The organism is Microvirga sp. GN3 (assembly GCF_055792825.1).
Window position 1 is genome coordinate 57,672 of sequence record NZ_JBVVAK010000010.1, and the last position, 56,900, is coordinate 114,571.

A 56,900-nucleotide genomic window follows, 5' to 3' on the forward strand; every position below is an offset into this window, starting at 1 on the left:
AGACTTTCTCGGCCGCCCCCGGCAACGTGGTCGACACGACGCAGCTGATCAATTGGCTGGAGAGCAACGGCTTCCTACGCACCGGTACCGTGCGGGACACTGGCGAATACGCGGTGCGCGGCGGCATCATCGATCTCTTCCCGGCGGGCCTGCCTAACCCGGTCCGCCTCGACTTTTTTGGCGATGCGCTGGAATCGATCCGTGCATTCGATCCCGAGACGCAGCGCACGGTCGGCACCCTGCGCTCCCTCGATCTAGTGCCCATGAGCGAGGTGCAACTCACCACCGAGAGCATCAAGCGCTTCCGGCAGGCCTATGTGGCGGCCTTCGGCGCACCGACCCGCGACGACCGGCTCTACGAGGCGATCAGCGAGGGGCGGCGCTATCCTGGCCTCGAGCACTGGATGCCGCTCTTCCACGATCATCTCGACACGCTGTTCGATTACCTGCCCGGCATCCCCGTGGTGTTCGATGCGCTGGCCGACGATGCGGCCGCCGAGCGCCTCGCCCAGGTGAAGGATTATTACGATGCCCGCCGGGACGCGATGGGGCAGAGCCAGCCCGGCGTCGCGCCCTATCGTCCGCTGCCGCCGGATGCCTTGTACTTCAAGCCTGAGGAATGGTCGGAACGCACCGCGAAACTTCCTCTTGCGCGGCTCACGCCCTTCGCGATCCCGGAATCGGCCGGAAAGCTCGTCATCGACTGCGAGGCGCGCCAGGGTCGCAACTTCATCGCCGAACGTGCGGACGAGAGCGCCAATGTTTTCGAGGCGGTGGTCCGGCACATCCGCGATCTGCAGGCCGCCAAGAAGCGCGTCATGCTCGGTGCCTGGACCGAGGGCTCGCGTGAGCGCCTCTGCCACGTATTGCAGGATCACGACCTTCGCCAGACGAAGCCGATCGCACGGTTCTCCGATGCGATGGCCTATCCGCGAAACGAGATCCCAGTCGGCATCTGGCCGCTGGAATCGGGATTCGAGACGGCGGATCTCGCTGTCGTCAGCGAACAAGACATCCTGGGCGACCGTCTTGTGCGTCAGAAGCGCAAGTCCAAGCGGCCGCAGGACTTCCTGACCGAAGTCGCGGCGCTCACGCCGGGCGATCTCGTGGTCCACGTCGATCACGGCATCGGGCGTTTCGAGGGCTTGAAGACCATCGAGGCCGCGGGTGCGCCGCACGATTGCCTCGAGCTGCATTATGCCGGTGGCGATCGCCTGTTCCTGCCGGTGGAGAATATCGAGCTTCTGACCCGCTATGGGTCGGAGGAAACCGAAGTTCAGATCGACAAGCTCGGCGGCGGGGCCTGGCAGGCGCGCAAGGCGCGCATGAAGCAGCGCATCCGCGAGATGGCGGGCGCGCTCATGAAGATCGCGGCCGCCCGCATCCTCAAGGAGGCTCCGCGCCTGACGCCGCCGGAAGGGCTCTACGACGAGTTCGCGGCGCGCTTCCCCTATGACGAGACCGAGGACCAGCTCAACGCCATCGAGGCCGTGCTCGACGACATGGCCTCGGGCCGTCCGATGGATCGCCTCGTCTGCGGCGACGTGGGCTTCGGCAAGACGGAAGTGGCGCTGCGCGCAGCCTTCGTGGCTGCCATGGGCGGCAAGCAGGTGGCGGTGGTAGTGCCGACGACGCTGCTCGCCCGCCAGCATTATCGCACTTTCTGCGACCGTTTCCGCGGTCTGCCGCTCAACGTGGCGCAGGCCTCCCGCTTCGTGCCGGCCGCCGAGATGAAGAAGACAAAGGAAGGGCTGGCCGACGGGTCGGTCGACATCGTCATCGGCACCCACGCGCTGCTCGGTAAGACGATCAAGTTCAAGGATCTCGGCCTCATCATCGTCGATGAGGAGCAGCATTTCGGCGTTTCCCACAAGGAGCGTCTGAAGGAACTCCGCGCCGAGGTGCATGTGCTGACCCTCTCGGCAACGCCCATTCCGCGTACCTTGCAACTGGCGCTCACGGGCGTGCGCGAGCTGTCGCTGATCACGACGCCGCCCGTGGACCGCCTGGCGGTGCGCACCTTCATCACGCCCTTCGATCCGCTCCTCGTCCGCGAGGCGCTGCTGCGCGAGCGCTACCGTGGGGGCCAAGCCTTCTACGTAGTGCCGCGTCTCGACGATCTCGGCGACGTGAAGGCCTTCCTCGACAAGGAAGTGCCGGAGGCGAAGGTGGCGGTCGCGCACGGCCAGATGGCGGCGGGTCAGCTCGAGGACGTCATGACGGCCTTCTACGAGGGCAAGTACGACATCCTGCTCTCCACCACGATCGTGGAATCGGGCCTCGACATCCCGACCGCCAACACGCTCATCGTCCATCGTGCCGACATGTTCGGCCTGTCTCAGCTCTATCAGCTGCGCGGCCGCGTTGGGCGTTCCAAGACCCGCGCCTATGCGCTGTTTTCGGTGCCGGCCAACAAGTCGCTGACAGTTCAGGCCGAGCGGCGCCTGAAGGTGCTGCAGACGCTCGACACGCTCGGCGCCGGCTTTCAGCTCGCTTCGCACGATCTCGACATCCGCGGCGCGGGCAACCTTTTGGGCGAGGAGCAGTCCGGCCACATCAAAGAAGTCGGTTACGAGCTTTACCAGCAGATGCTGGAAGAGGCGGTGGCGCAGCTCAAGGCCGGCATCGAGGAGCCGGCGGAGGATCAGTGGTCGCCCACCATCGCGGTCGGCGCACCGGTGATGATCCCGGAGAGCTACATCGCCGATCTGCAATTGCGGCTCGGACTCTATCGTCGCCTCTCGACCTTCGAGACCGACCAGGAGATCGACGCCTTCCGTGCCGAACTTGTGGACCGCTTCGGGCCGGTGCCGTCGGAGGTCGATCAGCTTCTCAAGATCATGGCGATCAAGGTGCTCTGCCGCCGCGCCAATGTGGAAAAGGTCGATGGCGGCCCGAAGGGCATCATCATCTCGTTCCGCGACAATTCCTTCGCCAACCCGACCGGCCTCATCTCCTATGTCACTGAGCAGGCGTCGTTCGCGAAGGTCCGTCCCGACATGAAGATTGTGTTCGTCCGGGATGTCGGAACGCCTGACGAACGCCTCAAGGCCTCGACCACGATTCTGCGCAGCCTCGTGCGCATCGCGGAGAAGAAGGCCGCTTGATGATCGAAGCCTGGGCGCTGATCGAGAATGGGCGCATGGTGAAATCCCATGACGCCCATCGGATCGTGCCCTGGTGGAGTTTCACGAAGACGGTTCTCGCTGCGGCCGCTCTGGTGCTCGTGCGAGACGGACTTGTTACCCTGGACGAACGGCTCCGGGACAAGCCCTATAGTTTGCGCCACTTGCTGCAGCACCGGTCCGGTCTGGTGAATTACGGTGGGCTGAGTGCCTATCACGAAGCTGTCGAGCGGAACGACGATCCCTGGCCCGTGCGAGAACTTCTCGAACGGCTCGATGCAGATCGGCTCCGCTATCTCGTAGGCGAGGGATGGGACTATTCCAATATCGGCTATCTGCTCGTCGGGCAGTTGATCGAGACCCTGACCGGGGAAGATCTCGATGCCGCCTTGCAGCACCTCGTTCTAAAGCCGCTCGGCATCGAAACCGCCCGTATCGCGCGGGAGAGAGCGGATCTCGACCACGTCGCCATGGGCAATGCCCAAGGCTATCATCCGGGCTGGGTCTATCACGGTTTGCTGGTGGGAAGTGTCGAGGACGCGGCGCTGCTGCTCGACCGGCTGATGAGGGGCGATCTACTGCCGCCTGAGCTACGACGGGACATGCTAATGCCTTTCGTCCTACCGGGTCCGGTTCCCGGACGGCCTTGGGCCATCCCTGGCTATGGACTGGGCGTCATGACCGGAGAGACGACAGGCGGCCTGAAGGTCGCCGGGCATACGGGAGGAGGGCCGGGGAGCACGATTGCCGTCTATCGGGACTCCAACCCAGGCATGAGCCGGACCGCGGCTTTCTTCAGGACGAGCGAAGACCAGACGCCGACCGAAGAAGGAGCCTTCGCGCTTCTGAAGGGTTAGATATCCGGAGCCGCGACGGCGTGCATGCTGAGCTGGTTCTGGAGCATCGTGGCGGCTCCGGTCACGCCACCCGTCACGATGACGGGCGTTCCGCTCTCGGCCAGGTTCTTGCGCAGGCGGTTGGCAAGTTCCATGAAGCGCCGCCTCTCGGCCCAGCCGGCACGGCGAGGCATCTGCAGCACGATGGCAGCCGGGCATGGGATCAGGGCCAGAACGTCGTCCGCGGTCTCGAAGGGGGTCGTTACGCTCGCATATCCCATGCCGGCCAGCTCCGCGGACAGAGCGCTGTCGGGAGCACGGTCGCCGTTGTCGACGACGAGGACCTTCGGCATTGCGTTCATGACGATACCCTGCGGTTGGACGCGACGGATGAGACAGGAGGTGCTCACCTAACGTCGAAGCAGAGCAATAGTTTCACCGTCTACATGAATGGAAGCTCAACAATAGGAGGTATGCGGTACCAACGAAGGTCAGTGCGGCTGGCGCCACCAGGTATCGATATTGGTTCCCATCAGCGGTGTCTTTTCCGGCCTTCTTAGGTTGTTGCTATAGGCAAGCCATTGATCTTTCAGATAAAATAGTGGGACTGCATAGAATCCCGACAGGAGGACGCGGTCGAGCGCATGAACGGCCGAGATGAAATCCTCGCGGCTCTTGGCTTGAAGCAAGGCATCGATGAGACGGTCTACCGCAGGCGAGGTGACCCCGGCGTGGTTCTGAGACCCGCCCCTTTGCGCCGCAGCCGAGCCCCAGCGGTTGCGCTGCTCGTTGCCCGGTGAGGGTGTCCCGGGCCAGAGCCACTGCACCATATCGAAGTCGAACCGGGCGAGACGGCGCCAGTACTGCACGTCGTCGACGAGGCGCACGCGGGCCTGAATGCCGATTCGGCTCAAAGACTGCGAGAAGTTGAGGGCCAACCGCTCCTGCGAGCGGGAATTGACCAGAATCTCGAAGGCGAAGGGCTCTCCGGAGCCCTTCTTGCGCAGAACGTCATTCTCGAGAACCCAGCCCGCATCAGACAGGAGGGTAAGAGCGCGCCTCGCCATGTCCCGGTCTCGGCCCGATCCGTCGCTAGCGGGAGGCTCCCACCGGCCTTCGAGGATGTCCTCGCGGATGGTGCCGGGGAAGACGGCCAGAAGGGAGCGTTCCCGCTCGTTTGCAGGCTTGCCCGTGGAGGCGAGGTCGGAGCCGGAGAAATAGCTGTTGGAGCGGGTGAGCTGGCCGAAATAGAGGTTGCGGTTCACCCAGTCGAAATCGAACAGGTAGCTGAGGGCTTCCCGCACCCTGACATCTGCGAACAGGGCCTTGCGGGTGTTGAAGACGAAACCGTTCATGCCCTTGGGCAATCCGGTCGTCATCGTCTCCCGGACGATGCGGCCCTCACGGACGGCGGGAATGTCGTAACCGGTGGTCCATTGGCCAGGATCGCCCTCGATCCTGAAATCGTAAAGTCCCGCCTTAAAAGCCTCGAACAAGCTGTTGGCGTCGCGATAGAAATCGTATCGGATCTCGTCGAAATTATAGAGCCCGCGCGTGATGGGCAGCTCCTCGCCCCAATAGTCCTTGCGGCGGGTCAAGACGACCCGTTCACCCGGCCTCACCTCGGTGAGGGCGTAAGGGCCCGAGCCGATGGGCGGGGTGAGAGACGTCTTGTCGAAGGTCTCCAGGTTCGTGGCATGGGCCGGAAAGATTGGCATGGTCATGCCAATGAGCAATGGCAGCTCCCGATCGTTGGATCCGGACAGATCGAACCTGATACGGTGCGGGTCCAGGATCTCGACCGCCTTGACCTGGCCGAAGCTCGAGCGGTGGAAGGGCTTTCCGTACTTTTTCAGCGCCTCGAACGAGAAGAGCACATCCTCGGCCGTCAGGGGATGGCCATCGGAGAAGCGGGCGCGGGGATCGAGGTTGAAGGTGATGAAGCTCCGGTCGTCCGGCATCTCGGCGGAACGGGCAACGAGGCCATAGATCGTGAACGGCTCGTCGGTCGAGCGCATCATCAGGCTCTGGAGCACGTAGCGGGGCACCACGTCCGGAGCGACGCCCAGGACGATCAGGGGGTTGAGACTGTCGAAGGTACCCTGGAGGGCGAGCGTGATTCGGCCGCCCTTCGGAGCCTGCGGATTGGCATAGGGCAGGTGCTCGAAACCCGGCTTGAGCGCAGGCTCCCCATGCATCGCGATGCCATGCCGCAGAGGCCCCGCCTCGGAGGCAGCGGCGAGGCTCGAGCCTGACAAGGCAAAGGCAGCAGCAAGCAACAGATTCCGTATAAGCCAGCGGCCCATGGTGCTCCCGGTACAAGTCGGCACTCACCCGAGCAATGTTGTACAGAAATTTACCTCAGGTGACTGGAAACCTACCACACGAAAGGTTAAAGGAGCGCCATACGTCTTGTCTTCGCCACATTCGGCAAGGATTTGGACCCCGTCATTGCAGGTTAAGAACACGCCGGATAAACGGCCTATTCGAAAGCCGAACTTTCGACTGAAGAGGAACAAACACATGTCTTTCGCGACACGCTTCGCGAGCCTGGGGGGGACCCGTAGCCTGGCGACTGCCTTGGCTCTTCTGGTGAGCGCACCCGTTCTGGCTCAGACCGCTCCGGCTCAGCGCCCCGCCGCTCAACCGGCCCGTCCCGCCGCGCCCGCCCAGCAGCCGGCTCCAGGCGCCGCTCAAGCGCAGCAGAATGCCGGTCCCACGATCGTGCAGGTCAAGGCCGAGCCGTCCCAGCCGGAATGGACCAAGGTCTGCGGCAAGGACCAGAACACCAACACCGAGATCTGCTACACCACCCGCGACTTCGTCTCGGATCAGGGCCAACCGGTTCTCGCTCTCGCCGTCTATGACGTGAAGGGCCAGCAGCCGCAGAAGGTCGTCCGCTTCGTGATGCCGCTCGGCCTGCTCCTGCAGCCTGGCCTGCGCTTCGCCGTCGATCAGGGTCAGGCCACCGCCGGCCGCTACGTCATGTGCCTGCCCAACGGCTGCTTCGCCGAGGCTCAGGTGAAGGACGACTTCATCGCCGCCATCAAGAAGGGCGCCAACCTGAACGTGAGCGTCCAGAACCAGATGGGCCGCGAGATCACCTTCGCCGTTCCGGCGGCCGGCTTCGGCAAGGCCTTCGACGGTGCTCCGATCGATCCGAAGGTGCTCGAAGAGCAGCAGAAGAAGCTCCAGGAAGAGCTGCAGAAGAAGAGCGAAGAGATGCGCCAGCGCATGCTGAACAGCGGTGCCGGCGCCGCTGCTCCGGGCGCGGCCGCTCCGGGTGCTGCGGCCCCGGCTGCTCCCAAGCCGTAAGGCCGCCGTTCTTCAACAACGACAAACAGAAACGCCGGGCTGCAAAGCCCGGCGTTTTCTTTTGACTCGAAGAGGAAATCTCAGTTGGCCAGGATCGGCTTGGCCTTGTAGCTGCCGTTCTTCTCCCGGGTGAACATCTCGGCGATCATCGGATTGCGCAGAGGCTCACCGGAATGGTCGGGAAGAAGGTTCTGCTCGGAAACGTAGGCAATGTACTCGGTTTCCGCGTTCTCGGCGAAGAGGTGGTAGAAGGGCTGGTCCTTGTGGGGCCGAACCTCCTCAGGGATCGACAGCCACCATTCTTCGGTGTTGTCGAATTCCGGATCGACGTCGAAGATGAGCCCCCTGAAATCGAAGACCCGGTGCCGAACCACTTGGCCGATCGCGAATTTTGCTGAACTCGCTTTCATGGTCTTAACTCCTTGATCTTCATATAGAGATTCTGGCGAAAATCTCCAAATCGGCCCCTCGTCACAATCGAGAGAGCAAGGCCATCTGTTGAGCTGAGCATTGCATTCCAGGACTGCGAGCCTTCCGAAAGGTGGGATTGTCGCAAGGTTGGAACCTTGCCAGAAGAAACTCTCATTTCAGGCCTGCCGCCTCTTCCATCTGCCTTCCATCTGGAGCCGCCGATGTCCGACCTGATCGGGCTGTTCAATCTGCTTGCCCCCTTTTTCGGTCTTATCGGGCTCGGCTTCTTCTGCGGCAGGATGGTGAAGCAGCCGGAAGCCGGCCTCGCCTGGATGCAGTTCTTCCTGATCTACGTGGCGCTGCCTTGCCTGTTCTACCGACTCATCGCCGACAAGCCTCTGACCGAGCTGGCCAACTGGCCCTTCATTGCCGCCACCACGTTCTCGACCTTCTGCGCCTTCGTGCTGTCGTTCGTGACCGGCTGGCGCTATACCAAGGACCTCCCACAATCGGTCATGCAGGGCGTGGCCGGGTCCTATTCCAATATCGGCTATATGGGCCCGCCGCTCATCCTCGCGGCGATCGGCGCTTCGGCCAGCGCTCCGGTTGTTCTGATCTTCGTCTTCGACAATCTGTTCCTGTTCTCGGTGGTCCCACTGCTGATGTCGATGGCGGGACTCGACAAGCTCAGCCTACCGGCGACGATCCGCCGGATCGTCTGGCGCGTGGTGACTCACCCCTTCAACGTCGCGACGGCGATCGGCATCGCGGCGAGTTATCTGCATCTTCAGCTGCCGGGCCCCGTCGAACAGATGGTCACCTGGCTCTCGGGAGCGGCCGCGCCCTGTGCCCTGTTCATCCTCGGCGTGACCGTCGCATTACGGCCTCTACGCCAGATGCCCGGGGAGGTGCTGGCACTAGTTTTTATCAAGCTGATCCTGCACCCGCTGCTGGTCTGGGTGATACTCTCGGCCGTCGGTGATTTCGGCCCGGACTGGACCTATGCGGCCATGATCATGGCAGCGCTGCCGCCGGCGCTGAACATCTTCGTCATCTCGACGCAATACAACGTGGGCGTGGAGCGCGCCTCGGCCTGCGTCCTAGTCGGCACTCTGGTCTCGATGGTCACGCTGACGATGCTTCTCTATCTCACCACCAAGACCGGCGTCCTGTCGTACGATCTCTTCCCGTAAAGCCTCGAACGGCTCTCCCTTCTTCGGCAATAGCCAGCCCGAGAGGCTCTTCCGAAATCATGAAACGAAAAGCCCCTCCGTTGCCGGAGGGGCTGGGTTCATTGCCACCGGGCGAGCGTTTTAGCCGATCGCAAAATCCGCGTGGGTGATGGCAGCTTTGTTGGCCAGGATGGCGAACTTGATCTGCGCCGCCGAGCCTGTTCCATCCGGATCGTAATAGAGCGAGCCGGTCTTCTTGTCGTAGATAATCCGGTCGTCCTTGTCGTGAGCTTTCCTGCCGGCATAGAACGCCGCCTCTTTCAGCGCGCCATAAGAGCCGGTTTTCTTGAAGACGGAGCGGGACAGGCTGATCGTGTCGTCCTCGGAGGACTTGAAATCCATGATCCTGTCGACATTGGTCTTTGCGTTCAGTTTGGATTCGAAGATGAAGTTGTCATTGCCCTTGCCGCCATAGAGCCTGTCGTTGCCGGTACCGCCAGCAAGAGCATCGTAGCCGCCATAGCCGCAGATGGTGTCGTTGCCGCCCATGCCGTAGAAGCCATCGATGCCGTCGGTGCCTTTCAGCACGTCGGCGCGGGGCGTTCCCATTGGGGGAAGGGCGGCGGTCGCCGAGCCCCACAGCGCATCCTGGTCCTGGCCGATGCTCGGAAATGTCCAGCTGGTCTTCTGAGAGTTCTTGCCGCTCATAAGGTCCTCCTGAAATCGATTCTGCTCGTTGTTGGAAGCAGAACGAAATATAGGCACATTGCCGTTAATGCAATGCTATCCCATGTCGCAAAGTTGTCCGTGGCGAGTTCTTTTAGGAGACTATGAAGAGAACGTCCGGAGGCAGGATGGGAATTTCTTTGCGTTAATGAAGAGGAGTATGCCCTCTCAAACCCTTGTGCCGCTTGAGTTTTGAGACGCGGAACGCGCGCCTCCCGATCGCGACTCTCAATCAGCGGCTTACCGACGCGCTGGAAGCCGATCCCTGTCCGCCGCCTCGAGAGCAGCATCAAGTTCGAAGCGCCGATGCGGTCAGGGCCATGATGCGGTTGGGACGGGGCGCAAGCTCCCCTCTTCGAGGGAGGGGCAGGAATAAGGGGCACGGAGTCATCCGTGTTGAGCACCCTCCCTCACCCGGACCTGACGATCCGGCCTCTCTCGCCTGTGAGAGGTGAAGTGAGCCATTCTCGTCCGACGATCCCGGGTTCCGCTCCGCAGTCCCGGGATGACACCCTCGGGGTATTCGAAATGAGCACTTGTGCAGGCCGGATCGAGAGACTGGACTTGCCGTTAAGCCGGCGGCAGCGGCTCGATGACCTTCCCGTCCTGCGTGAAGTCATAGATCTTGCCGGTCTCGCTCCACGAGGGCAGGGCGAGCTTCACGATGTGAGGGGCGAGGTCATCGGGCGTCTTCAGCGTCAGCGGGTCCTCGCCCGGCATCGCCGCACGGCGCATGGCAGTGCGAAGGGGGCCGGGATTGAGCAGCATCGCCTTGACCGGGGTCGTCACCGTCTCGGCGGCATAGGTGCGCACCAGGGCCTCAAGAGCTGCCTTCGACACCGCATAGACGCCCCAATAGGCCTTGTGCTTGTGGGCGGCGCCCGAGGTGATGAAGATCGCGCGGCCAGCATCCGAGGCCCGCAACAGCGGATCGAGCGAGCGGATCAGGCGGTAATTGGCGGTCACGTTGACGGCCATCACCTCGTCCCAGACCGGCTGGTCGATATGGGTGATCGGCGCGAGCTCGCCGAGCTGGCCCGCATTGCCGAGCAGGATGTCGAGCTTGCCCCAGCGCTCATAAATCGCGGCTCCCAGGCGGTCCAGGGCCTCGAAATCCTTCAGGTTCACCGGCACGAGGGTGGCGGAGCCGCCCTTGGCGCGGATTTCGTCGTCGAGGGATTCGAGCGCCCCTTGCGTGCGGGCGAGCGCAATCACATGCGCGCCGGCTTCGGCCAAAGCGAGCGCCGCCGCGCGGCCGATGCCGCGCGAAGCGCCGGTGACGACCGCGACGCGGTTCTGAAGAGGTTTGTCCATCGAAAGGTCTCAGTCGGCTTCGGCGAGAACGGCGAGACGGCGCGGGGTGGCGACGGCAAGATCCGTCAGCGGCGTCGGGTAGTCGCCCGTGAAGCAATGGTCGGTGAATTGCGGCAGCAGTGGGTTGCGGCCCGTCTCACCCATGGCGCGATAGACGCCCTCGATGGACAGGAAGGCGAGCGAATCCGCGCCGATATACTGGCGCATCTGCTCAAGATCGTGGGTGGCGGCGAGCAGCTTCTCCTTCTCCGGCGTGTCGATGCCGTAGAAGTCCGGATGCGTGATCGGCGGGCTGGAGATGCGGAAATGCACCTCCTTGGCACCGGCCTCGCGCATCATGCGCACAATCTTCACCGAGGTCGTGCCGCGCACGAGGCTGTCGTCCACGAGCACGATGCGCTTGCCGGCAATCGCGGAGCGGTTGGCGGAATGCTTCATGCGCACGCCGAGCTCCCGCACCGACTGGGTCGGCTGGATGAAGGTGCGGCCGACATAGTGGTTGCGGATGATGCCGAGCTCGTAAGGCAGCCCGCAGGTCTGGGCGTAACCGAGCGCCGCCGGCACGCCGGAATCCGGCACCGGGATCACCACATCCGCAACGGCGGGCGATTCCAGCGCGAGCTCGCGGCCCATGCCCTTGCGGACCTCATAGACACTGCGGCCGTTCACGACGGAATCGGGGCGGGCGAAGTAGATGTATTCGAAGATGTCGGGGCGAGGAGCCTGCTCCGGCACGAAGCGGAAGGATTCGATGCCCTCATCAGAGATCACCACGCATTCGCCATTCTCGATGTCGCGCACGAAGCGGGCGCCGATGATGTCGAGCGCGCAGGTCTCGGAGGCGAGAATGTAGCGGCCGTCGAGTTCGCCCAGCACCAGGGGGCGGATGCCCAGCGGATCGCGGGCACCGATCAGCTTCTTGTTGGTGAGCGCCACCAGGGCATAGGCACCCTCGATCTTCTGGATCGCTTCGACGAAGCGATCGATCACCCGATCCTTGCGGCTGCGGGCTACAAGATGGACGATCACCTCAGTATCGGTCGTCGACTGGCAGATGGCGCCGTCGCGAATGAGATTGCGGCGCAGCGTCAGGCCATTGGTCAGGTTGCCGTTATGAGCGACCGCGAAGCCGCCGCCGTCGAGCTCGGCGAAAAGGGGCTGCACGTTGCGCAGGACTGTCTCGCCCGTGGTCGAGTAGCGGGTATGGCCGATGGCGGAAAGGCCTTCCAGGCGCTCGATGGTCGCCCGGTCGGAGAAGTTGTCGCCCACAAGGCCGAGTCGGCGCTCGGAATGGAAGACCGAGCCGTTATAGGAAACGATGCCCGCCGCTTCCTGACCGCGGTGCTGCAGGGCATGGAGGCCGAGCGCCGTAATGGCGGCTGCGTCCGGATGCCCGTAGATGCCGAAGACGCCGCATTCTTCACGCAGGGTATCGCCGTCGAGGTCCAGGTCCACCTGTTTCGGGGTGACCTGCCACGTCTCAGACAAAGCAGACATCGATCAAATCCTTGGGATTCGCGCCCCCACCGGCGCCGCTCTTATGTAGTCGTCCTCGGGCCGAACGCCAATGGCTATGTTGACGCTGGCGGAAACGTGATCCTAGCCGGCTCAGCTACGCCGTTGAGGCGTCTGCGGCGCGGTCGGGGCAGCGGGCGCAGGCGTTGCCGGGCGTTGCGGATCCGGCTCGGCTGGCTCGGCTTCCGTCGGCGCTTCCTTGCGCAGGCGCTGGAGCAGGGCCTCGGCATTCTCCGGCAACATGGCGATGATGTTGTCGCGGGTGTTCTCCATCGCGGGACGGGTGCGGGAGGAGGCCGCCCATTCAGGCTCCTTGCCCTGAAGCAGCCAGCCGAGGAAAGCCCAGCCGATCACGCAGATGAGGAAGCCGCGCGCGGCGCCGAAGAACAGACCCAGCGTCCGGTCAAGGGCGCCGATGCGGGAATCGAGGATCAAGTCGGAGATCTGCACCGTGATGATCGACACGATGATCAGCGTCACCACGAAGATGCCGCCGATGGCGGCTACGAGCGCCACCGTGTTGCTGCTGATATATTGCTGCGCGATTGGCAGGGCTGTCGGATGCAGGTACCAGGCCGCAGCGGCTGCGACGATCCAGGCCACGATGGCGAGCACTTCGCGGGTGAAGCCGCGCACGGCAGCAAGAAGGGCCGAGATCAGGACGATACCGATAACGACGAGGTCCAGAACGGAAAAGGGCATGGGCCGGGCCTACGCAGAATAACAGGAATGGAGCCGCCTTCGCGGGTTCAGAGCCTTGGCTCTATAGCGTTAAGAAAGGCTTTCGTCACCCTTGGAAGTCGGGTGGCCTGTATGAGGGACGCTTCAGGAACCGCGTCCCTCGCCCGTCTGGCAGTCCCAAAGGAGGTTCTCTGTCTTTTCGATTACGGTCCGCTGAGCCTTCGAATTGAGGACGTGGGAAAAGCTTCCATCAACTTCCGCCGGCCAAATTGAAAAGGCCCCGACATGCGTCGGAGCCTAAATGAAGAGGGCGGGAAGCGTCAGATGAACAGGAAGTCGTCTGCCGTGAGCGTGGTACCCGGCTTCATCTTGAGGATCTCGATGCCCCTGCTTTTGCCGGAGCCGTCGATGTCCAGGTAAACCGTCCCGTTCTTCTTGCTGTAAACGATGTAGTCGTTGGAGTCCTTGGCCTTATAGCCGACCTTGAAGAACTTCTTCTCCAAGCTTTGCTCCTTCTTGAAGACCTTGTCGAACCCGACAGACTTTTTACCAATTTTGCTCTTGAAGGCTTTCAGAGCGCTCAAGGCGATATGGATCGTGTCGTCGGAAGCCTTGAAATCCTCGATCTGGTCGAACTGGCCCTTCTTCACGGGTGTGTCGAACACGAACACATCCTGACCGGCACCGCCATGGAGCTTGTCCTTGCCGCTGCCGCCATTGAGCGTGTCGTTGCCGGCAAAGCCATAAAGCTTGTCGTTGCCGGCAAGCCCGTTGATGAAGTCGTCATCGGCGGAGCCGTTGAGCTTATTGTTGTTTCTGTTCGTGCCGGTAATCACTTCCGGGGAATTGGTCACAGTGATCGTAACCTGCTCCAGATAGGACAGTTGCCCTGAATCCGTGACTTTGACCCAGAAGGTATGAGGCCCGAGTTGGGGATTATCGAGGCCGGCTTTGACTTTGATTTGATTGCCGACGATCGCGAAGTATGGATTGGCGATGACTGCTCCCTTCGCGTCGGTGATCGCATAGGTAAAGGTATCGTTCTTGTCCGGGTCTTGAGCCGAGAGAGTAGCGACAGCCTCACCGACAGATGCATTCTCCGCAATGATGCCACCGGTCAACGTCATGTCGGTCGGAGCTTCGTTTACGTCCGCTACGTTCAGAGTGATCTTGTTGACGGAATAGCTGCCATCCTCGTCCATGGCGCGCAGCCAAAGGTGATGGGCTCCGACCTGAGCATCGTCGAGTTTAGCCCTTAGCTGGATCGTCGTGCCGACGACTTCGAAGAGGTCGTGGGTCGCAACTGTATCTCCATACTCATCTGTGACGAAGTCATAGAAGATCGCCGCACCTTCGCCTCGATCCTCATCAAACGCGGACAGCGTAGCAATCTCCGTTTCGATGGCTGCATTCTCAGCGACGGTATTGCCGGAAAGCTCCAGGTTCGTCGGAGCATCTGGAGCATCGGTCACAGTAAGCGTGAAGTCGGCTTCGACGGGAGGCTCGTTGCCTTTGATGGCGCGAATTTTGATATCAAAAGAATTCAGATCATCATTCTCAAAGTTAAAAGCTTCATTTCCCATAGTAGTAACGTATAGGTATTCGGATTCGATGGCAAAGCGCCCTCCTATGTTATCAACTAATTCAAATCTATAACCTTCCAATGTCGTGCCGTTTTCATCTTTGGCGCTAATAATACCAATGCTTGTTGAAAACCATCCTATGTCTTCGGGGAAGATGATGGATGAAAGCTTTATCATGATCGGCATATCGATAGCCCCCTAAGAGGCTGACTGAAAACTCCCGGAACGCATCCTGTGGCTGCATCCTGGCAGGAATAGGAAGCTTAATCAGGCCCAAACGGGACAGATTTTCACCGTTTCAGGTGCGGGGAGCGCCAGGAAGACACCTCGGTGGCAGCGGATAGCCGCATTTTGAGTCAGACTCTAACGCGTAACCTGGTCGCAGAAAGCGTCGGGTCCCTGCGTCAGAATTTATCGATATAATGTTTCTTTGAAACGAAGGCCTGTCAATTCAGCCATTAGGCTGCATCCTCCAAACCTCCTATGATGCTTTACGTCTTCTAGCCGCGATGCCCGCCACGAGATCAGTGATGTGGCCGATAGAGGAAGTGGCGAGCGGTAGGCGTTCGCTCTTCGAGGTCTTCGCCTTGTCCAACCTCGGCTGAGGCGATACCGCGCTGGAGAATCCGAGCTTCGCCGCCTCCTTCAGACGTGCCTGTTCCTGAGCCACCGGCCGGATGGCGCCTGAGAGGCCCATCTCGCCGAAATAGACCGTATCGGGTGGGAGCGGGTTGCCGGAGAGTGACGAGACCAAGGCCGCTGCTGCCGCGAGGTCCGCAGCAGGCTCGGTGATGCGCAGACCGCCGGCGACGTTGAGATAGACATCGTGCATGCCGAGCTTCAGCCCACCATGAGCTTCCAGCACGGCGAGTACCATGGAGAGCCGACTCTGGTCCCAGCCGACGACCGCCCGGCGCGGGGTGCCGAGGGATGTCGGCGCGACGAGGGCTTGGATTTCCACGAGGAGCGGGCGCGTGCCTTCCATTCCGGCGAAGACCGCCGTGCCGGCCATCGCCATATCGCGTCCCGCAAGGAACAACTCGGAGGGGTTGGGCACCTCCCGCAGGCCCTGATCAGACATCTCGAAGACGCCGATTTCGTCGGTGGGGCCGAAGCGGTTCTTTACCGCACGCAGAATTCGGAAGTGGTGGCCCGTATCACCCTCGAAGGACACCACCGCATCGACCATGTGCTCGACGACGCGCGGACCGGCGATCTGCCCGTCCTTGGTTACATGGCCGACGAGGATGACGGCAGTGCCGGTGGTCTTCGCAAAGCGGATCAGCGCCTGGGCGGAGCCGCGCACCTGGGTCACGGTGCCGGGCGCCGATTCCACCGTCTCGGTCCACATGGTTTGGATCGAGTCGATGATGGCGAGCGCGGGTGGACGGCCCTGGCTCAAGGTGGCGATGATGTCCTCGACATTGGTCTCGGACGCGAGTTCGACGGGCGCCTGACCGAGGCCGAGACGCTCGGCCCGCAGGCGCACCTGTGCCACTGCCTCTTCGCCCGAGATATAGGCGACCCGCTCGCCGCGATTGGCGAGAGCGGCGGAGGCCTGCATGAGAAGGGTCGACTTGCCGATGCCCGGATCGCCTCCGAGCAGGATGATCGAGCCATGTACGAAGCCGCCGCCCGTGACGCGGTCGAGCTCGGCGATGCCGGAGGGCGTGCGCGGTGCTTCCTTGGTCTCGCCCGACAGGCCCTCGAGCGGGAAGATCCGGCCCTTGGCGCGAGACGGACGTGTGGCGACGGGACCGGCCATGGGGCTTGCGGCACCAGCCTCCTCGGCGATGGTGTTCCAGCCGCCGCAGGCCTCGCACTTGCCTTTCCAGCGGTTGTAGACCGCGCCGCATTCCTGGCAGACGAAGGACGGATAACGCTTGGCCATCAGCCCTGTCCCCCGCGATAGGTGCGGGCATAGCGGGAGCCGAGACTGGTCAGAATCTCATAGCCGATGGTGCCGGCACGGCGGCCAACCTCGTCAACGGTCAGGTCTCCGCCGATCAAGGTGACGGTGTCGCCGCGACGAATCTGGTTCTCCGGCACATCCGTGACGTCGATGGCGATCAGATCCATGGAGACATTGCCGGCGAAGGGGCAGGGGCGGCCAGCCACCAGCGCCATGCCGGCGAGCAGTTCATCGCTGCTCTTGCCGCGGGCGCTCGAAGAGCGCGGATAGCCATCCGCATAGCCGACGGAAAGCGTGGCGATGCGGCGCTTGCTCAAGGCGAGCCAGCGGCCGTTGTAGCCGACCGTGTGATCCGCCTCGACCCAACGCAGCTGCACGATACGTGCCTCAAGGCCGACGACCGGCTTCATGGGGTTGGCCTGGTCCGGAGTCGGGTTGCCGCCGTAGAGCGCATAGCCTGGACGCACCAAAGCGTATTGAGGCTTGTCGCGCAGGAAAATGCCCGAAGAGTTGGGCAACGACGCCGGAACATCGGGAAGCGTTGAACAGATAGCCTGAAAGGCTTCGATCTGCTGACCGTTGAGCGGATTGTCGCTCTCCTCGGCGCTGACGAAATGACTCATGAGGAGCGCGGTCTCGAAATCCTTCAGTTCCGCACGATCCTTGAGCGTCAGTCCTTGCGGCACCGTGAGGCCAAGCCGATTCATGCCGGTGTCGACATGGATCGCAGCCTTCCGCTTTTGACCCTGTCCACGACAGAACCCGGCCCATTCCTCGATCTCCTCGAAGGAGCCGAGGACCGGACGCAGATCGAATTCCGCGTAGGTGGGGCAGGTGCCCGTAAACAGGCCGTTCAGCACATAGATCGTCGCATCCGGCGCAACGGCGCGGGCGCGGATCGCCTCGCTTAAGTGCGCCACGAAGAAGGTGCGGCAGCCGGCTTGGCTAAGCGCCGGCACAGCCTTCTCGATGCCGATGCCATAGGCATTCGCCTTGACGACGGCACCAGTCTCCGCGCCACCCGCGTTATCGCGCAGGATGCGCCAGTTCGAGGCGAGGGCATCGAGATCGATATGGAGGACACCGCCGGCGGCGTTCTCGGGGATGCTGCCGGTGGTGGTGATGAGAGAGTCAAGCTTGGTCAATCGCCAATCCGTTCGGGAAGTTTGTCTTCATCCGCAAGGTCGGTGAAGCGGGTGATGTCGGCCTGGAAGGCCAGCTGCACGGTGCCGGTCGGTCCGTGACGCTGCTTACCGATGATGACCTCGGCCTTGCCGTGAACCTGATCCATTTCCGCCTGCCACTTGAAGTATTCCTCGGTGCCGGGTTTCGGCTCCTTGTTCTTCAGATAGTACTCTTCGCGGTAAACGAACATGACCACGTCGGCGTCCTGCTCGATCGAACCCGATTCACGAAGGTCGGCGAGCTGCGGCCTCTTGTCGTCACGCGCTTCCACCTGACGGGAGAGCTGGGACAGGGCGATGAGCGGAACCGCGAGTTCCTTGGCAAGGGCCTTGAGGCCGGTGGTGATCTCGGTGAGCTCCTGCACGCGATTCTCGCCCTTCTTGGCCGAGCCGGAGAGGAGCTGAAGGTAGTCGACGATAAGGATATCGAGACCGCGCTGACGCTTCAGACGCCGTGCGCGGGCGGTGAGCTGCGCAATGGAGATGCCGCCGGTCTGGTCGATGTAGAACGGGATCGACTGCATCTCGCGCGCGGCTTCCGTGATCTTGTAGAAATCGTCCTCGCGCATGTCGCCGCGGCGAATCTTGTAGGACGGCACGCCCGATTGCTCGGCGATGATACGCGTCGCCAGCTGTTCCGCCGACATTTCGAGGGAGAAGAAGCCGACGATGCCGCCATTGACGGTCTTCAAGTTGCCGTCCTGCTGCTTCTCCGCCCGGTAGGCCTTGGCAATGTTGAATGCAATATTCGTGACCAGCGATGTCTTACCCATGGCCGGACGCCCGGCAAGGATGATCAGGTCAGACGGCTGAAGGCCGCCGAGGGATTTGTCCAGGTCGATGAGTCCCGTCGAGACGCCGGACAATGCTCCTTCGCGCTTGTAGGCGGCGGCGGCCATGTCGATGGCAGCGGTGAGCGCATCGGAAAAGCGCTGGAAGCCGCCATCGGCCCGGCCCGTTTCTGCAATCGCGTAGAGACGCCGTTCGGCCTCCTCGATTTGCTCGCGCGGTGAATTTTCAACGGGGGCATCGAAGGCGTTGTTGACGATGTCCTCGCCGATATTGATGAGGTTGCGGCGGATCGCGAGGTCGTAGATCGTGCGGCCGTAATCCTCGGCGTTGATGACGGTGGTCGCCTCGGCCGCGAGACGGGCGAGGTACTGGGACACCGTGATGCCGCCGAGATCCTGATCGCCCAGAAAGGTCTTCATGGTGATCGGAGTCGCGATCTTGCCGGCCTTGATCAGGCTCGTCGCCACCTCGTAGATGCGCCGGTGCAGGTCTTCGATGAAATGGCCGGCCTCGAGGAAGTCGGAGACGCGGTAATAGGCATCGTTGTTGACCAGGATCGCGCCCAGCAGAGCCTGTTCGGCCTCGATGTTGCTGGGAGGCGTCCGAAACTGCGGCTCGGCGGTTTCGAGGCGGGCGATCAGGGCGTTGGCGGTGGCCATCTGGCGCTCCGGAAACAGGGAAGGGTTAGAGTCTCTTAGACCGCAATTCGTGTCCTAAAGGTTGCTGTACGGACACGAAGCCGGGACTCTTCCCAATCTGTCCTCGCTGTCCTCGATTCTCACACCGTTCATCTTTTCGCGGGCGCCGCAGCTTGACTCTCTCACAAGCCTGAAACCCAAAAGAAAAACGCTCCCCGTCGAATCGACGGAGAGCGCGATTTTAGAACAAATCAGGAACTGGAGCAATCGCTCTAGCTTAGACCTCTTCTTCGCCGCCGGCCTCGGCCAGAGCTGCGCCGACCTCGAGGCCGAGATCGTCGAGGTTGGTCTCTTCACGGGTCGTGACCGACTCGCCGCGAGCCTGACGCTCGGCTTCCTCGGGGCTGCGGGCGACGTTGATGGTCACCTGAACCTCGACCTCCGGATGGAGGGCGACCGGCACATTGTGCAGGCCGATGGTCTTGATCGGCTGGTTGATGGCGATCTGGTTGCGGTCAACCGTGAAGCCGTTCTGGGTCATGATCTCGGCGAGGTCGCGGGTCGAGACCGAGCCGTAGAGCACGCCGGTCTCGCCCGACTGACGCAGAATGATGAAGCTCTGGCCGTTCAGCTTCTCGCCGACGGCTTCCGCTTCCTTGCGGCGCTCGAGGTTGCGGGCCTCAAGCTGGGCGCGCTGGGTCTCGAAATGCTTCTTGTTGGCGTCCGTGGCGCGCAGAGCCTTGCCGCGTGGCAGGAGGAAATTGCGTGCATAGCCGGAGCGGACCTTCACGGTCTCACCCATCTGGCCGAGCTTTGCGACGCGCTCGAGAAGGATCACTTCCATGGTTGTCTCCTTTAGGTTCGTGATCAGGTGGAAAGGGTTGGTGGTTGGTTCGGCCGCGAGCCGAAGCGGCGGCGCAGGTCGAAGATGCTGTCGGCGATGCCGAACAGGGCCAGGGCAACCATCAGGATGCCCTGGGTAACGAAGATGAGGACGTACACGGCCGACAGCAGGAACGAACGCCCTGGCTTGCCCCGGGTACGGTCATGAATGGCGGCGAGGCCCTGCAGGGCGAAGGCCATGAGGAAGGAGCCCGATAGAGCCATTCCCAATGCGCCGATGAAGCCATCGAAGGTCACCGCGACAACGAGAGCGCCGACCAGGATCAGGCCTGCGGCGCGCGGCATCACGAGTTCCGGCACCGACGGCCAGGGGCGCGGCAGCCGCTTGGAGGCGTGGACGATGCGGGCTGCTGCCCAGAGGTAGATCGCCAGCACGGTCGCGAAGCCCTGGGCCGACAGGAAAGGCGTGAAGCGGGCGATGATGCTGACCAGTTCCTCGCGGATATCAGCATCGAGCGCATCGGGCCCGGACGTGCTGAACTGCGAGTTTACGAAGGCCTCCGAGACGGCACGGGAATTCTGGTCGAACGCACTGAAATCGCCGCCCGTGGAAATCACGCCGGCGGCGATGATGGTGAGTGCGGCTGTCGCCGCGATCCACGCCAGGAGCCGCCCGACCGGATACCATTCCATGGTGCCGTCAGGTCCGGGACGCCCGAGAAGGGCGAGATAGGATAGCCACCAAGCCGGCAGGGCCGTGATGAGGGCAAAGCCGAATCCGCTGAGCGGGGACAGGATCAGCGCGATCGCGATGCCGCCCACGACGGCAGCAACCAGCCCGGAGCGGTGGTCCCAGCCGAGGGACACGATCAGAACGGGAATGGGTGCAAGGAGATACAACACGGCCGCGAGCGGGGTCGCCTTGACGACAACCGCGGTCAGAAGGGCCGATACGAGGCCCGCGCCTATGCCTGTTGCAATAAAATTCATCGTCTCGCTGTCCCGCTGCTCATCGGCAGGGTTAGGGGCTTTTGCCCCAACTGACCCGGCGGGTTCTCACCGCTGGGCGAAGGATAGAGTAAAGACGGGCCGCTTGAAGCGGCCCGCCGAAGTCTTGCTTAGCGGATCACGTAGGGCAGCAGGCCCAGGAAGCGGGCGCGCTTGATCGCCTGGGCGAGCTCACGCTGCTTCTTGGCCGACACGGCCGTGATGCGGGACGGAACGATCTTGCCGCGCTCCGAGATGTAGCGGGACAGGAGCTTCGTGTCCTTGTAGTCGATCTTCGGAGCGTTCGGACCCGAGAAGGGGCAGGTCTTGCGACGACGGAAGAACGGACGGCGACCGCCGCCGGCTGCGCCACCAGTAGCACCAAATGCCATGATTAAGCCTCCTCGCCTTCGTTGCCGCCTTCGAAGCCGCCGCCGTCGCGCTCACGGCGCTCGCGGTCCTTGCGCTCGTCGCGGTCGCGCTTCTGCATCATCACGGACGGCTCGGTCTCGAGCTCTTCGACCTTGATGGTCATGAAGCGAAGGATGTCTTCGTTGATGCGCATCTGGCGCTCCATCTCGGCCACGGCCGGAGCCGGGGCGTTGAGGTTGAACATCGTGAAATGCGCCTTGCGGTTCTTCTTGATGCGGTAGGCGAGGGACTTCACGCCCCACATCTCGGTCTTGTCGACGCTGCCGCCGTTCTGCTCGATGACGCCCTTGTACTGGTCGACCATAGCCTCGACCTGCTGCGGGGTGACGTCCTGGCGAGCCATGAAGATATGCTCATAGAGAGGCATAATGGGCCTTTCTCAGGTTTGAGGTTCAAGCCGTGGCACTGTTTTGACGAGTGTCTTGGCCGTTTCGCGCGTCCGATCGGCGCCAAGCCCTTCGAGCCTGCAAGGCCCGAGCGGTTGTCGAAGGCGGAGACACGGGACGACGGGATCGAAATCCCTATGCGGCAAGCCGCACCGTCCGTTCAGCCCCCGGCCGGAGCGAACGCGAAGCGGGCGCTATAGTCGATTTGGGCCAGGAAGGCAAGGTGGTCTTTGCCATTAAAGCTAGGCCGCTTCTAGCGAATTGCCGTTGATAGTGCGTCTGAACGACTGCGGAACTCTGGTCAACGGACTGCGCTAGGCTAAAACACCCTTATGATAGCTCCTCCTCTTCGCCTCGGCGTCAATATCGACCACGTCGCGACCGTGCGGAACGCACGGGGCGGCATCCACCCCGACCCGGTTCGGGCCGCGAACATGGCCGTTCTGGCCGGGGCGGACGGAATCACCGCGCATCTGCGGGAAGACCGGCGCCATATCCGCGATGCGGATATGTGGCGGCTCAAGCAGGAGCTTTTCGTGCCGCTCAATTTCGAGATGGCGGCGACCCCCGAGATGGTGGAGCTTGCCACGCGCATTCATCCCCACGCGGCCTGCCTCGTGCCCGAGAAGCGCGAGGAGCGCACGACGGAAGGGGGGCTCGACATCATCGGTGCCCATGCCCATCTGCGTCCGGTGATTCAGCAATTGAAAGGCGAGGGCATCCGGGTGTCCCTCTTCGTCGAGCCGGAGATCGCGGTCATGGACGCAGCCTGCGACCTGCGCGCTCCCGTGGTCGAACTCCATACGGGCACCTATTGCGAGGCGGTGGTCGATGGCGATCAGGCCAGGATCGCCCATGAGCTGGAGCGTCTGAAGCGCGCCGCCGAGCATGGCGCCAGGATCGGCCTCGAGATCCATGCGGGGCATGGGCTTGCCCTCGACTCGGTCCGTCCCGTCGCGGCGATCCCGCAGATCGTCGAACTCAATATCGGCCATTCCCTGATCGGCGAGGCCATCTTCCACGGGCTCGACGAGGCCGTGCGGGCCATGCGGGCCGCCATGGACGAAGGCCGGGCCCAGGTGCCGGCGTGATTCTGGGCATCGGATCCGATCTCTGCGACATTCGGCGCATCGAGAAGTCGATCGAGCGCTTTGGAGACCGCTTCACCCATCGCATCTATACCGAGGGGGAGCGGGCAAGGAGTGACCGACGGGCCGCCCGCGCTCCATCTTATGCCCGCCGCTTTGCCGCCAAGGAGGCCTGCGCCAAGGCCCTGGGAACCGGCTTGAGTCAGGGCGTCTTCTGGCGCGACATGGAGGTGGTCAACCTTCCGAGCGGCCGGCCGACCATGCGGCTGACGGGAGGAGCGCTGGAACGCCTCAAGGCCATGACACCCGCGGGACACAAGGCGGTGGTCCATGTCTCGCTGACCGATGATCCGCCCCTGGCCCAAGCCTTTGTGATCATCGAGGCGCTTCCAGCCTGAGGGGCTGCGTTGCGGCAGGACGCGCCTTAGGTTAGAGCATGGCCGCCGCAGGACGGCTTCCGGATGCCGGAAGAGACTGCAGAACGAATCCATCGAGAGTGGCTTGCCCTTGGGGCTTAAGTGCAAACCCCTCTCGACTTGCCACAGGGACGAAGGCGGCTCCCGCCGTTGCGGTCCCAGAGCATAGGTCGACAGACGTGAGCGATAAAAGCAGCAAATACGTGAGTAGCAGTGCAAAGAACGAGGAAGGCGGCCTCTGGGAGACCATCAAGGTCATCATCCAGGCTCTGCTCATCGCGGTCGTCGTCCGCACCGTGCTCTTCCAGCCCTTCAACATCCCGTCGGGGTCCCTGATCCCGACCCTGCTGATTGGCGACTACCTGTTTGTCTCCAAGTACTCCTACGGCTATTCGAAGCACTCGATCCCCTTCAGCCCGGGCATCTTTTCCGGCCGTATCCTCGGCTCCGAGCCGAAGCGGGGCGAGATCGCCGTGTTCAAGCTGCCCAAAGACAACTCGACCGACTACATCAAGCGCGTCATCGGCCTGCCCGGAGACAAGATCCAGGTGATCGGCGGCGTGCTGCACATCAACGGCCAACCGGTGCAGCGGGAGCGCGTGGAGGACTACAAGACCACCGATCTCTACGGCCGCACGATCTCCGTGCCGCAGTACAAGGAGACGCTGCCCGGGGGCGTGTCCCACTTCGTCATCGAGCGTGACGGCGACCGCGGCTACTGGGACAACACGAATATCTACACGGTCCAACCCGGCCATTTCTTCATGATGGGCGACAACCGCGACAATTCCACCGACTCCCGTGACGAGGCGAGCGTCGGGCAGGTGCCGTTCGAGAATCTGGTCGGCCGCGCCGAGATCATCTTCTTCTCCATCGACGAGAGCGCCTCCTTGTGGCGTCCGTGGGAATGGCCGCAGAAGATCCGCTGGAATCGTCTCTTCGAACGGATCCAGTAACCCGTGGCCCGACGCAAGCCGAACCTCAATGAGCTTCTGAAGAAGCTCGACTACCGCTTTGAAAAGCCCGAACTCCTGGACGAGGCACTGACCCATGTCAGCGCGCCTCAGGCGGCGGGTCAGAGCTATCAGCGGCTGGAGTTTTTAGGGGATCGCGTGCTCGGTCTCGCCATCGCCGAGCTGCTCATCAAGACCTTTCCCAACGCACCCGAGGGCGAACTCTCCCGGCGTCTGGCGGAACTCGTGCGGCGGGAAAGCTGCGCCGAGATCGCCATCGCCTGGGATGTCGGGCCCTATCTCAAGCTCGGCGCCGGCGAGGCGCATTCGGGCGAGCGGCGCAACCAGACCATCCTGGCCGATGTCTGCGAGGCGATCATCGGCGCCGTCTTCCTCGATGGCGGCTACGAGGCTGCCCGCGATCTCGTCGAGCACTCGTTCCAGACTTTGCTGGAGGCGCCTCGCCGCCCCCTGCGCGATCCCAAGAGTGCCCTTCAGGAATGGGCTCAAGGCCGCGGCCTTCCGCCGCCGACCTATTCCGTAGCGGAGCAGACAGGCCCCGATCACGCGCCGAAGTTCCGGGTCATGGTGAAGGTAAAGGGTGCCGAGAGCGAATTCGGTCTCGGCACTTCGAAGCGCATTGCGGAACAGGCTGCGGCGCGAAGCCTTCTCTTGAGAGAGGGCGTCTGGACGGAGGAAGAGCATGGAGCAGCCTGAGCAGACCAACACCAAGGCCGGTTTCGTCGCTCTCATCGGCGCGCCGAACGCGGGCAAATCGACCCTCCTGAACTCGCTCGTCGGCTCGAAGGTGTCCATCGTCTCGCGCAAGGTGCAGACGACGCGCGCCCTCGTGCGTGGCATCGCCATCGAGGGCGAGGCCCAGATCGTGTTCGTGGACACGCCTGGTATCTTCAAGCCGAAGCGCCGCCTCGACCGTGCCATGGTCACCTCGGCTTGGGGTGGAGCAGGCGACGCGGATGTCATCGCCCTTCTGCTCGATGTGCGTAAAGGCATCGACGAGGAGGCCGAGGCGATCCTCGAGAAGCTGCCCGAGCTGAAGCGCCCGAAGGTGCTGATCCTCAACAAGATCGATCTGATCGAACGCTCGAAGCTCCTGGACCTCGCCGCGAAGCTCAACGAGAAAGTGCCGTTCGCCCATACTTTCATGATCTCGGCCCTGAAGGGCGACGGCATCCAGACTCTGAAGCGTCAGCTGGCCGAGATGATGCCGGAAGGGCCCTGGCTCTATCCGGAGGATCAGATTTCCGATGCGCCGCTGCGCATGCTGGCCGCCGAGATCACCCGCGAGAAGATCTACGAGCGCCTGCACGAGGAATTGCCCTACCAGTCCACCGTCGAGACGGACCAGTGGCAGCAGCGTCCCGACGGTTCGGTGCGCATCGAGCAGACCGTGTTCGTGGAGCGCGACAGTCAGCGCAAGATCGTGCTCGGCAAGGGCGGCCAGACCATCAAGGCCATCGGCCAGGCGGCCCGCAAGGAGATCGCCGAGATCGCAGAAAGCCCCGTGCACCTCTTCATCTTCGTGAAGGTGCGCGAGAACTGGAGCGACGATCCCGAGCGCTATCGCGAGATGGGCCTGGAGTTCCCGCGGGGTTAAGCCCTATAGGCCGTGCGCAACCCGCCCCAGTGACGCCCGAGGATACGGATCGGGGCATCCACCTCCTGCATCATCACGATCTTGCCGCCGCCCATGTCGCGCGCATAGGCCTGCACGATGAAGGGGCGTGTGGAGCGGGCGGCCGTGATGCCGGCGCGATCGTCGAAGATCCGCTTGTTCCGGGCATTGGCCGCATTCCACACCGGATCGCCGGCGCGCTGCGGCTGCGAATAGATCCGGTTGTGAACCGGGATATAGCCATTGCGGTCGATGGCGAGGCAGAAGGCCATCGCCGGGTCGGAGGCCAGAACCGGCTCCAGGAGCGAGGGCAGAAGCCTCTCGAAGGTCGAAAGATAGACCGTGCTGTATTGAACGGGGTCGGTGCCGGGAAGCTGCTTGTAATCCGTGTCGAAGACCGCCTCGCGCGAGACCGTGCCCTCGGATAACGCCCGCTCGATCATTGTCTCCACCTGACGGGCTGTTTCCTGGGCGAGCAGGATGCGTGGCTTATAGGCCGCTTCGACCTGAGCGATGAAGCCGTCGATACGGCCTCGCGTTTCGGCGTCGAGCCTGTCGAAGGCGCAATGGATACCCATCGTGCTCGTTGCCACGACGCGCAGTTCGACGCGGCCGACATTCTGAATCTCGATCTCAGCTGTCGCACCGGCCTCGATCCGAATTTCGGCGACCGACGCGAGCAGAATGCCGCAGTGGCTAATGTCGACCAGCCGCGTGGCGGCGTTCCGTCCACCGATCCAAATAGTGGCTGGGCGATCGACAGGCAGGCGGTCGGATTGTCGCCGGTCGCCGAGTTCGCTCTGGCGCATGACGGTAACGAACCGTTGCCCCAAAGCCTTCGCCAATCCATCCGCCGTCTTCGTCGCCTGATCGGCCTGATGGGCTCTGTGGTTGGCGTTGAGGGAGATGGTGTCTACTTCGCCCGCGGACTGACTCACCTTGTCGACGCTGCCGGAGGTCACGCTCGCCAAGCGGGATACTTCGCCGATGGCGGAATTCTGCTCGCTGACGGCATTGCGGACCGTGTCGAAGACGGGCCGAACGCTTTGAACCACGTCGACGACCTCCGTCACAGCGCTCGTGGACGCCTGCGCGGTCTCGCGCAGATGGTCGATGCGCAGGCGGATGTCGTCGGCCGCCCGGGCGGTCTGCGTGGAAAGAGCCTTCACCTCGGACGCCACGACCGCAAAGCCCTTTCCGGCTTCGCCGGCTCGCGCTGCTTCGATCGTGGCATTGAGGGCCAGAAGGTTGGTCTGTCGCGCCACCGTCGAGATCGTTTCGACGATGCCGACGATTTCCGCCGTGGCGGCCGAAAGTTGCGTGATGAGGGCGCTGGCCTTCTGGGCTGCCTGGACCGCGTTGTCGATCCGCTCGTTCGCATGATCCATCGCCCGGCCGATCTCGGCCGATGTGGCAGTCAGTTCCTCCGTGGAGGACGCGAGCGAGAGGGTCTCCTGCGAGGCGGTCCGGCCGGCCGAGGCCAGTTCTCCGGCATGGTTGCGGATATCCACTAGGTCCTTCTCGACAGCCGCTACATCCGCGGCGGCCACCGCAATTGCCTGAGTGACGCCTTGGATCGCCTTCAGGACATCGGCCTCCAACGCGTCCACGACCTCGGTATTGAGGCGGTTTTCGCGCGGGACTGACGGGATCGTTTCCTCCGGAACGAGGCGAATGTCTTCATTCGCCTCGTCGATTTGTGGAGCGCGCCGCAGAATACCGAACATCGCCGGGCTCTCGTCCTTTATGTTGTTGACTCAACGTCACCTGAAAAGGTTAATGAAGGCGAAATACTTGGTTCATCTCATCCAAAGGTCGCATTCATAGGCGCGAGAGCTTTGGCGAAGATCCGTTCATGCAAGTGTTTGTCCCTGCGCCAAATATTCCCTAAAGTAATCTGTCCGTTTCGACGCTAACATTTCGGAGCGTCCATGAGCAGCCTTGCAGATCAGACGACGCAAAGGCGCCTAGCAGCGATTCTTGCCGCTGACGTGGTGGGCTATTCGGACCTGATGTCAAAGGACGAGGAAGGCACGCTCGCACGTCTCAGGGATCTGCGGCGCCAAGCGGTCGAGCCGGGAATCCAGACCCATCGCGGCCGGCTGGTGAAGACGGTCGGGGATGGGTTCCTCGTCGAGTTTGCGAGCCCTCTGGCTGCGGTCCGCTGTGCGGTCGAGCTGCAGGAAGCGGTCGCCGCCGCCTCGAGGGAGGCTGCCAGGCCTTTTCGACTGCGCATCGGGATCAATCTCGGTGATATCATGATCGAGGAAGACGGTGATATCTTCGGCGACGGCGTGAACATCGCATCCCGCCTGGAGCAGATGGCTCCGCCGGGAGGAGTCTGTCTGTCCGGCAAGGTCTACGAGGAGGTGCGGGATAAGCTTCCCTACCAATTCGAGGACCAGGGCGAGCATCAGTTCAAGAACATCGGCCGGCCGATCCGGGTCTACTGTATTCCCTTAGGTGCAGACGCTGCGATTTCCCCTGGCGAAACAAAACCCGTCGCTCCCGCGATGGACAGGCCGTCCATCGCCGTTCTGCCCTTCGTCAATATCAGCAAGGACCCGGAGCAGGAATACTTCGCCGACGGCATCGTCGAAGACATCATCTCGGCCCTGTCCCGGTTCCGGTCCTTTCTCGTCATCGCCCGAAACACGACCTTCACGTACAAGGGACGGGCAGTGAATGTGCAGCAAATCGGCCGCGAGCTCGGCGTACGATACGTGCTCGAAGGTAGCGTCAGGCGCTCCGGCGAGAGGATCCGCATCACCGCGCAGCTGATCGATGCAGCAACCGGGATGCATATGTGGGCCGAGCATTACGACGGCGTCGTCGCGGATGTCTTCGATCTGCAGGATCAGATCACTGCCAGCGTGGTAGGATCGATCGAGCCGTCGATCCGTACAGCTGAGATCGAGCGTGCGAGACGCAAGCGCCCCGACAATCTCGACGCCTACGATCTCGTCATGCGCGCGCTGCCCTATGTCTGGTCACTGGACCAAGGGGACAATCGGGAGGCGACAAGACTGCTCGAGAAGGCCCTTGTTCTCGATCCTGGCTATCCGCTGGCTTTGTCGCTGGCCGCATGGTGTCGCGGGCAGCGAGTCGTCTACAACTGGTCCACGAACGTCGATGAGGACAAGCGCGAAACGCTGCGCGAGGCCCAGGCTGCAGCAGCCTTGGCTCATGACGATCCCTTCATCCTGACGGTGCTCGGCGCGGCTCTTACGATCACGCGGGAATTCCAACGCGCTGCACCGATGCTGGAACGGGCATCGGCGCTCGATCCGAACTCGGCCTGGGCCTGGAACCGCAGCGGATGGCTTCATAATTATCGGGACGAACCGGACATTGCCATCGAGCATTTCGAGCGCTCGCTTCGCCTGAGTCCGTTCGATCCGATGGCGTTCAATTGCGAGATGGGGATCGGCAGTGCCCATTTCATCGCAAGGCGCTACGACGAAGCCGTTCTATGGCAGGAAAAGGCGCTGGTTTCCAAGCCAAGTGCCGCCTGGATACATCGTGGTCTAGCCTCCAGCTATGCATGGGCTGGAAATCTCGACAAGGCGCGGGAATCTGTGGGCGAGCTCACGCGAAACTATCCCGACATCACGATCTCGGACATTCTCGCGGCTCTTGCCTTCAGCAGAGAAGCGCTGAACCGCTACGCGGAAGGCCTGCGTCAGGCAGGCCTTCCGGAATGATCGCGCTATTACTGGTTCTGTCCCTGCAGCAGCGGAGTGATCCGGCGCAGCGTCGCGCGGCGGTTCTCGCGCTCCGGCGACTGCGTACTCACCTTCAGATACTGCTCACCGTAGCCTTGCGTGGTCAGGTTTTCGGCAGGGATCTGGTAGCGCTGTGTCAGGATCGTCGCGATGGTCTCCGCGCGACGGTCGGAGAGGGTCAGGTTGTCCTCGTCCGAACCGACCGCATCCGTATGACCCTCCACGAGGAAGATCTCGTTCGGATTGCGAGAGATGGCCTCCTGCAGGCCGCGGGCGATGCCGGCCATGGAGCCGATCTGGTCGTCCGGAAGCTCCCATGAACCGAACTCGAAGGTGATCGTGTCGAGGTCCACGCGCCGCATGCGCTCGCGCAGGGGCTGGCTCCGGCGCACCTCGTCGAGGGTGTAGGCCCGTTCGATGCGCTCCACCGGCGGAGCCGTGAAGGCTTCGACGATATCGGCCTCGGACGCGCGTTCCGTCTCGACGATGTATCTTTCACGCGGGATACGGACCACCGGAGGCGGCAGGCGGATCACCTCCTCCTCCACGTAGCCGTATCCGGGACGCCGGTCGATGCCGCGGCGTTGGTTCTCGATGAGCACGACTTCGCGGCCGGCGGGCTCCCGCCTCACGCGGCGCACGAGATTGCCATCCGAGTCACGAACGGTGACGATCTCGGAACCGTCGGGACGGCGCACGATGGTGACCTCTTCATCGGCACCACGCCGCTCGGTGCGGATGTCCGCATCGCGATAGGTGCGGCGGAAACGCTCGTTCTCGTCGCTGCGGATGATGACCTGATTGCCCTCGCGGATGATGGTGCGGTTGCCGGGCTCCTCGATGATGACCCGGTTGCCTTCGCGCCGCTCACGGCGCTGGCTGCGCAGATCGTCGATGCGGACCCGCGACGGATCGAGCGGCTCGGCCCGGCCGGGAGCTGCCTGCTGAGATGGTCTCTGCGCGGGGAATTGCTGGGCAGGGGCCGAAGGAGCAGGAGGCGTCGGCTGGGCGCGGGTCGCAGGTGGGGCTGCGGGAGCAGGCGCTGAAGGGGCAGGCTGCGCAGCAGCAGGAGGCGTCGCCGGTAGGGTCGGCCTACCGGGCTGCTCCTGCGTCGGCCGCTGGCCGCGCAGGCGGTCGGGGCTCTCGGCATTGTCGGAGCGTCCGGGCCGCTCACGTTCGGCCGGTCGCTGCTGCGCGGGAGTCGGGGGAGTAGCTGGCTGGGCGGCCGGTGGGGGTGTGGCCGGACGGCTTTGGCCGGTGGGAGCCTGCGGTTGCGGGCGCTCGGCTGGCCGTTGATCGCGCTCCTGGGCGGCAGGGCGCTGCGGCCGTGCCGGGGTCTCGGCCGGAGGCTGGGTTCGCTCGGCGGGAGCCTGCTGGGCCGGACGGGCAGGGGCGGCATCAGAGGGCGATGTCGGGCGCTCCGACGGTGGGCCGGGCTCGCGGCGGGGGCGTGGTGCGCCTTCATCGGCCCCCTGGCCGCCGGGGCCGGCCCCGCGCGGCGGACGCTGGCCGCGCTCTTCGGACGCGCCAGGGCCGCCCTGATCCTGTCCGCCCTGTCGGCGCTCCTGACCTGGGCGCGCGCCGCGTTCCCCACGCTCGCCGTTCTGTCCAGGTCGTCTTGGGCGGACACCGGGCGGCAATTCCTCATCGGTTCCAGGACCGGCCTGGGCCAGGACGAGAGGTGTTGCGGGTGTTGGCTGGAAGGCCGAGACTTGGACCGGCAGCAGCATCAGGGGAAGGGCGGTACTCGCAAGAAACAGACCGGAGAGCTTCATGATCCTCAATTCATCACTTGGCAGATTAAAGTCATCGACAATGACAGTGGGCGGGGTTTGTTCCGCAAAAGGGCGGGATTCTGCTTTTGAAACAGAATTTTAGAAGTTCGCGGATATCGTTGAAAAATATGGATGAATGCCGCCTGAATGCTTACATCAGAGGTTCAGGAAGCACTCTCGCCGAAGGCAACCGAGACGGATGCAATGGACTGATGAAGGCGTCGTTCTCGGCGTCCGCAAACATGGGGAAACGAGCATCATCCTCGAGCTGATGACCCGCGGGCACGGGCGCCATCTTGGGCTCGTCCATGGCGGCCGCTCGAAGACCTTGCAGCCCGTCCTCCAGCCGGGAAATACCGTCCATGTGACTTGGCGGGCGAGGCTCGACGAGCATCTCGGGACCTATCAGGTCGAGGGTCTGAATCTGCGGGCCGCACGCCTCATGGGCTCCTCCATGGCTCTCTATGGCCTCGCAACCCTGGCGCACCTGCTGCGCTATTTCCCGGAACGCGATCCGCACTTTGCTCTCTACGAGACCTTGATCGTGCTGGTCGATCACCTGGACGATCCCGATCTCGCGCCAGCGCTCTTTGTGCGGTTCGAACTCGCCATGCTGACCGAACTCGGCTTCGGCCTGGACCTCACAAGCTGCGCCGCCACGGGCAGCGAGCGGGATCTCACCTATGTCTCCCCGAAGAGCGGACGGGCGGTCTCCGCCACGGCGGGAGAGCCCTATAAGGACCGTCTGCTCAAGCTTCCGGGCTTCCTGATTGGTCAGAGCCGGTCCAACCGGCCAGGCGAAGGGGAAATCCGGGCCGGATTTGCGCTCACGGACTTCTTCCTGCATCAGAACGTCTTCGACCCGCACGGGCAGAGGGCGCCGGAGGAACGGGCGCGTTTCGTCGCACTGGCCACAGCTGGGGACGAATGAGGTTTGTTTCTGTTATGTTCTTGTTTCAGATGATAAGAAGCGATTCGCTATTGAGGATTTCGAGTAATGGGTAAGCCGGTCAATCCACCGTCAGGCGGCGAGATCGAGAACATCAATCTCAAGGACGCCCTGGAGGAGCGCTACCTCGCTTATGCGCTCTCCACCATCATGCACCGGGCGCTGCCGGACGCGCGCGACGGGCTGAAACCCGTCCACCGCCGCATCCTGCACGCCATGCGCCTCCTGCGGCTCGATCCGAAGTCGGCGCCGAAGAAATGTGCCCGCATCGTCGGCGACGTGATGGGTCAGTTCCATCCGCACGGCGACCAGTCGATCTACGATGCCCTGGTGCGCATGGCGCAGGATTTCGCCCAGCGCTACCCGCTGGCGGACGGGCAGGGCAATTTCGGCAATATCGACGGCGATAACGCCGCGGCCATGCGCTACACCGAGGCGAAGCTGACGGAAGTGGCGCGGCTGCTGCTGGAGGGCATCGACGAGGACGCGGTCGATTTCCGTGAAACCTACGACCAGACCAACGAGGAGCCGGTGGTACTCCCAGCGGCCTTCCCGAACCTGCTCGCCAATGGTTCGCAGGGCATCGCGGTCGGCATGGCGACCTCGATCCCGCCGCACAACGCGGCCGAACTCTGCGACGCGGCGCTTCATCTGATCTCGAAGCCGAATGCGACCTCCGAGCAGCTGATGCAGTTCGTGCCGGGTCCGGATCTGCCGACCGGCGGCATTATCGTCGATACGCCGGCCGCCATGGCCGAGACCTACCGCACCGGCCGCGGTTCGTTCCGCGTGCGTGCGCGCTGGGCAAAGGAGGATCTCGGTCGCGGCAACTGGCAGATCGTTGTCACCGAGATCCCGTATTCGGTGCCGAAGTCCCGCCTGATCGAGAAGATTGCGGAACTGCTGCAGGAGAAGAAGCTGCCGCTCCTTGCCGACGTGCGCGATGAATCGGCAGAGGATATCCGCGTGGTGCTTGAGCCGCGCGCAAAGACGGTCGATCCGATCATTCTGATGGAATCGCTCTTCAAGCTCACCGAGCTCGAGAGCCGCATTCCGATGAACGTGAACGTGCTCGCCGGCGGCAAGGTGCCGAAGGTGTTGAGCCTCGCGGAATGCCTGCGCGAATGGCTCGATCATCGCCGCGAGGTGCTGATCCGCCGCTCCGGCTTCCGGTTGGCTGCTATCGACAGGCGCTTGGAGATCTTGGGCGGTTTGCTCATCGTCTATCTCGACCTCGACCGGGTGATCAAAATCATCCGCGAGGAGGAGGAGCCGAAGCAGGAGCTGATGCGCGTCTTCCAGCTCACCGAGGTCCAGGCCAACGCCATCCTCGACACGCGCCTGCGCTCGTTGCGCAAGCTCGAGGAGATGGAGCTCAAGCGCGAGCAAAAGAATCTGCAGGACGAGAAGGCCAAGATCGAAGAGCTTTTGGGCTCCGAGAAGGTACAGTGGAAGACCATCGCGGGCGAGATCAAGGAGGTCCGCAAGACCTTCGGTCCCGAGACCGCCCTGGGCAAGCGCCGCACCTCCTTCGCCGAGGCACCGGACACCTCCGACATCGACTTCGCGGAGGCTATGATCGAGCGCGAGCCGATCACGGTCATCGTGTCCGAGAAGGGCTGGATCCGCGCCATGAAGGGCCACCAGGCCGATCTGTCCGGCGTGCAGTTCAAGGGCGACGATGCGCTGAAAACCGCCTTCTTCGCCGAAACCACGTCGAAGATCGTCGTGGTGGCGGATAACGGACGCTTCTTCACCCTCGATGCCTCCAAGCTCCCCGGCGGGCGTGGCTTCGGCGATCCGATCCGCCTCATGGTCGATCTGGAGGAGGGTGCCGATTTCATCGCGGCCTTCCCGTACAAGATGGGCTCGAAGCTGCTCGTGGTCGCCACCGATGGTCGCGGCTTCGTGGTGCCGACTGACGACATCACGGCCAATACCCGGAAAGGCAAGCAGATCCTCAACCTCGACGCGCCCGCCAAGATGGTGGTGTGCACCGAGGCCGAGGGCGACCATGTCGCGATCATCGGCGAGAACCGCAAGCTGCTGATCTTCCCTGCGAAGCAGGTGCCGGAAATGACACGCGGCAAGGGCGTGCGCCTCCAGCGCTACAAGGATGGCGGCGTCTCCGACGCCAAGGTCTTCAAGCTGAAGGAAGGACTGACCTGGAAGGACACCTCGGGTCGTACCTGGACGGTCGCCAAGGAAGATTTGCGCGACTGGATGGGCGATCGCACCGAAGCCGGCCGCCTGCCGCCGAAGGGCTTCCCCAAGTCGAACAGGTTCGGGGAGTGAAACTAAGTCAAACGTCATCCCGGACGGCGCAAGCCGATCCGGGATCGGTTGACGAACTTTCCCACGTCATGGCCGGGCTTGTCCCGGCCATCCCGATTTGAAAAGCGCGACGCTTTTCCTCAACACGTCATCACCGGCGCATGGCCGGTGATGACGTGTTGAGAGTTCGGTCGCCGTCGCGTGTATGTCTGCTTTTTTAGTCCACCCGCACCCAGCCATGCGCTAGAAGCCGCTCCTGCGGCTTGAAGCGGGCCTTGTAGCCCATCTTCTTCGAGCCATCGACCCAGTAGCCGAGATAGAGATAGGGTAAACCCATCGCCTTCGCGCGGCGGATATGGTCGAGGATCATGAAGGTGCCGAGACTGCGGTCGTGCATCTCCGGCTCATAGAATGAGTAGACCATGGAGAGTCCGTCGCTCATCTCGTCGGTGAGGCCAACGGCGATCAGGTCGCCCGATCCCTTGCCGGTGATGCCGCTATCGATTCCGCGCCGGCGATACTCGATCACCTTCGTGTCCACGTGGCTGTCTTCGACCATCATGGAATAGTCGAGCACAGTCATGTCGGCCATGCCACCGTCGGCATGGCGCGCATCGACGTAGCGTCGAAAAAGCGAGTATTGCTCCGATGTCGGGCGGTTGGGCAGGGCGTTGCCGATGAGATCGGTATTGTCCTTCAAAACCCGCTTCAAGTTGCCTGACGGCTCGAACTCGTCCACGAGCACGCGAACCGAGACGCAGGCACGGCATGCGTCGCAGGCTGGTCGGTAGGCGATGGTCTGCGACCGGCGGAATCCTCCCTGTGTGAGGATCTCGTTCAGCTCACGGCCGCGGCGCCCCACGATATGCGTGAAGACTTTGCGTTCCTCCTTACCCGGCAGATAGGGGCATGCGGAGGGAGAGGTGAGGTAGAATTGCGGTGCGTCGCGTGGCTGGCTCGTCAAGCGGGATTGCCCTGTGGAGAAACCTTGAGCGCTTCATCAACGCTCAAGGATAACATTGGTGTCCGCAACGTCCAGGAAAAGAAGGGGGAATGTCACAGGGCTTTGTTTCCGAAAAGACTCGAGCCCCCGCTGTCATCCCCGGCGCGCCGCAGGCGCGGGAAGGAGATCCACTCACATACTCAGCGCGATGGATTCCCTTCCCCTCCGCTTCGCTCCGGCCGGGAACGACACCGTAGCACTTCTCGCATCGGGATCACCGGCACAAGGCCGGCGGCGACGGTGGAGTCCGATGGCTTACGCCCGCACGACCATCATGCCAGTCAGCAGGTCGCGGATGAAGCGCCGGTCGTCCCGGACGAAGCCGACGAGCACGTCGCAGGCCCAGAGCAGGAAGGTCGAGATCGCGACATAGAAGAACAGCGCATGCACGGCTGCAGCGAGCGGCGAGACGCCTCTGCCAGTCTGCGGGTTGATTACGCGCAGGCCCATGGTGCGCATTCCGACCGTCGCCTGGGACGCTCCGCCGATGGTGAAGGCGTTGTAGAAGATGAAGATCAGGGCCGTGAGCGGCAGGGCGAAGAACAGCCCCCAGGCGAGACCGAGCGTGATGATTCCAAGAAAGAAGATGGCGATGGAAATCAGCACGACCCAGAGTCCGATCACGACCAGATCGATCAGGTAGGCCCAGAAGCGCCGGGAGATGACGCCTTCCGTCAAACGGGTGTCCAACTCGTAGGACGGGTAGTTCAGCGTCGGCGGGTACGGTCGATTGACCATCGGTCTCTCCTCAAAAGGCGGTCTCGGGCAGGCTGCGGGATTCGATCCGCTGCGGTGCGAGCCCCTCCGCCGCAAGGGCCTCGAACACCTCCAATGTATGTTGTCTGTCCCGCGTTTCGATAGTGATGTCGATGGAAACGCCCTTGGCCGGCACGTCCAGGAAGAGGCGCCCGTGTGAGACCTCGAGAATATTGGCGCCCAGATTGCCGAGAAGGCTCGCCACACGCCCCAGGAAGCCGGGCCTGTCATGGGAGGTGATGCGGAAGGAAGTGATCCGGTCGTCCCGCTCCAGCTCACGTACCATGACGGAGGCCAGGATCCGCGCATCGATATTGCCACCGCAGAGCACGAGACCGACACGCTTGCCCTGGAACCGCTCAGGCTCTGCCAGCATGGCGGCGAGGCCCGCAGCGCCCGCGCCCTCCGCCATCGTCCTCTGCAGGGTGGCATAGGCATTGACCGCGCGCTCGATCAACGCCTCCTCGACCGGGATGATCTCGGACACGAGATCGCGCACGATGGGCAGGGGCAACTGACCCACGGTTTTCACCGCGATGCCCTCCGCCAGCGTCGCGCCGCCGATGGGACGGTTCTCGCCGAGAATGGCATTGCGGAAGGACGGGTAGAGGGCGGCCTCCACGCCGATGATCTCGATGGAAGGTTTCAGCGCCTTCGCGGCGATCGTGATGCCGGAGATCAGCCCGCCGCCGCCGATGGGAACCACGATCTGGTCGAGATCGGGCGCGTCGGCCAGCATTTCCAGAGCGATGGTGCCCTGGCCTGCCATGACCTTCGGGTCGTCATAGGGATGGACGAAGATGAGCCCATCCGCATCGGCAATTGCGCGGGCGCGGGCGGCGGATTCGTAGAGTGTCTCGCCCTCCAGGATGACCCGGGCGCCATAGGAGCGGGTGTTCTCCGCCTTCACCAGGGGCGTGCCTTCCGGCATCACGATGGTGGCGGGAATGCCGAGGCGGCGTGCGTGATAGGCGACCGCCTGGGCATGGTTGCCGGCCGACATGGCGATGACACCGTGCTTGCGCTCAGCCTCGGAGAGACTCTCCAGCTTCGTGGCGGCGCCGCGCTCCTTGAAGGAGCCGGTCGGCTGCATGTTCTCGTGCTTCACGAACACCGTCGCGCCGGTCAACTGCGACAGGCGAGGGGCCGGCACCAGGGGCGTCCGCAGGACCTTGCCCTCGACCGTCTCTGCTGCGCGCTTCACATCCTCGATGGTGATGGCGTAATTGGCCACATTGTCCTCCGAAATCTTACTATACGCCCTTAAACGGGTCTTGGTGTCGGATCCTTGAAGCCCAGCAATCCGCCGGGCCGGAAGATCAGGAATACGACGAGGGCCGCATAAAGCGCCATGTCGCGCACTTCGATGGGGAGATATGCCGACCACAGGGTCTCGAACAATCCCACCGCGAAACCTCCTAACATCGCGCCGGGGATCGAGCCAATACCGCCGATGATGGCGGCAATCAGCGCCTTAAGACCGTATTGGAAGCCGCCGGCGAAGCCCAAGCCCCCATACTGCGCAACAATCAGCATCCCCGAGAGACCCGCCATGGCTCCTGCAAGCGCCAAGGTTTGGATCAGAAGGCGAGGGCCGTTGACGCCCATGAGGGCTGCTGCAAGGGCATCGTCCGCATAAGCACGCCAGGCTCGTCCGAAGCTCGTTGCCTGGACGAGCCAAAGGAGGATTACGGCCGCGATCAGACCGATGCCGGCTGTGATTACCGTGATCGGTGTCAGGCTGACGAGAAAATTCTGGGCGCGGAAGAGAGGCCAGGCCTCGGACCAGATGGGCGGCAGCCAGACTGTCACGGGGCTCTGCACGAGGCGCAGGTATTCCATCAGGAACAGGGAGAGGCCCACCGTCGCGATCAGGCTCGGCTGCGGGCTGGTGCTGACGATGCGGCCGATGGTGAAGTAACCGCCAACCGCGCTGTGGATCGCGCCTGCAAAGAGAGAGGCCACAAGACCCGCCGCAAGGCCAAGAACGGGCGAACTCGCGCCGAAGCCCAGCATGATCGAGGCCCCGGCAACCGTTGCCGCCGAGCCGATCGCCGCCAGTTCTCCGAAGGCCAGATTGATCCGTCCGCTCAGCCCGAACACGAGGGCGAAGGCGACCGACAGCAGGGCATAGATCGCCGTCCGCGGCAGGCTCACCAGGATCTGTTGCAACCAATATGCGACATCCATCGGGATCTCGATCACGTCGGCGGCCGGCTGGCTTCCCGGATCGCCGGCAGCTCCCTCCGGCGTTTCGAGATAGTAGCGTTTCAGGAGATAGAGACTGGCGCCGGAGAGCGGCCCTTCCTCGGTCGCGAGGCCCACCAGTTCAGTCTTGTTGGGAGAAAGTCCCTCCGCGACGAAATGGCAGATCGCGAAGCGTTCCAGGATCGGGCGGTCCGTATAATGGGTCAGGTAATCGACCCGCAGGCTTCTCGGCACGGGGCCGGTCTGCACCCGTTCAACGGTAATCGCCGCGCCGGGATTGAGAGCGGGCAGGGCGGAGCGGCACACCCGCGCCTGCTCCGCATCGATGGAGATCCCGCAAGCCGCCAAAAGACTCAGGCTCGATAGGACAGCGGTGAAGCACCAGATCCTGATGAGCCGTGAGCCTGTCACGAAACGGGGTCTTCGCTATTGGCGTCGGCTTTCAGCCCTGATTTTTCAGCTTTTCCGCAACGTGGGGGGCGAAATAGGTAAGGATGCCGTCCGCGCCAGCACGCTTGAAGGCCAGGAGGCTTTCCATCATCGCCCGTTCTCCGTCGATCCAGCCATTGTTGGCTGCGGCCTGGATCATGGCATACTCGCCGGAGACTTGGTAGGCGAAGGTCGGAACGGCGAAGGTGTCCTTCGCACGGCGCACAATATCGAGATACGGCAGGCCGGGCTTGACCATGATCATGTCCGCGCCTTCCTCTAGATCGAGGGCGATCTCCCGCATGGCCTCGTCGGAATTCGCCGGATCCATCTGGTAGGTGCGCTTGTCGCCGACGAGCGTCGCGCTGGTGCCGATGGCGTCCCGGAACGGCCCGTAGAACGCGGAGGCGTACTTCGCCGCATAAGCCATGATCTGCACGTCCTGGAAGCCTGCATCGTCGAGGCCCCCGCGGATGGCGGCGACGCGCCCGTCCATCATGTCGGATGGGGCAATGATGTCGGCTCCTGCCTCCGCCTGGAGGACAGCCTGACGTACCAGGAGAGAGACCGTCTCGTCGTTGAGGATGCGATCGCCGTCCATCACGCCATCATGGCCGTGACTCGTATAAGGATCGAGCGCGACGTCGCAGATGATACCGATGTTTGGAACCGCCTTCTTGATCTCGCGCACGGCGCGGCAAACGAGATTGCGGCTATTGAGCGACTCGGACCCGGTCGGATCGCGTAAGGAAGGATCGGTGTAGGGAAAGAGCGCGATGGCGGGAATGTTGAGGGAGGCCGCCCGCTCGGCCTCGCGCACCGCCTCGCCGATGGTGAGGCGCTCGACGCCGGGCATTGACGTCACAGGCTGGCGTCCGCTTGTGCCCTCGACGATGAAGATTGGCCAGATCAGGTCATTGGCCGTCAGTACATTCTCGCGTACCAGCCGCCGCGACCACTCGGCCTTGCGGTTGCGTCGCAGGCGGTGGGACAGGTTCAGGGAGGAAGAGGGAGCTTCATCCGAGGTGCGGCGGGGGAACGGCGACAGTTTTGACATCATCCTCATCCAATGCCGGCTTCGATGCGCCGGCGGAGGCCAAGAGGGTTAGCACATTTAAAATGCTCTAAAAAAGGGTTCGAGGTCGCAGTTCGGCCCAATCCATGTGAAATTGCCCTCAAACCAGCCATACATTGACGGCCGACGTGGGGTGTCACCCTCGGGGGAGCCGAAGGCGAGGGAAGAGGATCATAGCGCCGAGCGCGTGGGTGCGGTCCCTTCCTCTCAGCTCCGCGTCCTTCCGGGAATGACACTGTGTCCATTGACGGCTAGCCTGCGCCTTGTTTTAAGCCGAACCGAAACGAAGGAGTGTTCCATGGACGAGAGCGTTGAAGTTCTCTGCGCGAAGCAGGGCGAGGCGGGCCTCATCACGCTCAACCGTCCGAAGGCGCTCAACGCTCTGACCCTGAACATGGTGCGCGAGATCCGCCGGGCGCTCGATGCCTGGGCGCAGGACCCCTCCGTCACGCGGATCGTCGTCCAGGGCGCGGGCGAGAAGGCCTTCTGCGCCGGTGGCGACATCCGGCAGCTCACCGAGGACCTCAAGGCCGGAAGGCGCGAGGAGGCGCTCGCCTTCTGGCGCGAGGAATATCAGCTCAACATTGCCATCAAGCGCTATCCAAAGCCGTATGTCTCCCTCATCGACGGGATCGTCATGGGCGGCGGTGTCGGTGTGTCCCTGCATGGCGCCTACCGGATCGCAGGCGACCGCTACCTCTTCGCCATGCCCGAGGTCGGCATAGGGTTTTTCCCTGATGTCGGCGCGACCTATGCGCTCCCGCGTCTGCCGGGGCAGACTGGCATGTATCTTGCCCTCACAGGTGAGCGGGTCAAACGTGCCGATGCGATGATGCTGGGGCTTGCGACCCATGCGGTTCCGAGCGGAAACATCGAGGGATTGCGTGACGCGCTGATCGCCGGAGATCCCGTGGAGGTGGCCCTGTCCCGGGTCGCAACCGATCCCAGTCAGGCTCCGCTGGAGACTGAGAGGGAGATCATCGATTCCTGCTTCTCCGCCGATAGCGTCGTCGAGATCCTGGCCCGCCTCGACCAGGCTGCGGCAAACGGGTCAGAGTTCGCCGCCAAGACCGCCGCAGGCATGCGGGCGAAATCGCCGACCAGTATGAATCTCGCTTTCGAGCAGGTGCGCCGGGGAGCGTCCATGGATTTCGAGGAGGCGATGAAGACCGAGTTCCGTATCGTGTCCCGGATCGGCGATGGCCATGACTTCTTTGAGGGTGTGCGGGCAGTCCTAATCGACAAGGACAACCAGCCACGCTGGCAGCCCGCTTCCCTGGATAAGGTGGGCAGGGCCGTCATCGACCGTCACTTCGCCAGCCTCGGCGACCGGGACCTGGAGATCGCCTGATGACACGCAACGGCAGCCAAAGCTCATCCACTGCGGCGCGGGAGTATCTGTCCGATCGCATCGAGGAGCGTCCCGTCGCGCCCACCATCATGCGCTGGAGCTTCGTGCTCACCTGGTTCATGCGGGTCCTGGCGATCCTCTGGATCATGAAGGGCCTGAGCGCCTGGGCCGTAATCCTGGGCATCTGGACCCCCATCGGCCAGTTCGAGGCACGCTCGACGGGCTATCAGGCCACCATCATCTACTTCGCCCTGATCGACCTGATCGCGGCGGTCGGCCTTTGGATGGCGAGCACTTGGGGCGGCATCATGTGGCTGCTCGCCATCATGAGCCACCTGATTCTCGCGGCATTTTTCCCAGGGATCGTCTCCGGCGGCGTCATGACAGTGGCATTCTTCCTGACGCTGATGGCCGTCTATCTCGGCATGTCATGGCTGGCGGCTCAGGAGAACCACTGAGGCGGCTGCGGAACGGCCAAGCTCCTCACGCAGAAGTGTATCCTCAAGAGCACAGTTCAAAGTTACATAGGCGCCGAAGGCGGTTCCGAGGCTCGAGAAACTCCGGACAGGCCCGTTTGCCATAAAACGGCCCCGATGTTCCTCGTTTTCGATACCGTTCTTTAATCCTATCCCGGCACTTATCGCTGGGAGAGGGGGCAGATGCGGATATTCGTCCGCCGCTTCCACAGTCGACAACATCTAACCGGGAAGAGCCTGCGCTCATGTTCTCTCGCCGTACCCTCCTGACCGGATCGCTCGCCCTGATCTTCACGCCGGCTACCGGAGCCCTGGCCCAGCAATTCGCGCAGAGCCAGGCCGAGTGGTCGCAGAACTACGAGGCAGTCTCCCGCACCCGCGTGCAGCGGACCTCGACCCCGATGGTCTCGGCCGAGTCGCTCGCTGCCACCGAGCAGATGATCGAGTATTACCGCAACATCGCCGCCCGCGGCGGCTGGCAGCCTGTCCAGGGCGTCCAGGGCCTGCGCATCGGCTCGAAGAGCCCGGCCGTCATCGCGTTGCGCCAGCGCCTGATCGTTACCGGCGATCTCGACCAGACGGCCGGCGAATCGCCGATCTTCGATTCCTACGTCGAGGCCGGCGTACGCCGCTTCCAGGCCCGCCACGGCATCAGCTCCACCGGCACCATGACTGGCCCGACCGTCGTTGCCATGAACGTGCCGGTCGAGATGCGTATCCGCCAGCTCGAGATCAACGTGGCTCGCCTGCGCAGCCTCGCCTCCGGACTGACGAACAAATACATCGTCGCCAACATCCCCGCCGCTCTCGTCGAGACGGTGGAGGGCGGCGTCGTCCACACCCGCCACGCCGCCGGCGTCGGCAAGATCGACCGTCAGTCGCCGCTGCTCAATTCCAAGGTCGTCGAGATCAACTTCAACCCGTTCTGGACGGCTCCTGCCTCGGTGGTCAAAAAGGACCTCATTCCGAAGATGCAGAAGGAGCCGAACTACCTCACTGAGAACAGGATCCGCATCTTCAATGCGGCTGGGCAGGAGGTTCCCTCCAGCCAGATCAACTGGTTCTCGGACGAGGCGACCCGCTATCGCTTCCGCCAGGATCCGGGCGGCGACCTGAACTCCATGGGCTTCGTGCGCATCAACATCCCGAACCAGCACGGCGTCTACATGCACGATACGCCCTCCAAGGGTATCTTCGGTGACGATTTCCGCTTCGTCTCCTCGGGTTGCATCCGCATCCAGAACGTGCGCGACTACATCGAGTGGCTCCTGAAGGACACTCCCGGCTGGACCCGCGAGCAGATCGACGCGACCTTCAAGTCCGGTGAGCGCATTGACGCCCGTCTGGCGCAGGCGGTTCCGATCCACTGGGTCTATGTCACCGCCTGGGCGACCCCGGACGGCCTCGTGCAGTTCCGCGACGACATCTACAACAAGGACGGCCTCGGAAACGCGATCCCGGTCGCTAGCCGCACCCCGACTGAGCCGGACGCCGAGATGTTCCTGCAGAACTGAGGATTTGAGACAACGCTCCCAACAGCCCGCCCTTTGGCGGGCTGTTGCATTCCTAAAGCTTAGTAGACATGTCTCAAGCGTGGGTTGGCTCCCTTGAGCCAGCCATGATAAAGGCCTGGGCAAATTCAGTCCGAGCGGCCGGTTCGAGCCGGGCTCACAGGAAGGCGAGGGTTAACCCATGAGCGCGAGTGAAGCGGCACGCAGCCATCTCTCCAACAGCTTTTTCTCGGCGAGCCTTGCCGACAGCGATCCTGAGATCGCCCGCGCCATCGGGCTCGAGCTCGGGCGTCAGCGCGACGAGATCGAGCTGATCGCCTCCGAGAACATCGTTTCCCGCGCGGTCCTGGAGGCCCAGGGCTCGGTGATGACCAACAAATACGCGGAAGGCTATCCGGGCCGCCGCTATTACGGTGGCTGCCAGTTCGTCGACATGGCCGAGGAGCTCGCCATCGAGCGCGCCAAGCGCCTGTTCGACTGCAAGTTCGCCAACGTCCAGGCCAATTCCGGCTCCCAGGCCAACCAGGCCGTGTTCATGGCCCTGATGAAGCCCGGCGACACCTTCATGGGCCTCGACCTCGCCTGCGGCGGCCACCTGACCCACGGCTCCCCGGTCAACATGTCCGGCAAGTGGTTCAACGTGGTCAGCTACAAGGTGCGCGAGAGCGACCAGATCATCGACATGGACGAGGTCGCGCGCCTCGCCCGCGAGCACAAGCCGAAGGTGATCGTCGCTGGCGGCTCGGCCTATTCCCGTTTCTGGGATTTCGCCCGCTTCCGTGAGATCGCTGACGAGGTCGGTGCCTTCTTCATGGTGGACATCGCGCATTTCGCGGGCCTCGTGGCCGGCGGCGCGCACCCATCGCCGTTCCCCCATGCCCATGTGGTCACCACCACAACCCACAAGACCCTGCGCGGCCCGCGCGGCGGCATGATCCTCACCAATGAGGAGGACATTGCCAAGAAGGTCAATTCTGCGATCTTCCCCGGCCTCCAGGGTGGTCCGCTCATGCACGTGATCGCGGCGAAAGCCGTCGCGTTCGGTGAGGCGCTGCGTCCCGAGTTCAAGCTCTATGCCCGTTCGGTAGTCGATAACGCCAAGGTGCTAGCCGACACCATGCTGGACGGCGGTTATGCCATCGTGGCCGGCGGCACGGACAACCATCTGATGCTGGTCGACCTGCGCCCCAAGAAGCTCACCGGCAAGGCTGCCGAGGCTGCTCTGGGCCGTGCGCATATCACCTGCAACAAGAACGGCGTGCCTTTCGACCCCGAAAAGCCGATGGTCACCTCCGGCATCCGTCTCGGCACCCCCGCCGCGACCTCGCGCGGCTTCGGCGTCGCCGAGTTCCGCAAGGTGGGCGAGCTGATCGTCGAGACTCTCGACGGCCTCGCCAAGCACGGCGACGAGGCCAATGCGGCAATTGAGGAATCGGTCAAGAGCCGAGTCCACGAGCTGACCCGCCGGTTCCCGATCTACGCCTGAGGTTTGGGCTGATCCATGCGTTGCCCCTATTGCGGGAGCCTGGACACCCAGGTGAAGGATTCCCGCCCCACGGACGATTCCTCGTCCATCCGTCGCCGCCGCATCTGCCCTGATTGCGGCGGACGGTTCACGACCTTCGAGCGCGTGCAGCTGCGTGAGCTGACGGTCCTGAAGCGCTCCGGCCGGCGGGTGCCGTTCGACCGGGACAAGCTCCAGCAATCGGTGGAGGTCGCGCTCCGGAAGCGTCCGGTGGACCCGGAGCGGGTCGAGCGGATGATCAATGGCATCGTGCGCCAGCTCGAGAGCATGAGCGATGGCGAGGTGCCGAGCGAGACGGTGGGTGAACTCGTCATGGAAGGGCTGAAGGGCCTCGATGACGTGGCCTATGTCCGCTTTGCTTCCGTCTACAAGAATTTCCGTGAGGCCAAGGACTTCGAGGAGATTCTTGGCAAGCTGGCTGAGGGCGAGTCCGAGGACGATCTGCCGCCTCCGCCGAAGAAAAAGCGCGCCCCGAGCGAGCAATGAATTCTCCGGGGGCGACAGGGCAGCAATCCGAACGGGCCAGTCAGGATGAGCGCTTCATGCGCTTGGCGATTGCCCTGGGCGAGCGCCACCTCGGCCTGACCTGGCCGAATCCGTCGGTCGGCGCGGTCGTCGTGGATGAGAGCGGCGACGCGTCGGTCATCGTCGCTCAAGGCGCGACGCAGCCCGGAGGTAGGCCGCATGCGGAGCGGGTGGCGCTGGGGGCTGCCGGCGAGCGGGCCAGGGGCGCGACGCTTTACGTAACCTTGGAGCCCTGCGCGGCCCGCAGCAGCAGCAATCACGGCGCATCCTGCACCGATCTCATCGTTGCCGCGGGGATCGAGCGGCTGGTGGTCAGCGTATCCGATCCGAGCCCCTTTGCCGGTGGGCAGGGGCGGGATCGTTTCGCGCAGGCGGGCATTGCTATGTCGTCCGGATGCCTTGCCCGCGAAGGTCAAAGGCTCCATCGTGGTCATATCACCCGCGTCACCAAGCGGCGGCCCGCGGTGACGGTGAAACTTGCCCGCAGCACCGAGGGCTTTGCCGGATCGCGCCACGGTCCGCGCCTGATGCTCACCGGTGAAATTGCCAATGCAAAAGTCCATCTGATGCGCGCCCATGCCGATGCGATCATGGTCGGGGTCGGCACGGTTCTTGCAGACGATCCGCTGCTCAATGTGCGCCTGCCGGGTCTTGAGGCCCGCTCGCCTATCCGCATCATTGTCGATTCCAATCTGCGGACGCCTCCAACCGCTCGCGTGGTCTCTGGGGCACACGACATCCCGACCTGGATCGTGACGACGGTCGAGGCGCCGGTCGAGGCGGAAAAAGTGCTCACCGCTCAGGGCGTCGAAGTCCTGCGGGTCTCGGCGGGTGCGGATGGCCGCGTCTTGCTGGAGGAGGCGTTGCAGTTTCTCGGCACACGCGGCCTGACACAGATTTTCTGCGAGGGCGGCCCCGAACTGGCGGATGCGCTCGCCGGGGCCGATCTTATCGATGAGCTGGTCCTGATCACCGGCCGCTCAGCCCGAGGGCAGGGCGATGTGCCGGCCCTCGGGCCGTCGCTCCAGGACCGCATGGACCTTCTCGATGGCTGGGCCGAGGAGCAGATCGGCTCTGATCTTTTAATGTTCTGGGAGAGACCCTGATGTTTACGGGTATCGTCACCGATATCGGTGAGATTGCAACCGCCGAGGGGGCTCAAGGAACCCTGAAGCGCCTGCGCATCCATTCGTCCTTCGACCCCGCCACCATTGCGCTCGGCGCCTCCATCGCCTGTGGCGGGCCATGCCTCACTGTGGTTGCTGTCGGCCCGCGCGAGGGCGGTTGCTGGTTCGATGTGGATGCCGCCGCCGAAACCCTGGATCGCACCACCGTGGGCGGCTGGGAGGCCGGAACGAAGGTCAATCTGGAGCGGTCGCTGAAGATCGGCGACGAACTCGGCGGCCATATCGTCACGGGACACGTGGACGGCATCGCCACCATCGTGGCCAAGGAAGCGATCACGGCCGGCGACGATCCATGGGGACCGACCGCCCGCTTCACCATCAAGGCGCCGCCGGCGCTCGCCCCGTTCATCGCGGAGAAGGGCTCCGTCTGCCTCGACGGCACGTCGCTGACGGTGAATTCGGTCAACGACGACATGTTCTCCGTGCTCATCATCCCGCATACGCTAGCCGTCACCACCTGGGGCGAGCGTCAGGTGGGCGACAAGCTCAATCTCGAAGTCGATCTCATGGCGCGCTATGCCGCGCGGCTTGCGGATGCGCGCCGGGCGGAGTAGGGGAACGCCTAACGTTTCCCGTATCCCATACACAGCCCTCATCCTGAGGAGCCGCTGAAGCGGCGTCTCGAAGGGGTAGGGCTCTCCAGTGCTCTCTGGATCCTCCTTCGAGACGCAGCCTATGGCTGCTCCTCAGGATGAGGACGGAGACATTGTTAGAATTCTGAACGGATTTCTTATGGTCGCGCCTTCCGATAAGCCGAAAAACCCCCGTCCGCCGATCCCCGGCGCCCGCATCCTGATCGTCGAAGCCCGCTTCTATGACGACCTCGCCGACGAGCTTCTGCGCGGCGCGAAAGGCGCGGTCGAGGCGGCGCAGGCCAGTATGGATGTGCTGACGCTCGACGGCGCGCTCGAAATCCCCGCCACCATCGCCATCGCGCTCGATGCCGCCGAGAAGGCCGGCAAGCCCTACGACGCCGTCGTGGCTCTCGGCTGCGTCATCCGCGGCGAGACCGGGCATTACGACATCGTCGCCGGCGAGAGCGCTCGCGCCCTGATGGACCTGTCGGTCGAGCGCCGTATTCCTCTCGCCAACGGCATCCTCACCGTGGAGAATGAGGAGCAGGCTTGGACCCGCGCGAAGGTGAATGAATTGAATAAGGGCGGCGGAGCGGTGGACGCAGCTCTGGCTGTCCTGCGCATCAAGCGCCAACTCGTGGAGGGCTGATCATGACGAAGCCAGCAGAGCGCTCGGCCGCTCGCCTCGCTGCCGTCCAGGCCCTTTATCAGATGGACGTGTCGGGCAAGACCGTACTCGACGCGCTCGCCGAGTTCGAGACCTTCTGGATCGGCCGTGAGGTCGAGGGCATCGAGTTCCAGCCGTCGGACAACGCTTTCTTCCGCGACATTCTTTCGGGCGTGGTCAAGAACCAGCGCGAGATCGACGTGAAGATCGACAACGCCCTTGCCGCCGACTGGCCGCTGAAGCGCGTCGAGGCGGTGCTGCGGGCCATCCTGCGCGCGGGCGGCTATGAGCTGATGTTCCGCAAGGACGTGCCCGCGCGCGTCGTCATCACCGAATATGTGGACGTCACACACGGCTTCTACGGTGAGGACGAGCCGGGCCTCGTAAATGCGGTGCTCGACAAGGTCACCCGCGACGTCCGCCCCGGTGAGCTGGAAAAGAAGGCCGCCGGGCAGGGCAAGCGGTAAGACGATGCGGGCGGGGATTGTCAGCCGATGAGTTCGAAGGAACGCCCCGGCGAGGACAGTCTGATCGCCCGCTTCTTCGCCCCTATCGCCGGTGAAGGCGGCCTTGGCCTCAAGGACGACGCTGCCCGCCTCACGCCCAAGCCCGGCCACGATCTCGTCCTCACCGTCGATGCGCTGGTCGAGCACGTCCACTTTCTGCCCGAGGATGCTCCCGGCTCCATTGCCCGGAAAGCGCTAGGGGTGAATGTCTCGGATCTCGCCGCCAAGGGCGCCGACCCTGCCGGCTTCCTGCTCAGCCTTGCCCTGCCCGGTGACTGGACGGAGAACTGGCTTGCCGATTTTGCTACTGGGTTGGGAGAGGCGTCCCGGGATTTCTCCTGCCCGCTCCTCGGTGGCGATACCGTGAAGGCGAGGGGACCGCTGACCCTCTCCTTGACCGCTGTCGGAGAAGTGCCGACGGGCCGGATGGTCCGGCGCACGACGGCTCAGGTCGGAGATCTGATTTGCGTCACTGGCACCATCGGCGATGCTGCGCTCGGGCTGAAGCTCCGATCTGCCCCGGGCTGGGCCGATGGCCTGTCGCCTGACGACAAGGCGCATCTCGCCGATCGCTACCTCCATCCCCGGCCGCGCCATCGTCTCGCAACCGCACTGTGCAACCACGCCAGTGCCGCCATGGACGTCTCGGACGGCCTCGCCGGCGATCTCGCCAAGATGATGCGGGCGAGTGGCGCCAGCGCTCTCATCGAAGCGGATCGGGTCCCGCTGTCGGCCGCCGCGGTGAGGGCTGTTCAGGCTTCGCCCGACCTGCTCGATCTCGCGTTGACCGGCGGGGACGATTACGAGATTCTCTGTGCCGTTCCGGAAAAGAAACTCGACAGTTTCCGGAAAGAGGCCGATAGCGTCGGGATCACCCTGTCCGTCATCGGCCGAGTCGTCTCAGGACAAGATCTGCCGGTCTTTCGGATGAACGGTCTCGAAAGACGCTACGATGTCGGCTCCTACCAGCATTTCTGACACTTCCTTCCAGGCATTTTCCAGCGACGCCGTAGCCAAGCACAATGCCGTGGTTCTCGCGGCCGCCATGGCTCTCGGCGGCTCGAGTCCGGCCATCGTGGTGTCGCTCGGCGGGCTCGTCGGCCAAGCCCTTGCGTCGAACAAGGAATTGGCGACACTCCCGGTCAGCCTGCTCAATCTCGGTCTGGCTCTCGGCACCATTCCGGCCGCGATGCTAATGCGTAAGGCGGGGCGGCGCATCGGCTACATCATCGGGGCCGGAATCGGCCTTGCGGGCGGTTGCCTTGCCGCCTTCGGTATCGCCTCGTTCAGTTTCGTCCTGTTCTGCCTCGGCACCTTCATCATCGGCAGCTACGGCTCGTTCAACCAGAGCTACCGCTTCGCCGCCACCGATGCGGCCTCCGAGGCATTCAAGCCCAGGGCAATCTCCTGGGTCATGACAGGCGGCCTGGTGGCAGGCGTGATCGGGCCTCAGACTGTGATCTGGACCCGGGACGCGGTCGAGGCCGCTCCCTTCGCCGGTGCCTTCCTGGGGCAGGCAACCCTGGCTCTGTTCTCAATGATCGTCGTTTCGTTCCTGCGGCCAGCCCCCGTCAGCGTTGCCGCCACGAAGGCGGGTGGCCGGCCCCTGATTGAGATCGTGCGCCAGCCCCATTTCATCGTGGCTGCGGTCTCCGGCCTCGTTTCCTATAGCCTCATGACCTTCATGATGACAGCGGCGCCCCTGGCGATGATCGGCTGCGGTCATCCGGTCGGCGCGGCGGCGCTCGGCATCCAGTGGCATATCCTGGCCATGTTCGGGCCGAGCTTCTTCACCGGTCGCCTGATCGCCCGATTCGGCAAGAAACGGGTGACAGCCACCGGCCTCGTGCTGATCGCTCTTTCGGCCATCATCGGCCTATCCGGCATCAGCATCGCGCATTTCTGGATAACACTCGTCCTTCTCGGGCTCGGCTGGAACTTCGGCTTTATCGGGGCTACCGCCCTGGTGATCGAGTGCTACCGGCCGGAGGAGCGTGCCAAAGTCCAGGCCGCCAACGACTTTCTCATCTTCGGCTCGGTCGCCATCGCCTCGTTCTCGTCGGGGAAGCTGCTGAGTGCCGGCGGCTGGGAAAGCGTGAACTGGCTGGTCTTTCCACCCGTCATCGTCGCACTAATTCTGCTAGCTTGGCGGCAGAGGACGAAGGGGATCGCACCCGCTTAAAGTATTAAGGCCTTCCTGTGAGTTGTGCCGGTAGGATTGTTGCGAACGGCCTAGTTTTTTGCCACCAAATATGAACTTCGCTGGGGGTAGGGGCCGATCAAGGCCAGAAATCAGGCCTTGATGAGCGGCTTTCTGCTTTCCCATAACAAGGATGGCATGATGGCACTGACCCTTATTATCCTGGGCGGGCTTCTTTCGATCGCGTATGGCTTCTGGGCCATTAGCGACGTGATGAAGCGCGACGCAGGTTCTCAGCGTATGCAGGAAATCGCCGGTGCGATTGCCGAAGGCGCGAAAGCCTATCTCCGCAGGCAATACGCGACGATCGCCGTCGTGGGCGTCGTTCTGTTCGTCATTATCGCCTACTTCCTCGGCATTCGGGTAGCGATCGGTTTCGCCATCGGTGCCGTTCTCTCGGGCGCCGCCGGCTTCATCGGCATGAACGTGTCGGTCCGCGCCAATGTCCGCACCGCTCAGGCCGCAACCCAATCGCTCGGCGGCGGCCTCGACGTCGCCTTCAAGGCGGGCGCCGTCACCGGCATGCTGGTGGCCGGCCTCGCACTCCTCGGGGTCGCTCTCTATTACGGCTATCTCACTCGGGTCGCCGGGCTGAGCCCGTCGGACCGCGTGGTCATCGACAGCCTCGTGGCTCTGGGCTTCGGCGCTTCGCTGATCTCGATCTTCGCCCGTCTCGGCGGTGGCATCTTCACCAAGGGTGCCGATGTGGGCGGCGATCTCGTGGGCAAGGTCGAGGCCGGCATTCCCGAGGACGACCCGCGCAACCCGGCCACGATCGCCGACAACGTGGGCGATAATGTCGGCGACTGCGCCGGCATGGCGGCCGACCTGTTCGAGACCTATGCGGTGACCGTGGTCGCCACGATGGTTCTCGCGGCGATCTTCTTCGCCGGCCAGGCGACCCTCGACACCATGCTGATGTATCCGCTCGCTATTGGCGCCGCCTGCATCGTCACCTCGATCATCGGCAGCTTCTTCGTGAAGCTCGGGCAGAACGAGTCTATCATGGGCGCGCTCTACAAGGGCCTCATCGTGACCGGCATCCTGTCGGCGGCGGCAATTGCCGTGGTCACGTGGCAGATGATAGGTTTTGGGGCAGTTCCTGGTGCCGACTTCACGGGTCAGGCTCTGTTCTGGTGCGCGATCATCGGTCTCGCCGTGACGGCGCTCATCGTGGTCATTACCGAGTTCTATACCGGCGTCGGCTTCCGCCCCGTGCGCTCCATTGCACAAGCATCCGTGACGGGCCATGGCACGAACGTGATCCAGGGCCTCGCGGTCTCGCTGGAAGCGACCGCGCTGCCGACCATCGTCATCATCGCGGGCATCATCGTGGCCTTCAAGCTCGCCGGTCTGTTCGGCATCGCGATTGCCGTGACGGCCATGCTGGCACTCGCCGGCATGATCGTGGCCCTCGATGCCTTTGGGCCGGTGACCGACAATGCCGGCGGCATTGCCGAAATGGCAGGCCTGCCGAAGGAGGTCCGCAAGTCGACCGACGCTCTCGACGCGGTCGGCAACACCACGAAGGCGGTGACCAAGGGCTATGCCATTGGTTCCGCCGGTCTTGGCGCCCTGGTGCTGTTCGCGGCCTATACGTCGGACCTGAACTACTTCACCCAGAACGCGGCGCAATACCCGTACTTCCAGGGCGTGGCGCCGAACTTCTCCCTGACGAACCCTTACGTGGTGGTCGGTCTCCTGTTCGGCGGCCTCATCCCGTTCCTGTTCGGTGGCATCGCCATGACGGCGGTGGGCCGGGCAGCAGGCTCGGTGGTGGAGGAAGTGCGTCGTCAGTTCCGCGAGAGGCCGGGCATCATGGCCGGTACCGACCGTCCCGATTACGGTCGCGCCGTCGACATGCTCACCCGTGCTGCGATCAAGGAAATGATCGTGCCCTCGCTCCTGCCGGTGCTGGCGCCGATCGTGACCTACTTCATCGTCTATTGGGTGGCGGGCAAATCCGAGGCCTTCTCCGCCGTGGGCGCCATGCTTCTCGGCGTGATCGTCACGGGCCTGTTCGTCGCCATCTCGATGACCTCGGGCGGCGGTGCCTGGGACAATGCCAAGAAGTCCTTCGAGGACGGCTTCACGGATGCCTCCGGCACAACCCACCATAAGGGCTCTGACGCCCACAAGGCTTCCGTCACGGGCGACACCGTCGGCGACCCCTACAAGGACACGGCAGGCCCTGCCGTGAACCCGGCGATCAAGATCACCAACATCATCGCCTTGCTGCTCCTCGCGATCCTCGCACATTCGTAAGAGCAGCGCAGTCAAACAACATCAAGCCCGCGGCGAGAGCTGCGGGCTTTTCCTTTGGCTGGCAGGTGCAAAGAAAATGGCCGGGCTTCGTCCCGGCCATCCTGAATTGTCGTGATGATGGTCGGATCAGCCGAACGGGTTGAAGCTGGTCATGCCCTTGAAGATCTGACCGAGGAAGCTGGATTCCTCGCCGCCAGCCGGGGTGGTGCGGCTGATGAAGTCGAAGACCTTGCCGTCCTGCAGGCCGTAAAGGGCAACGCGCTCGACCCGCAGGCCTTGGTCGAAATAGACGGCCGTGACTTGCTGATCGACCACCTGCTCGCCCATGAACTGCAGCGTGCGACGGGATTTCTGACTGATATAGTACCAGTTGCGGTTGCCGACGGTGGACACGGTCGAAGGGGTCCCGAGGGTCTGGAGGACCTGATCGGCGCTCATACCCTTCTTCACCGAAGCGACGGCGCGCTCATCCACGACATAGCCGCGTTGGAACTCGTCGCCCATCGTGCAGGCGGCTGCGGACGAGGCGAGAACGGTTGCAGTAGCCAGGCGCACCAAAAGAGTATGATATCGACGCATCGTACGGTTCTTCCAGAAATGCGGCGCGGATAAGCTTGCGCCTACGGATGGTGATGGCGTAACCCGAGGCTACGATTTTGACAAGCTTGGAAGGGCAGAGCCGTGATCTTCAGTCTCTTCCGCAAGGACCCCCGGCGAACCACCATCGCGACTCTCTACAAGAGAATTGCGACGGCATCGCGCAACCCTGGGCTCTATGCGGCACTTGGCATCCCGGACACCCTGGAGGGGCGGTTCGAGGCCCTCTCGCTGCATATGATATTGGCCCTGCGTGCCCTGCGCGAGCTCCCGCATCCGGCCGCTGAGGTCGCCAAGGACCTGACCGACGCCTTCTTCCGCGACATGGATGCTTCCTTGAGGGAAATGGGCGTGGGTGACACCGTCGTGCCGAAGCGGATGAAGAAAGTCGCCGAATCCTTCTACGGGCGAGCCCATGCCTATGATGCCCCTCTCAATGACGCCGACGAGGAAGGTTTGGCGCTGGCCCTCGGCCGCAACGTCTATGGCAGCGAGGCACCGGCCACGCCTCTGGCGCGTTATGCCCTCGCAGCCGATCAGGGATTCAAGGCAGTGGATCTGGATACGCTTCTGGAGACAGGGCCCGTTTTTCCCGTGCCCGAGACCTTTGCTTAAGGAGGCAACCCGATGACACCCGAAACCGTGGGGCCTTTGTCGCGGCTTATCGACGTCATGAAGATCCCGCCACGCGGGCAGGAGGTCCATGTGGAGGCGACGGCCGAGGAATGTGCCGCGCTGGCCCGGGATTTCGGCCTGCCGGGGATCCAGGCTGTCTCCGGAGATTACCAGCTGAAAGCTTCCGCCAAGGGCATCCATGTGATGGGTGTGGTCAAGGCCTCGATCACCCAGGTCTGCGTGATGACTCTCGACCCATTCGATTCCATGATTGAGGAAGAGGTTGAGGTCGATTTCGCGGAGCCTTCAGGGATGCCGGCGGAACCTCCGACCGATATCAACGAATACGAGCCGCCGGATGAGATCGTGAATGGCCAGATTGACCTCGGCGCGCTCACGGCGGAATTCCTTGCCCTCGGCCTCGATCCCTATCCGCGCAAGCCCGGCGTCGACTTCAGCTATACCGATCCTTCCGACGAGAAGGATACGCCGTTCGCCGCCTTGAACAAGCTAAAGGAAGGCAAGTAAGGGGCTGGCAGCAGCCATCCTCAACCCATATCTCCAGCACGTCGGGGCTGATCGCAGGACTACAGAATTCAGTTGCGGAGCGAAAGCAAACCGCTATTTTCCGCCCCCTGTTGAATGACTTAAAAAAGAAAGAACAATCGTTTATGCCGAAGCCGGTGCGTATTTCGCTTGATGCGATGGGGGGCGATCACGGTCCGTCCGTCGTGATCCCAGGCGCAGCCTTGGCCTTGGAGCGCCATCCCGATCTCCGTTTCCTGATGTTCGGCAATGAAACGATTGTTGCACCTCTCCTGAACGCTCATCCCAAGCTGAAGGAAGCGACCGAGCTGCGCCATACGGACATCGCCATCGCCATGGACGAAAAGCCCAGCCAGGCCATCCGGATGGGGCGGGGCAAGTCTTCCATGTGGCGGGCCGTCCAGGCCGTCCGGGATGGGGAGGCGGGTGCTGCCGTCTCTGCCGGTAACACCGGGGCCCTGATGGCGACCGCCAAGGTCTGCCTTAAGACCATGGCGCATATCGAACGCCCGGCGATTGCCTGCATGTGGCCGACCTTAAGGGGCGAGAGCATCGTGCTCGATGTCGGTGCGACCATCGGCGCCGATGCAGGCCATCTGGTGGATATGGCAATCATGGGCGCTGCCATGGCGCGCATCGTGTTCGACCTGGATCGCCCGACCGTGGGTCTCCTCAATGTCGGCACGGAAGAGATCAAGGGGATCGAGGCGGTCAAGGAAGCCAGCCGGATTCTGAAGGAATCGACCTTCCCGCACCTGGATTATCGCGGCTTCGTCGAGGGCGACGATATTGGCAAAGGCACAGTCGACGTGGTCGTGACCGAGGGATTCACGGGCAATATTGCCCTGAAGACTGCCGAGGGAACGGCCAAGCAGATCGCCCAATATCTGCGCTCGGCCATGAGCCGCACCCTGATGGCGAAGATCGGGTACCTGTTCGCGAAACAGGCCTTTAACGCTCTCCGGGACAAGATGGATCCGCGCAAGGTCAATGGCGGCGTCTTCCTGGGGCTCGAAGGAGTGGTCGTCAAAAGCCATGGTGGCACGGACGATCTCGGCTTCGCGAGCGCCATCGACGTCGCTTACGACATGGCGCATTTTGAATTGATGAACACGATCCGGGGCATGTTGGACCATGATCCGGTTGGCCAAACGGCCTGAGGAAGGCGCATCTTGAAACGCACCCGTTCCGTCGTACGCGGCATCGGCTCCTATCTGCCGAGACGCAAGCTGACAAATCAGGACCTTGAGAAGCTGGTCGAGACCTCGCACGAGTGGATCGTGCAGAGGACCGGCATCGAAGAGCGCCACATTGCTGACGATGACGAAACCACATCCGTTCTCGGCATCAAGGCGGCGGAAGCCGCCCTGGCCGATGCCGGGCTCACGGCGGCCGACATCGATCTCGTCATCTGCGCCACCTCGACGCCGGACTATACCTTCCCGTCAACGGCAACGATGATCCAGACCGGCATCGGCATGACCCATGGAGCGGCTTTCGATCTCCAGGCCGTCTGCACGGGCTTCGTCTATGCCGTGGCAACGGCGGACAAGTTTCTGCAGTCGGGTTCGCACAAGCGCGCCCTTGTCGTCGGTGCCGAGACATTCTCCCGCATCCTCGATTGGAATGACCGCACAACCTGCGTGCTGTTCGGCGACGGAGCAGGGGCCATCGTGCTCGAAGCCCAGGAGGGCGAAGGCACTTCGGCCGACCGGGGCGTCCTGACATCCCATCTTCGGTCCGATGGGCGTTACCGGGACAAGCTTTATGTCGATGGCGGTCCAGGCTCGACGAAAACGACCGGCGTCCTGAAGATGGAGGGCCGCGAGGTCTTCAAGTTTGCCGTCGGCATGGTGGCTGACGTGGTGCAGGACGCTTTCACAGCGACCGGCACGAGCGCCGACGACCTGAAGTGGTTCGTGCCGCATCAGGCCAACAAGCGCATCATCACGGCGAGCGCCGACAAGCTCGGCATCGCGCAGGAGAAGGTGGTCATCACCGTCAACAGGCATGGCAATACCTCGGCCGCCTCGATCCCTCTGGCCCTGGATGTCGCCCGCAAGGATGGACGCATCAAGGACGGCGATCTCGTCATGATCGAGGCCATCGGCGGCGGTTTTACCTGGGGGAGCGCCCTGATCCGGTGGTGAGGCGGAACGGATTCGACTCTGGTGGTATCCGCTAATTCTACCTTGGCGGTTGACCGTAGGGAGCC

51 protein-coding genes (1 of these 51 only partly in view) are annotated in these 56,900 nt (G+C 63.2%); 28 read left to right on the forward strand and 23 right to left on the reverse strand.

The features are described from left to right. On the forward strand, positions 1 to 3,107 hold the 3' portion of the coding sequence (gene mfd / locus ACS5Q1_RS07465; protein WP_473097568.1) for a transcription-repair coupling factor. 415 nt of this gene lie to the left of the window's left edge; only the last 3,107 of its 3,522 coding nucleotides appear in the window; the start codon falls outside the window, past its left edge; the stop codon is at positions 3,105 to 3,107. Next, the gene (locus ACS5Q1_RS07470; RefSeq protein WP_473097569.1) at positions 3,107 to 3,982 is read left to right on the forward strand and encodes a serine hydrolase domain-containing protein; all 876 of its coding nucleotides are present in this window, start codon (positions 3,107 to 3,109) and stop codon (positions 3,980 to 3,982) included. Before mfd ends, ACS5Q1_RS07470 begins: the two co-directional genes overlap by 1 nt. On the opposite strand, the gene ACS5Q1_RS07475 is transcribed toward ACS5Q1_RS07470, so the two are convergent. Further along, positions 3,979 to 4,323: a response regulator gene (locus ACS5Q1_RS07475; protein ID WP_473097570.1), complete on the reverse strand. Its 345-nt coding sequence runs from the start codon at positions 4,321 to 4,323 to the stop codon at positions 3,979 to 3,981. The genes ACS5Q1_RS07470 and ACS5Q1_RS07475 overlap by 4 nt on opposite strands. A 129-nt stretch (positions 4,324 to 4,452) precedes the next feature. After that, a complete protein-coding gene (locus tag ACS5Q1_RS07480) occupies positions 4,453 to 6,267 on the reverse strand; it encodes an extracellular solute-binding protein (protein WP_473097571.1) in 1,815 nt (604 codons plus the stop codon). 217 nt (positions 6,268 to 6,484) lie between these two features. Between ACS5Q1_RS07480 and ACS5Q1_RS07485 the strand changes: the two genes are divergently transcribed. Then, complete coding sequence (locus ACS5Q1_RS07485) at positions 6,485 to 7,276, forward strand: invasion associated locus B family protein (protein ID WP_473097572.1); 792 nt, start codon at positions 6,485 to 6,487, stop codon at positions 7,274 to 7,276. Positions 7,277 to 7,356: 80 nt separating this feature from the next. Here the strand turns inward: ACS5Q1_RS07485 and hspQ are convergent, their stop codons facing one another. Then, positions 7,357 to 7,686, reverse strand: coding sequence for a heat shock protein HspQ (gene hspQ, locus ACS5Q1_RS07490; protein WP_203439627.1), 330 nt, complete (start codon positions 7,684 to 7,686; stop codon positions 7,357 to 7,359). Positions 7,687 to 7,908: 222 nt separating this feature from the next. On the opposite strand from hspQ, the gene ACS5Q1_RS07495 reads away from it, so the two are divergent. Beyond that, entirely contained in the window at positions 7,909 to 8,880 is a 972-nt protein-coding gene (locus ACS5Q1_RS07495; RefSeq protein ID WP_473097573.1) for an AEC family transporter, read from the forward strand. A gap of 120 nt (positions 8,881 to 9,000) precedes the next feature. On the opposite strand, the gene ACS5Q1_RS07500 is transcribed toward ACS5Q1_RS07495, so the two are convergent. The 12 genes from ACS5Q1_RS07500 to rpsF all read right to left on the reverse strand — a co-directional run bounded on the left by ACS5Q1_RS07500 (position 9,001) and on the right by rpsF (position 21,833). Next, positions 9,001 to 9,567, reverse strand: a complete 567-nt coding sequence (locus tag ACS5Q1_RS07500; RefSeq protein WP_473097574.1) for a M10 family metallopeptidase C-terminal domain-containing protein — start codon at positions 9,565 to 9,567, stop codon at positions 9,001 to 9,003. A 588-nt stretch (positions 9,568 to 10,155) separates the two neighbouring features. Continuing rightward, positions 10,156 to 10,899 carry an SDR family NAD(P)-dependent oxidoreductase gene (locus ACS5Q1_RS07505; protein WP_473097575.1) on the reverse strand — a complete coding sequence of 248 codons (744 nt, stop codon included), beginning with the start codon at positions 10,897 to 10,899 and terminating at the stop codon, positions 10,156 to 10,158. Positions 10,900 to 10,908: 9 nt separating this feature from the next. Then, positions 10,909 to 12,396, reverse strand: coding sequence for an amidophosphoribosyltransferase (gene purF, locus ACS5Q1_RS07510; protein WP_473097576.1), 1,488 nt, complete (start codon positions 12,394 to 12,396; stop codon positions 10,909 to 10,911). Positions 12,397 to 12,507: 111 nt separating this feature from the next. Next, complete coding sequence (locus tag ACS5Q1_RS07515) at positions 12,508 to 13,116, reverse strand: CvpA family protein (RefSeq protein ID WP_473097577.1); 609 nt, start codon at positions 13,114 to 13,116, stop codon at positions 12,508 to 12,510. Positions 13,117 to 13,415: 299 nt separating this feature from the next. Then, the gene (locus tag ACS5Q1_RS07520; protein WP_473097578.1) at positions 13,416 to 14,864 is read right to left on the reverse strand and encodes a cadherin domain-containing protein; all 1,449 of its coding nucleotides are present in this window, start codon (positions 14,862 to 14,864) and stop codon (positions 13,416 to 13,418) included. 295 nt (positions 14,865 to 15,159) lie between these two features. Then, complete coding sequence (gene radA, locus ACS5Q1_RS07525; protein ID WP_473097579.1) at positions 15,160 to 16,569, reverse strand: DNA repair protein RadA; 1,410 nt, start codon at positions 16,567 to 16,569, stop codon at positions 15,160 to 15,162. Then, a complete protein-coding gene (gene alr / locus ACS5Q1_RS07530; protein ID WP_473097580.1) occupies positions 16,569 to 17,735 on the reverse strand; it encodes an alanine racemase in 1,167 nt (388 codons plus the stop codon). The genes radA and alr overlap by 1 nt, the downstream gene beginning before the upstream one ends. Continuing rightward, the gene (locus ACS5Q1_RS07535) at positions 17,732 to 19,225 is read right to left on the reverse strand and encodes a replicative DNA helicase (RefSeq protein ID WP_473097581.1); all 1,494 of its coding nucleotides are present in this window, start codon (positions 19,223 to 19,225) and stop codon (positions 17,732 to 17,734) included. The genes alr and ACS5Q1_RS07535 overlap by 4 nt, the downstream gene beginning before the upstream one ends. Before the next feature lie 256 nt (positions 19,226 to 19,481). Further along, the gene (gene rplI / locus ACS5Q1_RS07540) at positions 19,482 to 20,048 is read right to left on the reverse strand and encodes a 50S ribosomal protein L9 (RefSeq protein WP_203439618.1); all 567 of its coding nucleotides are present in this window, start codon (positions 20,046 to 20,048) and stop codon (positions 19,482 to 19,484) included. Between the two features lie 23 nt (positions 20,049 to 20,071). Next, entirely contained in the window at positions 20,072 to 21,037 is a 966-nt protein-coding gene (locus ACS5Q1_RS07545) for a DUF2232 domain-containing protein (RefSeq protein ID WP_473097582.1), read from the reverse strand. A 128-nt stretch (positions 21,038 to 21,165) separates the two neighbouring features. Continuing rightward, on the reverse strand, positions 21,166 to 21,426 hold the full coding sequence (gene rpsR, locus ACS5Q1_RS07550; protein ID WP_036353512.1) for a 30S ribosomal protein S18: 261 nt from the start codon (positions 21,424 to 21,426) through the stop codon (positions 21,166 to 21,168). 2 nt (positions 21,427 to 21,428) lie between these two features. Then, positions 21,429 to 21,833 (reverse strand): 30S ribosomal protein S6, encoded by a 405-nt coding sequence (gene rpsF / locus ACS5Q1_RS07555; RefSeq protein ID WP_213561980.1) that lies wholly within the window; start codon positions 21,831 to 21,833, stop codon positions 21,429 to 21,431. 351 nt (positions 21,834 to 22,184) lie between these two features. Here rpsF and ACS5Q1_RS07560 point away from each other — a divergent pair, with 351 nt between their 5' ends. The 5 genes from ACS5Q1_RS07560 (at position 22,185) to era (ending at position 25,927) form a co-directional block, all read left to right on the forward strand. Beyond that, on the forward strand, positions 22,185 to 22,943 hold the full coding sequence (locus tag ACS5Q1_RS07560) for a pyridoxine 5'-phosphate synthase (protein WP_473097584.1): 759 nt from the start codon (positions 22,185 to 22,187) through the stop codon (positions 22,941 to 22,943). Beyond that, the gene (gene acpS / locus ACS5Q1_RS07565; RefSeq protein WP_473097585.1) at positions 22,940 to 23,338 is read left to right on the forward strand and encodes a holo-ACP synthase; all 399 of its coding nucleotides are present in this window, start codon (positions 22,940 to 22,942) and stop codon (positions 23,336 to 23,338) included. The genes ACS5Q1_RS07560 and acpS overlap by 4 nt, the downstream gene beginning before the upstream one ends. 221 nt (positions 23,339 to 23,559) lie before the next feature. After that, positions 23,560 to 24,312: a signal peptidase I gene (lepB, locus tag ACS5Q1_RS07570; RefSeq protein ID WP_473097586.1), complete on the forward strand. Its 753-nt coding sequence runs from the start codon at positions 23,560 to 23,562 to the stop codon at positions 24,310 to 24,312. A gap of 3 nt (positions 24,313 to 24,315) precedes the next feature. Further along, complete coding sequence (gene rnc, locus ACS5Q1_RS07575) at positions 24,316 to 25,026, forward strand: ribonuclease III (RefSeq protein ID WP_473097587.1); 711 nt, start codon at positions 24,316 to 24,318, stop codon at positions 25,024 to 25,026. Then, positions 25,013 to 25,927: a GTPase Era gene (gene era / locus ACS5Q1_RS07580; RefSeq protein WP_203439611.1), complete on the forward strand. Its 915-nt coding sequence runs from the start codon at positions 25,013 to 25,015 to the stop codon at positions 25,925 to 25,927. The genes rnc and era overlap by 14 nt, the downstream gene beginning before the upstream one ends. Here the strand turns inward: era and ACS5Q1_RS07585 are convergent. After that, positions 25,924 to 27,672 (reverse strand): methyl-accepting chemotaxis protein, encoded by a 1,749-nt coding sequence (locus tag ACS5Q1_RS07585; RefSeq protein ID WP_473097588.1) that lies wholly within the window; start codon positions 27,670 to 27,672, stop codon positions 25,924 to 25,926. The two genes, era and ACS5Q1_RS07585, sit on opposite strands and share 4 nt — an antisense overlap. A 204-nt stretch (positions 27,673 to 27,876) precedes the next feature. Between ACS5Q1_RS07585 and ACS5Q1_RS07590 the strand changes: the two genes are divergently transcribed. Beyond that, positions 27,877 to 29,649 carry an adenylate/guanylate cyclase domain-containing protein gene (locus ACS5Q1_RS07590; RefSeq protein ID WP_473097589.1) on the forward strand — a complete coding sequence of 591 codons (1,773 nt, stop codon included), beginning with the start codon at positions 27,877 to 27,879 and terminating at the stop codon, positions 29,647 to 29,649. Between the two features lie 8 nt (positions 29,650 to 29,657). Here the strand turns inward: ACS5Q1_RS07590 and ACS5Q1_RS07595 are convergent, their stop codons facing one another. Further along, positions 29,658 to 31,445 carry an OmpA family protein gene (locus ACS5Q1_RS07595; RefSeq protein WP_473097590.1) on the reverse strand — a complete coding sequence of 596 codons (1,788 nt, stop codon included), beginning with the start codon at positions 31,443 to 31,445 and terminating at the stop codon, positions 29,658 to 29,660. 199 nt (positions 31,446 to 31,644) lie between these two features. Between ACS5Q1_RS07595 and recO the strand changes: the two genes are divergently transcribed. Both recO and parC read left to right on the forward strand, forming a co-directional pair. Further along, a complete protein-coding gene (gene recO, locus ACS5Q1_RS07600) occupies positions 31,645 to 32,376 on the forward strand; it encodes a DNA repair protein RecO (protein ID WP_473097591.1) in 732 nt (243 codons plus the stop codon). Between the two features lie 66 nt (positions 32,377 to 32,442). Continuing rightward, entirely contained in the window at positions 32,443 to 34,689 is a 2,247-nt protein-coding gene (gene parC / locus ACS5Q1_RS07605) for a DNA topoisomerase IV subunit A (RefSeq protein ID WP_473097592.1), read from the forward strand. Positions 34,690 to 34,885: 196 nt separating this feature from the next. On the opposite strand, the gene ACS5Q1_RS07610 is transcribed toward parC, so the two are convergent. The 5 genes from ACS5Q1_RS07610 to hemB form a co-directional block, all read right to left on the reverse strand. Further along, positions 34,886 to 35,632: an arginyltransferase gene (locus ACS5Q1_RS07610; RefSeq protein WP_473097593.1), complete on the reverse strand. Its 747-nt coding sequence runs from the start codon at positions 35,630 to 35,632 to the stop codon at positions 34,886 to 34,888. A 294-nt stretch (positions 35,633 to 35,926) separates the two neighbouring features. Beyond that, positions 35,927 to 36,409: an RDD family protein gene (locus ACS5Q1_RS07615; protein WP_203439605.1), complete on the reverse strand. Its 483-nt coding sequence runs from the start codon at positions 36,407 to 36,409 to the stop codon at positions 35,927 to 35,929. A gap of 10 nt (positions 36,410 to 36,419) precedes the next feature. After that, entirely contained in the window at positions 36,420 to 37,661 is a 1,242-nt protein-coding gene (locus ACS5Q1_RS07620; protein WP_473097594.1) for a threonine ammonia-lyase, read from the reverse strand. Positions 37,662 to 37,690: 29 nt separating this feature from the next. Beyond that, entirely contained in the window at positions 37,691 to 39,046 is a 1,356-nt protein-coding gene (locus ACS5Q1_RS07625; protein WP_473097595.1) for a branched-chain amino acid ABC transporter permease, read from the reverse strand. A 31-nt stretch (positions 39,047 to 39,077) separates the two neighbouring features. Then, the gene (hemB, locus tag ACS5Q1_RS07630; protein WP_473097610.1) at positions 39,078 to 40,121 is read right to left on the reverse strand and encodes a porphobilinogen synthase; all 1,044 of its coding nucleotides are present in this window, start codon (positions 40,119 to 40,121) and stop codon (positions 39,078 to 39,080) included. A 316-nt stretch (positions 40,122 to 40,437) separates the two neighbouring features. Here hemB and ACS5Q1_RS07635 point away from each other — a divergent pair, with 316 nt between their 5' ends. From ACS5Q1_RS07635 to ACS5Q1_RS07690, 12 genes are all read left to right on the forward strand, one after another. Then, positions 40,438 to 41,490, forward strand: a complete 1,053-nt coding sequence (locus ACS5Q1_RS07635) for an enoyl-CoA hydratase/isomerase family protein (protein WP_473097596.1) — start codon at positions 40,438 to 40,440, stop codon at positions 41,488 to 41,490. Beyond that, positions 41,490 to 41,948, forward strand: a complete 459-nt coding sequence (locus ACS5Q1_RS07640) for a DUF6163 family protein (RefSeq protein ID WP_473097597.1) — start codon at positions 41,490 to 41,492, stop codon at positions 41,946 to 41,948. Before ACS5Q1_RS07635 ends, ACS5Q1_RS07640 begins: the two co-directional genes overlap by 1 nt. 263 nt (positions 41,949 to 42,211) lie before the next feature. Then, the gene (locus tag ACS5Q1_RS07645; RefSeq protein WP_203439600.1) at positions 42,212 to 43,480 is read left to right on the forward strand and encodes a L,D-transpeptidase family protein; all 1,269 of its coding nucleotides are present in this window, start codon (positions 42,212 to 42,214) and stop codon (positions 43,478 to 43,480) included. A 178-nt stretch (positions 43,481 to 43,658) separates the two neighbouring features. After that, entirely contained in the window at positions 43,659 to 44,963 is a 1,305-nt protein-coding gene (gene glyA, locus ACS5Q1_RS07650; protein WP_473097598.1) for a serine hydroxymethyltransferase, read from the forward strand. Between the two features lie 15 nt (positions 44,964 to 44,978). Beyond that, the gene (gene nrdR, locus ACS5Q1_RS07655; protein ID WP_203439598.1) at positions 44,979 to 45,488 is read left to right on the forward strand and encodes a transcriptional regulator NrdR; all 510 of its coding nucleotides are present in this window, start codon (positions 44,979 to 44,981) and stop codon (positions 45,486 to 45,488) included. A 56-nt stretch (positions 45,489 to 45,544) separates the two neighbouring features. Further along, positions 45,545 to 46,633 carry a bifunctional diaminohydroxyphosphoribosylaminopyrimidine deaminase/5-amino-6-(5-phosphoribosylamino)uracil reductase RibD gene (ribD, locus tag ACS5Q1_RS07660; protein ID WP_473097600.1) on the forward strand — a complete coding sequence of 363 codons (1,089 nt, stop codon included), beginning with the start codon at positions 45,545 to 45,547 and terminating at the stop codon, positions 46,631 to 46,633. Continuing rightward, on the forward strand, positions 46,633 to 47,268 hold the full coding sequence (locus ACS5Q1_RS07665) for a riboflavin synthase (RefSeq protein WP_473097601.1): 636 nt from the start codon (positions 46,633 to 46,635) through the stop codon (positions 47,266 to 47,268). Before ribD ends, ACS5Q1_RS07665 begins: the two co-directional genes overlap by 1 nt. A gap of 178 nt (positions 47,269 to 47,446) precedes the next feature. Beyond that, the gene (gene ribH, locus ACS5Q1_RS07670) at positions 47,447 to 47,938 is read left to right on the forward strand and encodes a 6,7-dimethyl-8-ribityllumazine synthase (protein WP_473097611.1); all 492 of its coding nucleotides are present in this window, start codon (positions 47,447 to 47,449) and stop codon (positions 47,936 to 47,938) included. A gap of 2 nt (positions 47,939 to 47,940) precedes the next feature. Beyond that, complete coding sequence (gene nusB, locus ACS5Q1_RS07675) at positions 47,941 to 48,423, forward strand: transcription antitermination factor NusB (RefSeq protein ID WP_473097602.1); 483 nt, start codon at positions 47,941 to 47,943, stop codon at positions 48,421 to 48,423. Between the two features lie 27 nt (positions 48,424 to 48,450). Continuing rightward, positions 48,451 to 49,440, forward strand: a complete 990-nt coding sequence (gene thiL / locus ACS5Q1_RS07680) for a thiamine-phosphate kinase (protein ID WP_473097603.1) — start codon at positions 48,451 to 48,453, stop codon at positions 49,438 to 49,440. After that, complete coding sequence (locus ACS5Q1_RS07685) at positions 49,415 to 50,644, forward strand: MFS transporter (protein ID WP_473097604.1); 1,230 nt, start codon at positions 49,415 to 49,417, stop codon at positions 50,642 to 50,644. Before thiL ends, ACS5Q1_RS07685 begins: the two co-directional genes overlap by 26 nt. Before the next feature lie 156 nt (positions 50,645 to 50,800). Next, positions 50,801 to 52,927 carry a sodium-translocating pyrophosphatase gene (locus tag ACS5Q1_RS07690; RefSeq protein WP_473097612.1) on the forward strand — a complete coding sequence of 709 codons (2,127 nt, stop codon included), beginning with the start codon at positions 50,801 to 50,803 and terminating at the stop codon, positions 52,925 to 52,927. Between the two features lie 126 nt (positions 52,928 to 53,053). On the opposite strand, the gene ACS5Q1_RS07695 is transcribed toward ACS5Q1_RS07690, so the two are convergent. Continuing rightward, the gene (locus tag ACS5Q1_RS07695) at positions 53,054 to 53,506 is read right to left on the reverse strand and encodes an outer membrane protein assembly factor BamE (protein ID WP_473097605.1); all 453 of its coding nucleotides are present in this window, start codon (positions 53,504 to 53,506) and stop codon (positions 53,054 to 53,056) included. A gap of 102 nt (positions 53,507 to 53,608) precedes the next feature. Here ACS5Q1_RS07695 and ACS5Q1_RS07700 point away from each other — a divergent pair, with 102 nt between their 5' ends. The 4 genes from ACS5Q1_RS07700 (at position 53,609) to ACS5Q1_RS07715 (ending at position 56,835) form a co-directional block, all read left to right on the forward strand. Then, entirely contained in the window at positions 53,609 to 54,139 is a 531-nt protein-coding gene (locus tag ACS5Q1_RS07700) for a ubiquinol-cytochrome C chaperone family protein (protein ID WP_473097606.1), read from the forward strand. Positions 54,140 to 54,151: 12 nt separating this feature from the next. Beyond that, positions 54,152 to 54,667, forward strand: a complete 516-nt coding sequence (locus ACS5Q1_RS07705) for a YceD family protein (protein WP_473097607.1) — start codon at positions 54,152 to 54,154, stop codon at positions 54,665 to 54,667. A 143-nt stretch (positions 54,668 to 54,810) separates the two neighbouring features. Then, complete coding sequence (plsX, locus tag ACS5Q1_RS07710) at positions 54,811 to 55,845, forward strand: phosphate acyltransferase PlsX (RefSeq protein WP_473097608.1); 1,035 nt, start codon at positions 54,811 to 54,813, stop codon at positions 55,843 to 55,845. A gap of 12 nt (positions 55,846 to 55,857) precedes the next feature. Continuing rightward, a complete protein-coding gene (locus ACS5Q1_RS07715) occupies positions 55,858 to 56,835 on the forward strand; it encodes a beta-ketoacyl-ACP synthase III (RefSeq protein ID WP_203439587.1) in 978 nt (325 codons plus the stop codon). Positions 56,836 to 56,900 lie beyond the last annotated feature (65 nt).

What these genes read in the sequence shown, in the direction of transcription:
- ACS5Q1_RS07470 (WP_473097569.1), top strand. Translation starts at nt 3,107, where the DNA reads ATGATCGAAGCCTGGGCGCTGATCGAGAATGGGCGCATGGTGAAATCC.
- ACS5Q1_RS07475 (WP_473097570.1), bottom strand. Translation starts at nt 4,323, where the DNA reads ATGAACGCAATGCCGAAGGTCCTCGTCGTCGACAACGGCGACCGTGCT.
- ACS5Q1_RS07480 (WP_473097571.1), bottom strand. Translation starts at nt 6,267, where the DNA reads ATGGGCCGCTGGCTTATACGGAATCTGTTGCTTGCTGCTGCCTTTGCC.
- ACS5Q1_RS07485 (WP_473097572.1), top strand. Translation starts at nt 6,485, where the DNA reads ATGTCTTTCGCGACACGCTTCGCGAGCCTGGGGGGGACCCGTAGCCTG.
- hspQ (WP_203439627.1), bottom strand. Translation starts at nt 7,686, where the DNA reads ATGAAAGCGAGTTCAGCAAAATTCGCGATCGGCCAAGTGGTTCGGCAC.
- ACS5Q1_RS07495 (WP_473097573.1), top strand. Translation starts at nt 7,909, where the DNA reads ATGTCCGACCTGATCGGGCTGTTCAATCTGCTTGCCCCCTTTTTCGGT.
- ACS5Q1_RS07500 (WP_473097574.1), bottom strand. Translation starts at nt 9,567, where the DNA reads ATGAGCGGCAAGAACTCTCAGAAGACCAGCTGGACATTTCCGAGCATC.
- ACS5Q1_RS07505 (WP_473097575.1), bottom strand. Translation starts at nt 10,899, where the DNA reads ATGGACAAACCTCTTCAGAACCGCGTCGCGGTCGTCACCGGCGCTTCG.
- purF (WP_473097576.1), bottom strand. Translation starts at nt 12,396, where the DNA reads ATGTCTGCTTTGTCTGAGACGTGGCAGGTCACCCCGAAACAGGTGGAC.
- ACS5Q1_RS07515 (WP_473097577.1), bottom strand. Translation starts at nt 13,116, where the DNA reads ATGCCCTTTTCCGTTCTGGACCTCGTCGTTATCGGTATCGTCCTGATC.
- ACS5Q1_RS07520 (WP_473097578.1), bottom strand. Translation starts at nt 14,864, where the DNA reads ATGCCGATCATGATAAAGCTTTCATCCATCATCTTCCCCGAAGACATA.
- radA (WP_473097579.1), bottom strand. Translation starts at nt 16,569, where the DNA reads ATGGCCAAGCGTTATCCGTCCTTCGTCTGCCAGGAATGCGGCGCGGTC.
- ACS5Q1_RS07535 (WP_473097581.1), bottom strand. Translation starts at nt 19,225, where the DNA reads ATGGCCACCGCCAACGCCCTGATCGCCCGCCTCGAAACCGCCGAGCCG.
- rplI (WP_203439618.1), bottom strand. Translation starts at nt 20,048, where the DNA reads ATGGAAGTGATCCTTCTCGAGCGCGTCGCAAAGCTCGGCCAGATGGGT.
- ACS5Q1_RS07545 (WP_473097582.1), bottom strand. Translation starts at nt 21,037, where the DNA reads ATGAATTTTATTGCAACAGGCATAGGCGCGGGCCTCGTATCGGCCCTT.
- rpsR (WP_036353512.1), bottom strand. Translation starts at nt 21,426, where the DNA reads ATGGCATTTGGTGCTACTGGTGGCGCAGCCGGCGGCGGTCGCCGTCCG.
- rpsF (WP_213561980.1), bottom strand. Translation starts at nt 21,833, where the DNA reads ATGCCTCTCTATGAGCATATCTTCATGGCTCGCCAGGACGTCACCCCG.
- ACS5Q1_RS07560 (WP_473097584.1), top strand. Translation starts at nt 22,185, where the DNA reads ATGATAGCTCCTCCTCTTCGCCTCGGCGTCAATATCGACCACGTCGCG.
- era (WP_203439611.1), top strand. Translation starts at nt 25,013, where the DNA reads ATGGAGCAGCCTGAGCAGACCAACACCAAGGCCGGTTTCGTCGCTCTC.
- ACS5Q1_RS07585 (WP_473097588.1), bottom strand. Translation starts at nt 27,672, where the DNA reads ATGTTCGGTATTCTGCGGCGCGCTCCACAAATCGACGAGGCGAATGAA.
- ACS5Q1_RS07590 (WP_473097589.1), top strand. Translation starts at nt 27,877, where the DNA reads ATGAGCAGCCTTGCAGATCAGACGACGCAAAGGCGCCTAGCAGCGATT.
- ACS5Q1_RS07595 (WP_473097590.1), bottom strand. Translation starts at nt 31,445, where the DNA reads ATGAAGCTCTCCGGTCTGTTTCTTGCGAGTACCGCCCTTCCCCTGATG.
- recO (WP_473097591.1), top strand. Translation starts at nt 31,645, where the DNA reads ATGCAATGGACTGATGAAGGCGTCGTTCTCGGCGTCCGCAAACATGGG.
- parC (WP_473097592.1), top strand. Translation starts at nt 32,443, where the DNA reads ATGGGTAAGCCGGTCAATCCACCGTCAGGCGGCGAGATCGAGAACATC.
- ACS5Q1_RS07615 (WP_203439605.1), bottom strand. Translation starts at nt 36,409, where the DNA reads ATGGTCAATCGACCGTACCCGCCGACGCTGAACTACCCGTCCTACGAG.
- hemB (WP_473097610.1), bottom strand. Translation starts at nt 40,121, where the DNA reads ATGTCAAAACTGTCGCCGTTCCCCCGCCGCACCTCGGATGAAGCTCCC.
- ACS5Q1_RS07635 (WP_473097596.1), top strand. Translation starts at nt 40,438, where the DNA reads ATGGACGAGAGCGTTGAAGTTCTCTGCGCGAAGCAGGGCGAGGCGGGC.
- ACS5Q1_RS07640 (WP_473097597.1), top strand. Translation starts at nt 41,490, where the DNA reads ATGACACGCAACGGCAGCCAAAGCTCATCCACTGCGGCGCGGGAGTAT.
- ACS5Q1_RS07645 (WP_203439600.1), top strand. Translation starts at nt 42,212, where the DNA reads ATGTTCTCTCGCCGTACCCTCCTGACCGGATCGCTCGCCCTGATCTTC.
- glyA (WP_473097598.1), top strand. Translation starts at nt 43,659, where the DNA reads ATGAGCGCGAGTGAAGCGGCACGCAGCCATCTCTCCAACAGCTTTTTC.
- nrdR (WP_203439598.1), top strand. Translation starts at nt 44,979, where the DNA reads ATGCGTTGCCCCTATTGCGGGAGCCTGGACACCCAGGTGAAGGATTCC.
- ribD (WP_473097600.1), top strand. Translation starts at nt 45,545, where the DNA reads ATGCGCTTGGCGATTGCCCTGGGCGAGCGCCACCTCGGCCTGACCTGG.
- ACS5Q1_RS07665 (WP_473097601.1), top strand. Translation starts at nt 46,633, where the DNA reads ATGTTTACGGGTATCGTCACCGATATCGGTGAGATTGCAACCGCCGAG.
- ribH (WP_473097611.1), top strand. Translation starts at nt 47,447, where the DNA reads ATGGTCGCGCCTTCCGATAAGCCGAAAAACCCCCGTCCGCCGATCCCC.
- nusB (WP_473097602.1), top strand. Translation starts at nt 47,941, where the DNA reads ATGACGAAGCCAGCAGAGCGCTCGGCCGCTCGCCTCGCTGCCGTCCAG.
- thiL (WP_473097603.1), top strand. Translation starts at nt 48,451, where the DNA reads ATGAGTTCGAAGGAACGCCCCGGCGAGGACAGTCTGATCGCCCGCTTC.
- ACS5Q1_RS07685 (WP_473097604.1), top strand. Translation starts at nt 49,415, where the DNA reads ATGTCGGCTCCTACCAGCATTTCTGACACTTCCTTCCAGGCATTTTCC.
- ACS5Q1_RS07690 (WP_473097612.1), top strand. Translation starts at nt 50,801, where the DNA reads ATGATGGCACTGACCCTTATTATCCTGGGCGGGCTTCTTTCGATCGCG.
- ACS5Q1_RS07695 (WP_473097605.1), bottom strand. Translation starts at nt 53,506, where the DNA reads ATGCGTCGATATCATACTCTTTTGGTGCGCCTGGCTACTGCAACCGTT.
- ACS5Q1_RS07705 (WP_473097607.1), top strand. Translation starts at nt 54,152, where the DNA reads ATGACACCCGAAACCGTGGGGCCTTTGTCGCGGCTTATCGACGTCATG.
- plsX (WP_473097608.1), top strand. Translation starts at nt 54,811, where the DNA reads ATGCCGAAGCCGGTGCGTATTTCGCTTGATGCGATGGGGGGCGATCAC.